The organism is Streptomyces longisporus (assembly GCF_039532765.1).
GTDB classification, from domain to species: Bacteria; Actinomycetota; Actinomycetes; order Streptomycetales; family Streptomycetaceae; genus Streptomyces; species Streptomyces longisporus.
In genome coordinates this window covers 284,431-340,861 of the sequence record NZ_BAAASG010000008.1, presented here as the reverse complement: position 1 = coordinate 340,861, position 56,431 = coordinate 284,431, and the positions used below count along the sequence as shown (strand labels likewise).

Below are 56,431 nucleotides of genomic sequence, written 5' to 3'. Positions count from 1 at the left end.
TCGGTGTGGCGCACGAGTTGCGGCTGCCGCCCGCGCGTCACGAGCAGCTCGGCGACTTCCGCGTCCTGGTTCTCGACGAGCATCCGCTCATTCCGACCGGTTCTGCTGTGCGGGCGGCCGTGGGCCGGGTGGCCGACACGCTTGCCGACGCCGGCGCCCGCGTCGAACGGCACAGTCCGCTGCTGCCCAGTCTCACCGAAGCCGCCGAAATCTACACGCAGCTGCTGTTCTCGAACTCCGCCGCACGTTTTCCCGTCGAAATGTACGAGCAGTTGCGCACCCATGCCGACGGACTGAGCGCGGACGACCGGAGTCTCGACGCGGCGCGGCTGCGCGGCACGGTGCTCAGTCACCGTGACTGGATGGAGGCGAGCCACCGCCGTGAACTGCACCGTCACGGCTGGCGGCAGGTCTTCGCCGAGTTCGACGCCGTGGTGTGTCCCGTCACGCCCACGCCCGCGTTCCCGCACGACCACAACCCCGATCTGATGGGTCGCCGGCTCGACATCGACGGCGTCGAGTACCCGTACTTGGACCAGCTCGTCTGGGCCGGTCTGGCCACCATGCCCGGGCTGCCCGCCACCGCCGTACCCGCGGGCCGGTCCCCCGAGGGTCTGCCGGTGGGCGTGCAGCTGATCGGTCCGATGTTCGAGGACCGCACCCCGCTGCGGCTGGCCGAGCTGCTCGAGCCGATGCTCGGCGGCTTCCAGGCGCCGGGGTGCTCCGAAAAAAGCTCGTAGTCGTGGAGCGCGACGCCTGACGCACCCGGCGGGGGCGTCAGGCGAGGCCGAACCAGCTGAGCACCGTCTGAATCAGAAGGATGGTGGACATGGCGCCGACTCCGACGACCACGGCGGTGGCCGCGATGCGGTAGCGGGGGCCGTTGGCGGCAGGGCCGAGGACGGAGCGGCGGTTGGTCAGCACCAGGAGGTACACCAGGACGACGGGGCTGATCAGGCCCTGCAGGACCTGGGTGCCGATGAGGAGTTGGATGACGTCGACCGGTGTCATGGCGACCGTGGCGCCGAGCACGATCTGGGCGGTGAACAGGCCCAGGAACAACGGGGCGTCGCGGAAGCTGCGGGAGACGGAACGTTCCACACCGGCGGCCTCGCCGATGGCGTAACTGGCGGAGAGGGGGACCACGGCTCCGGCCAGGGCGGAGGCGCCGATCAGGCCGAGGGCGAAGAGGAGTTCCGCGTTCTGGCCGGCGACCGGTTTGAGGGCCTCGGCGGCCTGGGCGGCGGAGTTGAGCGGACCGGTTCCGCCGATGGCCGAGGCGGTGGCGATGATGATGGTCAGGCTGATGATGCAGGCGAAGACGGCGCCGAGGATGGCGTCGGCGCGGATGAGGGGGTAGTCGGCGGGCTTGGCACCCCGGTCGACGACGCCTGCGGCGGCGTAGAACTGCATGTACGGGCTGACCGTCGTACCGATCAACGCGACCGCCAGCAGGATGAAGTCCTTGTTCGGCTCGACGTGCGGGACCACCAGGTGGTGGCCCACGGCGCCCCAGTCGGGGTGGCCGAGGATCATCGCGACCGGGTAGGCGAAGAAGGCCAGCGACATGATCAGGAAGATGCGTTCGGCCCAGTGGTAGGAGCCGAACAGCACCAGGGCCCAGAGGAGGATCGCGGCGGGTGGGATGACCGCCCATTTGGGGACGCCGAGGAGTTCGAAGGCGGCGCCGATTCCCGCGAACTCACTGACCACCAGGCCCGTGTTGGCCAGCAGCAGGCAGAACACGGCCAGTGCGCTCAGGCGGAGGCTGAACTGCTCGCGGATCAGGGCGCCGAGGCCCTTGCCGGTGTGGGCGCCGAGGCGTACGGCCATCTCCTGCACCATGACCAGGGCGATGGTGACCAGCACCATGAAGAACAGGGTGCCGTAGGTGAATTGGGCGCCGGCCGAGGCGTAGGTGGCGATGCCGGCGGCGTCGTTGCCGGCGTTCGCGGCGACCAGGCCGGGGCCGGCGATCGCCGCGACCAGGGTGATGCGCCGCCAGCCGGTGCGGCGCGTGGGGGCTTCCGGGGTGACGAGGGTGGTGCCGAGGTCGCGGGTCACTGGAGGAACCTCCGGAAGTGCAGGCGCCCGCGTTCGGGCAGCAGGGCGTCGAGCAGGTCGTCGGCCAGGATCCGGCCGAGCGGGCGGTCGCCGTCGTCGACCACCAGGAGGGAGGAGGCGCGGGCCGCGACCAGCTGGTCGGCGGCGTCGGACAACGGGGTGTCCGCCTGCACGGTGACGGGCGGGCCGAACTGGGCCCGCCAGGTCACCAGGTCGGCGACCGGGGCCGTGTCCTCGGCGACCGCCAGGTCGAAGAGGGGGATGTCGCACAGGACCCGGCCCTCGTCGTCCACGACGGCGACGGCGTCGACCTCGGTGCGGTGCTCGACCTGTTCGGCCAGCAGTGCCCGCATGTCGGCGACGGTCGCGTCGCGGTGGGCGGTGACCAGCAGGGTGGTCATGGCGCCGCCCGCCGTGCCCTCGCGGTGGGTCAGCAGCCTCCGCAGCTCGGCCGCCTCCCCCTTCGGCATACGGGTCAGCAGCGCCTCGCGCTCCTCGCCGGTGAGGTCGCGCAGGGCGTCGGTGGCTTCGTCCGGCTCCATCTCGTCCACGAGCCTGGCGGCGTGCTCCGGTTTGGCCTCGCGCAGCAGGTTCTCCAGTTCGGCCGGTTCCATCTCCTCCAGTGCGTCGGCGGCCTGCTCCGGCTCCAGCCAGCCCAGCAGCTGCTGGCGTTCGGCGCGGCCGAGGTCTTCGAGGATGTCCGCCAGATCGGCCGGGCGCAGCCGGTGCAGTGCGGTCCTGGAGGCGCGCAGCCGCACCTCGGGCGGCCCTTCGGTGGCCTGTTCGGCGAAGGGGGCCACCGCCTGCCAGTCCAGCACCCGCTCCGGGGTCGGCCTCGCCTGCCAGCGGCGGGGGCCGAGCCGGCGCAGCAGGGTGGGCAGGGAGACGTCCACGCCGACCAGTACGACCTGGTCGACCAGGGGCGCCAGATACAGGTCGGCGGCGCGGGTGACCTGGACCCCGTCCACGTCGACCAGCTGGTGGTCGAGGACGTCCTTGGCCAGCAGCACCTCGCCCGGGCGGCGGGCGAAGTCACGCAGATCGACCCGCGCGGTGCGCAGCCGTACGTGCCCCGCCTGGAACTTGCCGACCGCGTCGGCGGGCAGGAAGGTCCGCCGTCGGCCGATGCGCAGGATCAGTCCGGTGACGGGCGGGTAGGGCTCGGGCCCGTACAACCGGGCGACGACGTCGACGACGCGCCCGACCTCCTCACCTGACTGGTTGGTGACCGGGCCTCCGACGAGCCCGGCGAGCGACACCAGTGACGTACGGACCGCCTTGGACGCGGTGGCACGGCGTTCCAGAGTGACCCGCCGGTCGCGCAGGCGGGCCGAGGTGGACATGAGCAGAGTGTGGGCAGCCAAGACGAACACCCCCTTGCCCCACGATGGCGGGGCACCGGGCGGCCCTGGGCAGCACGCTCCCTCCCCGACCGTCGGCACGAAGCACGACGACGGCACGCCGACGCTCGGCCCGGCAGGGCCGGTGTGCGGCAGCAGTCAGGGAAGGACGGGCTGTCCGAGGCCACGGAAGGACAGCGCGGACAACACGGAGAAGGGCCGACTATGACCCGGACTACTGTCCATCTCGCCTCCTCCCGGTCCCGGCCGCGCAACGGGCGTCGCAGCCATACGGCAAGGGGCAACCGGGAGCACTCGGCTCCGCCGCACCCCAACTCGTCAGAGCTTTGGCACTCCACGGCGTGATCCCCCGCGAACCGGGCGGGGGAAGCCACTTGGGGTCACCCCTTGGGCCGGGGAGACCTGTCCTGATCCGGAGCGTCTCTCGACGGGTGGGATCAGTGGCCTGTGTCCGTGAAGACGCCTCACCGAACGAGGTGTCTGGTCAAACCGCTCACAGAATACGCCTGTCGCGACGCGACTTGCCCGCCTATGACCCGCCCTTGACCATGCCTGTGACCTATCGCGACCAGATCGAACGAGACGGATCACGTACGTCACACCCACCTCCCAGGCGAAACCCTACACACTGTAGGGTGCAGGCTGCCCGTCGATTCGGCCCGGCGGCAGTGCGTCGAGGACGGGGGAGCCATGAAAGAGCCCGACACTGTGTCGGCGGTGGGTGACGCTGCCTTCGAGGAGATCCTGGACCAGGCCCTGGATTCGCCCGAGCTCTCGGAGGCGATCGGCTGTGCCGTCACAGGGCCGACCCGCGGGCGACTTCGCGCCGAGGCCCTCAAGGCACGGGCGCCCATAGCCGGAGCCGCCGCCGTCGAGTACGACCGCTATCTGCGGCTGTGGGCCTCTGCCGTCGAGGCCGACCACGGCCGACGGCGCGATGACGACTCGCCCCGTGCCGCGGGCGAGGCAGATGGCGGGCTGCTGGCGACGCTGGCGGTTCTGGTGCCGAGCCTCGGAGCCGTTGCCGCCGGCGTGTTCCTGCTGACCGGGTTCAGCCTGCATGCCCTGGACGCCCGCCCGCACTTGGGCGACGGGCTCATCGCGGTGGGCGTGGTCGCCGCCGCCGTGGCGGCAGGGGCGACGCTGGGCGATCTGGCGTGGCTTCTGACAACGGCGGCACGCAACCGCGGACCCGCCGACGGCGCCGAGTCGCCGGATCGGGATCCCGCAGTGCGTCAGGCGCGTGAGACCTGGCAATCGGCCCTCCTGGAACGGGGATTGGTCCCCTTCCTGCTCCGCCGACTGGACGCGGCGGGCCCACCCGAAGCCGGGAACCCTGACCAGCAGGGGTGAGCCATGCCGGGAGTGTCCCGGCCGCACGACACGATGGCGCGGCGGTGGCGTGGCTCCCCGGAGTGGATCTCCATCGATCAGCCGGCCCTCGCCGTCGCCCGCATCGCGCGCTTCGGGCCGCTCCCCGGCCGGGACCGTCCGCCGGTCACGGGCCGCAGCCGTACGCGGGCGTCCAGACCACCACCGGGAGCGGCGTCGAGGGTGATCTCACCCCCGCAGGCGTGGACGAGGTGGCGGACGATGGGCAGACCGAGACCGGTGCCGTCGTGGTGGGAATCGGAGGAGCGCCAGAAGCGGTCGAAGGCACGTGCGCGGTCGGCCTCGCTCATCCCGGGCCCCTGGTCGACCACATGGAATTCGGTGCCGGGGGTGCGGGCGAGAGTGATGGTGGTGCCGGGCGGGGACACGCGCAGGGCGTTGGCGACCAGGTTGTCGATGATCTGCTCCGACGCGCCGGGTATCGCCCACACGTGGCCCAGTGAGGGGCCGGTCACGTCGACGGCGACGTATTGTTCGGCGGCGAGCGGCTCCCACATCGCGGCCCGCTCGGCCAGGACTCCGTCCAGGTCGACCGGCTCAGGGGTGGTCGCGGTGTTCTCCAGCCGGGCCAGTGCCAGCAGGCCGTGGACCATACGGCCGAGGCGCTCGACTTCGCCGACGGCCTCCTCGAGGCTGCCGTGGGCGCGGTGGTCCAGGTAGGGCTCGAAGTTCTCAAGGCGCAGCCGCAGCGCGGTCAGCGGTGTCCTGAGCTGGTGGGAGGCCTCCGAGGCGAACGCGTGCTGGGCCTTGAGCAGGTGCTGCAGCCGGGTGGCGGTGTGCGTGAACGAGGTGGCCAGGCGGCGCAGTTCGGGCGGCCCGGTGGTGGCGTCCGGCGGATTGTCCAGGCGGCCGTCGGCGAGTTGTGCGGTGGCGGCCTCCAGGGTGCGCAGGGGCCGGGTGATCCAACGGGCCAGGGTGAAGGCGACCAGCGCGACGGCGGCCAGGATGCAGGCGCCGGCCAGCGCGAGGGCGCCCCAGATGCGGTGCGCGCGGGCGGTGACCTCGGCCATCGGGTAGGTCAGGCGCAGCGCGCCGCGCACGGTGGTGCCGGAGGAGCCGGGCATGGTCGCCGACAGCACCTCGTCCCCGGTGGTCACCGTGGGCTCGTTGCGCAGGGCGCGGGCGATGTCCGGCTCATGGGAAAGGTCGGTGCCGCCGGCGCCCGTTGCGTGGGAGTCGGCGAGGACGATGCCGGTGCGGTCGGTCACCACGACCCGGCCGCCGGTGCGGGTGGCGTAGTCGCCGACGACATCGGGCAGCGCGTCCAGGTTGCCTTTCTCGATGTTCTCCTCGGTGACCTCGGCGAGCATGGAGGCGTCGCGTTCCACGCTCTGGGAGGCGCGGGAGATCTCGCCGCGGGCGTAGATGACGCCGAGGGGGATCTCCAGCCCGGCGAGCACGAGCAGGGCCAGTCCGAGGTAGCTGATCAGCAGGCGGCGGGTCATCCCGCCGCCTCGGGGGCCGTGTCCTGCGCGGGATCGGTGAGACGGAAGCCGACCCCGCGGGCGGTGGTGATCCAGCCGGGGTCGCCCAGCTTGCGGCGCAGCGCCGCGACGTGGGCGTCCAGGGTCTTGGTGGGGCCGAAGAAGTGCGGGTCCCACACCGCGTCCATGATCTGCTGCCGGGAGTACACCGCTCCGGGGTCCTGGGCGAGATGGGCGAGCAGGTCGAACTCCCGTGGGGTCAGGGCTATTTCACTGCCGTGAAGGCGGACTTGTCGGGCGCGCCGGTCGATCTCCAACGGTCCCAGCCGCTGTGCGCCGGCTCCGGGGGCGCCGGGCGAAACGGCGGGCGGCCCGGGGGTCTCCGGTGGGGAGAGGGGCAGGGCGCCGGTGGTGCGGCGGGTGACCGCGCGGATGCGGGCCACCAACTCCCGTACGCCGAAGGGCTTGGCGAGGTAGTCGTCGGCGCCGAGTTCGAGACCGACGATGCGGTCCGCCTCCTCGCCCCGGGCGGTGATCATGATGATGGGGACGCCGGAACGGGCGCGCAGGCTGCGGCAGACGTCCAGGCCGTCCATGTCCGGCAGGCCGAGGTCCAGCAGCACCAAGTCCGGGCAGTCACCGGCGTCAGCGAGGCCCGCGGCGCCGGTGCGGGCCCGGTCCACGGTGTAGCCGTAGCGGCCGAGCCCCTCGGTGAGCGGGTCGGCGATCCGGTCGTCGTCTTCGATCAACAGCAGCCGCATGGCGACAGGCTCGCACAGCAGTGCCATGGGAGTCGGGGTGTTCACGGGAACCCGCCTGGGGCCTGAGGGGTGGACGAGGGGTGCCGTCCGGCCGGTGGGAGCGGGAGGTCGGACCGGCCGGACGGCGGGGGCGAGGCGGCGACAGCGCCGGCCCGGGGAGTCAGTCGTCGCCGGAGCGGTCGCCGTCCTCGCGCTGCTGGTCCTCCTGCCCGCCTGTTTTGTCGTCGCGCCGGTCGCTGATGGCGGACGTCGAACCGGTCGGCGTCGGAAGGACCTCGGCCCCGGTGCCGGAAGGCGGGGCGGGTGCGGTCTCTCCCGGCACCTGAGGCTGCTCGGTGGGCGACCTCGGTGCCGAGACCTGTGCGGTACCGCCGGGTGCCGGGTCGGAGGTGACCGTGTCACTGACCGCCGACAGGGCGAAGCCGAAGCCCCCCATCACCACCAGCGCTGCCGCTACGGCGAGCAACGGGCGTCGACGGGTGACCAGTTGCTGCCATCCGGCCGGCTCCCGAGTGTGACCACGGCCGTGCGCTCGCACGGCCGTGTCCGGCTCGTCGACCGGGACGGCGGTGTCCACGCGGTCCCGCTGCGACGCGTCGCCGGGCCGGGCATCCCAGGCGGCCGATGACGGGTAGTCGAAGGCATCCTCGTCGAAACGCCCCCCGTAGCCTGCCTCCGCCTGGCCGAGCACGGCCGCCGTCTCGATGGCCGGCTCCCCGGAGGGGGCGGCGGGAAAGTGGTGAGGCTCGATCGGCACGTCCCTCTCCCTTCCTACGGGCGGCCCCGGCCGTCAGCCCGCGTTCTCCGCCTCCTCCGTGCCCTCCTGCTTGGTGGCCGTGACCTTGTACGACTTGTCGAGGTACACCTCCACCGACGTACCGTCCTGCTTCTTGATCTCGACGGCGTACATGCCGGGCTTCTCCGCGTCCTCCTCGGACTTCACGACCGTCCCCGGATACTTGGCCAGCGCCGCGGCCTCGGCCTTCTGCTTGATCTCGCCGGTCAGCGGCGGTTCCTTCTTGTCGTCGGTGTCACCCGCGGCCCCGGCCCCGTCGGCCTGAGCCGTCTGCTGGGTGTCGGCCGCCCTGGAGCTGCCGGAGTCGGAGCCGGAACCGCCGCAGGCGGCCAGGGCGAACATGAGGACGGCGGCGGGAGCGGCGAGCAGGACACGACGGGGCAGGGCACGCATCAGGTGTCTCCAGATCAGTAGATCAATGGGGAAGCGGAGGCCCGCTGGCCGGGCCTCCGGGGGATGACCACGACACTAGGAACCCGCCCTCCAGAGGCAGCCCAGCAAATGGAGAGCGGGAGACCAGGAAACGGCCAATGTTTCGCAGGACGCGGCCACCGTCGGCGGAGGCCGCGGCCGTCCCGGCGGTCAGGTCGCGCGGGGCAGCCTTGCCTCGAACGCCGCGCCACCGCCCGGTGACTGACGTGCCGTCAGGGTTCCGCCGTGGTGTTCTACGACGTCGCGGGCGATGGCCAGGCCCAGGCCGGCACCGCCGTCGTCCCGGGTGCGGGCCTCGTCCAGGCGGACGAAGCGCTCGAAGATGCGGGCGCGGTCGGTCTCAGGAACTCCGGGGCCGTCGTCGGTGACGGTGAGCACCGCATCCGTGCCCTCGGCACACAGCTCGACGCCGACCGTCGAGGTGGCGTGGCGCTGGGCGTTGTCGAGGAGGTTGCCAAGTACACGCGCCAACTGGCCGCGGCTGCCGCTGACTTCGAGCGGTACGTCGCTCACGGTGATGCCCGGGGTGATGCGGTCGGTGGCGCTGCGTTCGGCGAGTTCCTGGCGCACGAGGGTCCCCAGGTCGACCATGCCTCCCGCTGGGTGCTCCCCCGCGTCGAGACGCGCGAGCAGGAGCAGGTCGGCCGCCAGGTGCTGGAGGCGGACGACGTCCTGCAGCACCTCCTCGACGTCCAGGAGCTCGGAGTGGGCGACCGCGACCTCCAGCTGGGTGCGCAGGGATGCGATGGGGCTGCGCAGTTCGTGGGAGGCGTCGGCGACGAAGCGGTGCTGGCGCTCGACGGACTGCTCCAGCGCGGTCAGGGTCTCGTTGGTGGTGGCGGCGAGCCGGGCGATCTCGTCGTGCGAGTCGGGCTCGGGTACGCGCCGGGAGAGGTCGCCACTGGCGGTGATCTCGCTCATCTCGGCGCGGATGCCCTCCACCGGACGCAGCGCCCTGCGGGTCACCGGCCAGGTCACGCCGGCCACCACCACGAGCAGGAACGGCAGGCCGATCAGCATCACCCGGGTGACCTGGTCCACGGCGGCCTGCTCGTCCTCGAGCGAGGTTCCTGCGTAGACGGTGTAGGTGCGGCCGTCGTACGTCGTGCCCTGCACGGCGGCAAAGCTGTAGGCGCGGCTGTCGTCGTCGAGCCGCACGGTGAGGGTCTCGCGGTCCACGTCCGTGCCGACCTTGCCACGGGCCGGGGTGCTGTCGATGTCATCCGGGACTACGCGCTCGCGCCCAGGACCACCGCGTCGAGCACCTCCTCCGACCACGACGAGCACGCTCGCCGCCACCACCAGGACCGACGTGAAGCAGGCCGCCGACACGGCCCGGAAGTCGGTGGCGGGCACGGTCACCTCCGTCGACCTGGAGGGACAGCAGGGCAAGGCCGTCTGGAAGGTCGACGTCGTCACCGACAAGGGTGTGGAGCACGAGGTCACCGTGAATGCCGCCGACGGCAAGGTCACCGGCAGCAGGGTCGACCAGGACGACGACCGTGACGGCGACGCCACCCCGGCCGGGCCCGCCAGGACCGACCTCGGCCGGGCCGTGGACGCCTCGCTCGGCAAGGTCCCGGGCACGGTGACGTCTGCCGAATTCGAGGACGACCACGGCCGGACGGCCGCCTGGCAGGTCGACGTCACCGACGCCAAGGGCACCGAACACGAGGTCACCGTCGACGCCGGGTCCGGCGAGGTCACGGCCACCGACACCGACGGCGACTGAGGCCTCCGTCCGCGCGTACCGGTGCGCGTCGGACTACGCTCCGGAGACCGCGCTGACCCCGGTGCGGGTGCCGAGGTAGACATGCTCGCCGGAGAGCACGGGCGAGGCGAAGTTCGGCAGATCGCCCACCGCCAGGTGCTGACGGACCCGGCCGGTGTCAGGGTCGAGGGCGTAGAGCGTGCCCGCCTCGAAGTCGGTGACCCAGACCGCGCCGCCGCCGATCACCGGCGAGCCCGCCCGCCGCAGGGCCATCCGCCACCCGGTGGTCATCGTGCCGTCCGCCCGGACCGTCAGCTGCAGCAGCCCGTCGGAGCACGGCACGTAGACGGTGCTGCCGGTGAACGCCGCCGCTCCGTACGCCGGGCAGGCGCTGGTCCGCGCGAGCTGCCCGCCGATGCCGCCGAGGTGGCCGGCGGCCAGCAGATAGGCGGTGCCGCTCTTGCCGACCACCAGGACGAAGCGGCCGATCCGCACCGGGGTGAGGGCACCCAGGTCGGCGTCGGCCGCATTGTCCCGCCCCCAGTCGGAAGGGGCGAAGTAGTCGGTACGGTGCAGACCGGCGGAAAGCGCCAGGACGGAGTCCGTTCCGTCGTACCTCCCGCCGGTGGCCTCGCCGTTGCCGACGGGCACCAGGAGCCGTCCGCCGTCGACGACCGGTCCGCCCGGCGCCCAGATGCCGCCCATGCGGTGCGTGGGCACGGTGTACGAGGCGACGGGACCCGCGCCGGTGACCGGGACCGAGACCACGGAGCCTCGGTAGGACCCGCAGTCGCCGTACAGCCCGCCGTACGCGAGGTACACCCGGTCCGCCAGCAGGGCGAGCGCGGCACGCTGCTGATGCGCCGAGCGGTCGCCGGCCGGGGGCTCCACCTCGCGGCCCACCTTCTCCCGGCCCGTCGCCAGGTCCAGCCCCACCAGACGATGGCGCCCGCCCTCGGTCTCGGCGACGGCGAAGACGAGCCCGGTGGAGGCGTCGTACACGGGCGTGCCGGTGATGCCCAGCGGGTCGATGTTCCCGCAGTCCAGGCCCGATCGCGGCTGCGGTGTGCCCACGTGGCGGTGCCACAGGACGCGGCCGGTGTCGGGGGCGAGGGCGTAGACGGTGTTGTTCTCGGTGGCGGCGACCACCTTGCCGCGCACCACGAGCGGCTGGCCGTACACCGCGCCGTCGAGCCGGGCGGTCCAGGCCGGCCGGAGCGTACCGAGCGCCGGTGTGCCCGGGGCGTACCCGCTGCGCAGTCCGTCGCGATGGTACGTCGTCCAGTCCGACTGCCCGGCGGGCGCCGCCGACCGGCTCTGCGAGGGCAGTGAACGGGGGGCCGGCAGGGGGCTGTCGGCCCCCGTCGAACACCCGGCGGCCAGCAGACCGCCGCACAGGACCACCGCCGCGAGCCGCCGCACCATCATCCTCGCCCCTTCCGCCGCCGAGGGGGCCGAGACGCGTCCCCTCTCCCCCACTGTGCCCGGCACACGCGCGAGGTCGTCACAGGAACCAACTTCCCGCGGGACAGCGCGTTTCGCCAAAAGAGCACCAAGGGACGGTCAAGGTGACCGCACATCTGTCCGCGCAGACAACCACCACCCGCTGCCTGCCGTCCTCCACTGCGCGAAGGTGAACAGGTCGGCCACCGGGGGCAGCCATCTTTCGCCGTCCCGACCGCACCTCGGCAGTCCTACAAGATGTAGGGTGCTCTCGCCCTACAAGGCGTAGGGTGGGGCGGACGGCAAGCACGCGGGAAGAGAGATGAACAAAGTACCGCGCACCGATCATGGTTGCCGACCAGGGGGATCCGTACGGCACCCTCAGGGGCTGCGCTCCGACCACGAGACGGCCGAGACCTGTACGCCGGTGAGGGACCTCATCGAGGCCACCTCCGGCTGGCGTTCGTTCGGACTACGCGGTAGAAGGGGTCGGGCACGCGACGGTCCTCCCCCGCGCCCCGTCCCCACCCGTACCGATCCCACCGCCCACTCCCCAAGGTGACCCCAGTCATGACCGCCCAGCAGCAGTCGGCCCTGATCCCCCGCCGACGCTCCACCCCCGAACAACCGCCCGCCCCCTCCCGGCTGCGGGCGCGGGCAGCCGCATTCACCGTCTGGTACCTGCGGCTGATCGCCCTGCTCAACATCGCGGCGGTCGTGTCCGTGCCGTTCCGGCGCGAGGTGGACGAGCACAACACCGGCCGGATCTACGCCTCCCACACGGCTCACCGGTTCCACGCGCACCACGCGGGTGAGTACTTCACGCCGTACCTGGCCACCGCCGGCCTGGTCTCGGCCGCGCTCGCGATCTTCCTGTCGCTGGTGATGCGGCGCAGGAAGCGGGCCGCCTGGACGGTCAACATGGCCCTTGCCGGGCCGCTCTTCGTGCTGTACGTCGTCGCACTCACCCAGAGCCCGTTCCGGGGGCACGTCTTCAACTGGGGGTCGGCCCTGCTCACCGGCCTGTTCGTGGCCGCGCTGCTGATCGGGCGCCGGGAGTTCGAGGCGGTCGGGGACCCGTCCAACCCGAAGCTGGCACTCGCCTTCGGAGCGGGCGGCATCCTGGTCAGCGGCACGATCGGCACGCTGCTGGTCGGCGCGACCAACAAACTCCACGGTGCCACGCTGTTCGACAAGGTCGCGTACACGTTGCTGCGGGGCATCAGCGTCGGCCCGCTCGCCGACCGCGTGCATGCCGTGCAGGCGCCCCGCTGGGTGGACGTCATCGTCAACATCATGGTGGCGGCGACCTTCTGCCTCGTTCTGTACGTCTGCTTCCGCTCACCCCGCGGCCGGGACCTGCTCGGTGCGGAGGACGAGGAGCGGCTGCGCGCGCTGCTCGACCGGCACGGCGATCGTGACTCCCTCGGCTACTTCGTGCTCCGCCGCGACAAGGCGGTCATCTGGTCGCCGACCGGCAAGGCCGCCGTCGCCTACCGCGTGATCGGCGGCGTCACCCTCGCCTCCGGCGACCCGATCGGCGACCCGGAGGCATGGCCCGGCGCCATCGACGCCTGGCTCGCCGAGGCCCGCCGCCACGCCTGGACGCCCGCCGTGATGGGCGCGAGCGAGGAGGCCGGCACGATCTACGCCCGGCACGGCCTGGACGCCCTCGAACTCGGCGACGAGGCCATCGTGGACGTCGCCGACTTCACCCTCGAGGGCCGCGCCATGCGCGTCGTGCGTCAGGCGCACAACCGGGTGCGGCGGGCCGGGTACACCGTGCGCATGCGCCGCCACGCCGACATCCCCGACGCCGAGATGGCCATGCTGGTCGAACGCGCCGACCAATGGCGCGACGGCGCCACCGAGCGCGGCTTCTCCATGGCGCTCGGCCGACTCGGCGACCCCGGTGACGGAAGCTGCGTGATGCTGGAGTGCCACGACGCCGAGGGCGAGTTGCGGGCGCTGCTGAGCTTCGTGCCCTGGGGCGAGCACGGGCTGTCCCTCGACCTCATGCGCCGCGACCGGGACGGCGAGAACGGCCTGATGGAGTTCATGGTCGTCGAACTGCTGCTGCGCGCAAAGGAGTTGGATGTACGACGGGTGTCGCTGAACTTCGCCATGTTCCGCGCCGTCTTCGAGCGCGGCGCACGCCTCGGCGCCGGGCCGGTGCTGCGGCTGTGGCGCTCCATCCTCACCTTCTTCTCCCGCTGGTGGCAGATCGAGTCCCTCTACCGCGCCAACGCCAAGTACCGGCCGGTCTGGGAGCCGCGCTTCCTGCTGTTCGAGAAGACGGCGGACCTGCCGCGCATCGGCATCGCCAGCGCCGCAGCGGAGGGCTTCCTCACCCCGCCGCGCCTGCCCCAGTTCCGGCGGAGCCAGCCCGCTGCAGCAGTTCGTCAGCAGGCTGACCCCGCGGGAGGAGCAGGCGCTGCCTGACCTTCTCGGCAAGCAGGAGTGAGGGCGCGGGCAGCCGGTATCGGCCGCCCGCGCCCTCCCCCAATTGCCGGGCAGGCGGCGCCCGTTCGGCGCGCCGGAAAACCCTGCGCGTTCCGCCGCCGTCCGGCATACGCTGACGCCCGCTGTCTGCCGAGGAGGATGCATGGGGATCCGAAGCCTGACCCGTGGCGAAGCCGAGCACCGGGCCGCGCTGTTGACCGTCGAGCGGTACGACGTGGACGTCGACCTCACGGCGCTGCCCGACGGGCCCGAGGTGCGGTGCGTGTCCACCGTGACCTTCACCTGCCACCAGCCGGGCGCCGAGAGCTTCGTGGACTGCGCGGCACAGGTCGTCGGCGCCACCCTGAACGGCACCGCTCTCACCCCCGGCGGTGACGGCCGGATCCCCCTGCCCGCCCTGGCCGGTCACAACGTGCTGCGCGTGGAGAGCATCCAGGCCGACACGGCCGCGGGCGAGGGCGTACACAAGGCGACCGACCCCGCCGACGGCGAGGTCTATGTGTGGATGAGCTTCGAACCGGACGAGGCCCGGTTCGTCTGGGCGTGCTTCGACCAGCCCGATCTCAAGGCCCCGCACGCCTTCACGGTCACGGCCCCCGCCGCCTGGACGGTCACCAGCAACTCCGGCGAGGCACGCATCGAGGAGCTGGGGACGGCCCGCCGCTGGACCTTCCCGGACACGCCGCCGCTGTCCACGTACAACACGGTCGTCAACGCGGGTCCCTTCCACGAGATCCGCCGCGAGGCCGACGGGTACGACCTCGGCCTGTACGCCCGCCGCTCGCTCGCCGAGGTCCTCGACCGTGACGCGGAGGAGATCTTCACCCTCACCCGACAGGGTCTCGCCTTCTACGGCGAGGCTTTCGCGATGCCGTTCCCGCAGCGCAGGTACGACCAGGTGTTCGTGCCCGAGTTCGGCGGCGCGATGGAGAACTACGGCTGTGTGACCTGGTCGGACGTGTTCCTGCGCAGGGCCGCGCCGACGCCGGCCGAGCGGGAGCTGCTCGCCAAGGTGCTGCTGCACGAGATGGCGCACATGTGGTTCGGCAACATCGTCACCATGCGCTGGTGGGACGACCTCTGGCTGAACGAGGCATTCGCTGAGTTCGCCTGTCACTGGGCCGCCGAGGGCGCCACCCGGTACACGGACGCCTGGGCGAGTCACCTGGTGAGCGACAAACTCAAGGCGTATCTGGCCGACCAGGGTCCGGTCTCCCATCCGATCCACCAGCCCATCCACGATGTCGCCCAGGCCGCGTCGATCTTCGACAACATCACCTATCCCAAGGGTGCCTCCGTCCTGCAGCAGCTGATGACATATGTGGGCGAAGAGAGCTTCCGGGCCGGTATGGCCGCCTACTTCGCCCGCCACGCGTGGGGCAACACCACGCTCCAGGACCTGATCGACTCCCTCGGCAAGGCGAGCGGGCGAGACCTGGACGGCTGGCGCACCGCCTGGCTGGCGACGGCCGGCACCGACCGCTTCCGGCTGGAGCGCGAGGGCGAGAGCGTCACGCTGGTGGCCGACGGCACCCCGCGCCCGCAGGTTCTGGCGGTGGGCGCGTACGCCCGGAACGGACAGGCGCTGGACCGCACGGCGCTGGTGCGGACCGAGGTGACACAGCCCCGTACCCCCGTCGTCGGTCTGCCTCCCGCGCCGGACGTCCTGCTGATCAACGACGACGATCTGACCTTCGCCACGGCCCGCCCGGACCCCACGACCCGGGACGCCCTCTTCCGTTCGGCCGCGGAGCTCCCCACGGCCATCTCCCGGGGTGTGGCCGCCGCCACCGTGTGGGACATGCTGACCACAGGCGAGGCCACGGCCGTGGAAGCCGGGCAGTGCATCACCGCGGTCCTTGCGGCCGAGACGTCGGACGCCGTGATCGAGCCGTATCTGACCCTCGCCGCGAACATCGCCGAACTGTGGGCGCCGCCCGGCGAACGAGCGGAGCTGACGGCGGCGGTGGCCAGGACCTGTCGGGACCTCGCCGCGGCTCCCGGCCGCCGCCAGGTCGCCCTGCGCGGGCTGGCCCGTACCGCCACGACCGACGAAGACCTCGCCTGGCTGCGCGAACAGGCGGGCGACGACGTCGACCTGCACTGGCGCGCGCTCGTCCGCGCGGCCGAACTGGGCGGGGACGTCTCGTCCGAGGCCGCCCTCCTGCTGGAACGCGACCCGGACCCCGACGCCTGGATCCGCGCCCTCACCGTGCGGGCCGCGGTGCCCGACGCCGCCGCCAAGGCAGAGGTCTGGCACAAGCTCGTCGTCGACCGCGCTGTTCCCGTCTCCGGGGTCGGCCAGGTGGCGGCGGCCTTCTGGCGCCCCGCCCAGGACGACCTGCTCAGCCCCTACACGCAGCGCTATCTGGAGGTGATCCCCCATCTGCACCAGGGTGGAATGATCCCGGCGATGGGGTTCACGAGCCACCTGTTCCCGCCCCACGCCATCGACTCCGGGTACATCGAGACCGCCCGGCAGATCTCGGCCGAGGCAGCCCCGGTGGTCCGCAACACGCTCCTCGAACGCTCGGACGCGGTCCGCCGCATGCTGCACTCGCGTTCCCGCAGGCCCTGACCGTTCCTCCCGGACGCCCCGACCGTACAGGCCCGGCCGCATCTTTCTGCGGCCGCGCCTGTGCGGGCGGTCAGCCCCGGCCGGTACAGGACACGGTCAGTCGTCGGTCCGGTGAGCGGCCGCGAACTCCCGCAGTTTGTCCGCGGGGGCGTTGAACTTGTCGTGGTCGCCGACGGTCGCACCGGACGAGGTGTACTGCCACATCATGTACGTCGACCAGCCCGCCGGAAGCTCTCCCACCGTCGAGGCGTACCGGGCGACCCACAGGGGGTTGGTGGAGCCGAAGCCCTTGTAGCCGCCCGTGCAGTTGTTCCACCAGTTCGTGGCCGTGTAGATCACGGCGGTGCGGCCGGTGCGGGCCTTGTAGCGGTTCAGGAAGGCATGGATCCAGGCCACCATGCCGCCCTTGGTCTTGCCGTAACAGGCGTCACCGTAGGGGTTCCACTCGATGTCGAGGGCACCGGGCAGGGTCCGGCCGTCGGCGGACCAGCGCCCGCCGTGGTCGACGAAGTAGTCGGCCTGCGCGGTGCCGCTGCTGGAGTCCGGCGTGGCGAAGTGATACGCCCCGCGGACCATGCCGACGCGATAGGCGCCGTCGTACTGCTGGGCGAAGTAGGGGTTCTGGTAGGACGTCCCCTCGGTGGCCTTCGTGTAGGACCAGCGGGTGCCGCTGCTCCACAGGGCCGACCAGGCGACGTCGCCCTGGTAGCTGGAGACGTCGACGCCTTCGGTCTGGCCGGCCTGCAGGGGCGGGGGGTCGGGATCGGGATCGGAGTGGGCGCCCATTCCTTCGTACTTTCCGACGCCCATTCCCATGTAGGCGCCGCCGCGCACGGGCGGATCGGGCCAGGGTCCGGCCGCCGAGTACGCGGGCGGCATTGCGGGCAGGGTGAGGAGGAGGCCGGTCAGGGCAGCGATGAGACGCCAGCGCGAGCGGCCGTGCTGAGGACGGAAGCAGCTTGGCACGCAACCCATCTGACCCCGGGGTGCGCCGCACCGCACGCCATGTACCGCCCAATGAAGGCATTCCCGGGGTCGGAGTACTCCAATGGGTGTGACCGCGTGCCCGTGCAGGAGGAGGTGCTGGTGGGTGGTGCAGGTGGCGAAAGGACGTCCTGAAGGGCTGTTCGTCGGCCTGTGCACGCTGGACGTCATTCAGCTCGTGGACCATGCGCCGGCTTCGAACGAGAAACTGACGGCTCGTGAGCAGGTCGTCGCGGCAGGCGGTCCGGCGGCGAACGCGGCCGCGGCCTTCAGCCACCTGGGTGGCACGGCCCGGCTGATGACCGCGATCGGCTCCCATCCGCTGGGGCTCGGGATCAAGGAAGACCTCGATCGCCTGGGCGTGGCCGTGTCGGACCTGGCGGCGGAGTCGGCCGAGCCGCCGGCCGTGTCGTCCATTCTGGTGACTGCGTCCAGCGGGGACCGTGCCGTCGCCTCGACCAACGCGAAGGGCCACCGGCTCACCCCGCCCGACGATCTCGACGCGCTGGTGGCCGCCTGCGACATCGCAGAGTTCGACGGCCACCACATGGACCTGGCCGTTGCCGCCGCCCGGCTCGCGCGTACCGCCGGCCGTCCGACCGTCTTCGACGGGGGCAGTTGGAAGGACGGCACGCAGGACCTGCTGCCTTTCATCGACGTGGCCGTCTGCTCGGCCGACTTCCGCCCACCCGGTGCGAGCACGCCGGCGGACACGCTGCGGTTCCTGCGGGAGCACGGGGTCGTCTGGTCGGCGGTCAGCCGGGGAGGACGGCCCATCATCTGGGCGGGCCCGCACAGCAGTGGGACGGTGGACGTGCCCGCGATCCGTGTGGCGGACACGCTGGGGGCAGGTGACGTGCTGCACGGGGCGCTCGCTCATCACCTCGCCGATCGGGGGTCCCTGACCTCGGAGGGCTTCGTGCCGGCACTGCGGGGTGCGGCCGCGGTGGCCTCGCGGGCGTGTGCGTCGTTCGGCACACGGGCCTGGATGCAAGGCGGTTGAGGCCACACCATTCGCCGGCGCACCCTGCCCCGACTCGTGGTTGAAACTTCAAACGCAGATCGGCTCATCCATCGTATGGATGCACCGGATACGGGATTCGGATCGCGCCAAGGATGGCGGCCGGTCTCCGGAGGGGCCCATAGTCGTCCCAACCCGCCACGCCGCTGTCCGGACCAGCCGCCGTAGCGCGGCCGTCCCCTGCATGCCGAGCGCCGATGGCGTCCCTGACAGGCATGCCCGCTGCCGTACACCCCTGGAGTCGCCATGCCCGGTTCCGTCCCGCCGCCCTCTGCCGTCGCGGTCGAAGACGCCGCCCCGCCACCCGCAGCCGTGTCGGGTCCGGCCCATCTGCTGCGGGTGACCCTGCTGATGGCGGGCAGTTGTCTGCCGATCCTGGGGGCGGTGCTCATCGCGCCGGTGCTGCCGAAGATGCAGGACCACTTCGGATCCGTTCCGGGTGCCAAGGCGCTGGTGCCTCTCGCGCTGACCGTTCCGGCGCTGGCGCTGGCCCTGCTGGCCCCGTTCGCAGGCGTGATCGTGGACCGGCTCGGCCGCAAGCGGCTGCTGATCGTGGCGACCCTGCTGTATGCCCTGTTCGGCACCGCGCCGCTCTGGCTGGACTCGCTCGGCGCCATCATCGCCAGCCGCGCCCTCGTCGGCGTCACCGAGGCCGCGATCATGACGTGCTGCACCACGCTGATCGGCGACTACTACTCGGGACAGCGGCGGGTGAAGTACCTCGCCCTGCAGACCATGTGCGCCTCAGCCTCGGCCACCGTCTTCTTCGTGCTCGGCGGCGCGGCCGGATCGGCGGGCTGGCGGGTGCCTTTCTGGGTGTACGCCGTGAGTCTGGCGCTCGCCCCGCTGATGGCGACCGCCCTGCCCGACCCGGCCGCACGCCCGGCCGCCGTCGAGGCACCAGTCGCGGCGGAGGCCCGGCGGCCCTTCCCCTGGCGCGAGTTGCGAGGCATCTGCGCACTGACCTTCTTCGGCGCGATGGTCTTCTACACCGTGCCGGTGGAGATGTCGTACCTGCTCGACGACCTTGGGACGAAGAACTCCGGTGTGATCGGCCTGGCCACGGCGATCGCGAGTGCCGCGACCGTGGGTGGGGCGATCACCTTCGCCCGTCTCGGGCGCTCCCCGGACCAGATGCTGCCGGCCGTTCTCGCCGTCTGCGCGGTCGGCTTCGGGGTGATGTTCCTCGCGGGCAACGCGCCGCTGCTGGTCGTCGGAGCGGTGATCAACTGTGTCGGTACGGGCATGCTGCTGCCCGCCCTGCTCACCGGTGCCATGTCCCGGCTGGCGTTCGAGGACCGCGGCCGCGGCACGGGGCTGTGGACGGCGGCCTTCTTCGCCGGTGAGTTCGTGTGCCCGCTGGTGCTGCTGGCCGTGGAGTCGGCGGTGGGCAGCCTCGCCGGCGCCGTGGGCGTACTGGGGCTGGCCGCCGCTCTCGTCGGGGCGGGACTGCTGGCGGTCCGCCGCCGTGCGCCCGCCTCCGAGTCCGGGGCGCTGCCGGAGTCGCTCGCCTGAGGCCACGTACGCCGACGCCACCGACGCGCCGTTCAGGGGTCGACAGCGGGTTGCGGGCCCGGCCCCTGGCGGCGCCGGGCCCGCAACCCGCCACCGTCGCCCCTCGGCCACAACCCACCCACCCGGCCCGAGCCCAGCCCACGCACCAGGCAGACGCCGCACCGGATCACGGCCGACCCGACGCCGGCCCGACGCCCCGTGCCCCGGCAACGGCCGTCTCACGGCCGTTGCCCGTCAGTGTCGCGCCCACCTCTGCGGCCTTGTGCCGGAGCCAGATGTGGGCCGCGTCCTGGGTATGGACCGGGTGCCACCACATCGCCTCCTGCACGGGGACCGCCTCGAAGGGGCAGGGCAGGACGCGTACCGCGGCGGAGCGGACCGCTCCGCGGGCCAGGCGTTCCTGGATCATCGCGACCCGGCTGGTGCCCTCGACCATGTGGGGCAGCAACTGGAACGCCTGCACGGACACCTCCACCCGGGGGCTGATGCCGATCATGCTGAGCTGGCGGGCCGCGGGGGCGTCGTAGGGGCGCTGGTAGACGGCCCAGGGCAGGCGTGCCAGATGGTCGAGGGTGAGGTCGTCACCGATCTCGGGGTTGTCGTCGGCGACCAGGCACAGCCATCGGTCCTGGTGGAGGTCGACGGCGGGCAGGCCGTCGATGACGCCGTGCGGCATCAGGAGGCCGTCGACCGTGCTCAGTGCGGTGGCGGGGTTCTCCACGACGGACGGCGGCGTGTGCTGGAAGGTGAGCCGGATGCCGGGCGCCTCCTGGTGCAGGGCGCGGGCCAGGGCCGCGCCGAACACGGCCGTGCCGTAGTCGGAGGCGAGCAGCGTGAACTCCCGGTTCTCGGCAGTCGGGTCGAAGTCGGCCTGGCTGGAGAAGACGCGTTCCAGCAGGTCGCAGGCGGTCACGCTGCGGTCTCGCAGGGCGACGCCGAGCGGGGTCAGCTCGTAGGAGTTCCCGGTGCGTGCGAGCAATTCGTCGCCGAAATGACGGCGCAGCCTGGCCAGTGCCGCGCTCATCGCGGGCTGGCTCAGACCGATGCGCTCGCCGGCCCGGGTGACGTTGCGCTCCTCCAGCAGCGCACGCAGCGCGACGACCAGATTGAGGTCGAGTCGGGACAGGTTCACCGGTTACCACCTAGGTGCGAGCTGGCGAGCTGATGCGTGAGTGGCCCACGAGCCATCCATGTCATGGATGCGGCGGATCCACAGGATTGATTTCCCCGATTGCTTGATGGGGGTCAGAGTAGACCGCAACCCAGCAGGAGGAAATCTCATGGCAACGCTCGTGCAACCTGCCGGCCCGTTCGCGCTCGGCACGTTCTCGGCCCAGGACGACGAGGACCCCTTCCCCGGCCTCTTGGCCGGGGGCCGAGTACTCGACCTGAGCAAGGCCCTGGACTGGACGCCGTCCGGAGTGCGTGCCGTGGTGGAGCGGTGGGAGCAGGCCCTCCCCGTGCTGCACTCCCTGGCGGCCGACACCGCCCTCGACTGGCGGCCGCTGGAGGCCCTGCGGGTGCACGCCCCGCTGGAGCCCCGCCAGATCTTCCAGTCCGGCGCGAACTACCGCCAGCACGTGATCGACCTGGAGGTCGCGCACCGCTCCCCGGACGACCCGCGCACGCTCGAGGAGGCGCGTGCGGAGATCGCCGCGGTCATGGACCGCCGGGCCGCCGAGGACCTGCCGTACGTGTTCATCGGCCTGCCGAGCACCGTCGCGGGACCGTACGACGACGTCGTACTGCCCGAGTGGGCCGAACAGCCCGACTGGGAGCTGGAGTTGGCGGCCGTCATCGCCAAGCCCGCGTACCGGGTGCCGATCGAGGAGGCCCTGGAGTACGTCGCCGGGTACACGATCGCCAATGACCTCACCGACCGTGCCACCGTCTTCCGCCGGGACATGAAGGCCATCGGCACCGATTGGCTGCGGTGCAAGAACGCCCCCGGCTTCACCCCGCTCGGGCCATGGCTCGTGCCTGCCGGGTCGATCGCGGATCCGCAGGATCTTCGGGTCACGCTGAAGCTGAACGGCGACACCATGCAGGACGAGTCCACCAAGGACATGCTCTTCGGGGTCGCCCGGCTGGTGTCGTACATCTCCCGGACCTCCCGGCTTCTGCCCGGCGATCTGGTGTTGACCGGCAGCCCGGCCGGCAACGGCATGCACTGGGGCCGGCTGCTGCGCGACGGCGACGTCATGGAGGGCTCCATCACCGGTCTGGGCGTTCAGCGCACCCGATGTGTGGCGGAGAGAGCGTCATGACCCTTGACCGTCACGACCCGGAAGGCGCGATCGCCGAGGCCGCCAAGGCCTGCTCGAACTGGGGGCGTTGGGGTGAGGACGATGTGCTCGGCACGCTCAACTTCCTCGACGAGGCCAAGCGGCGCGAAGGCGCTGCGCTCGTGCGCCGGGGAGTCAGCTGCTCGCTGTCGCAGTCCTTCGACATGAACGGCCCGCAGAAGGGCTGGCGCCGGCGGACCAACCCGGTCCACACGATGCTCGACACCGGCACCGACGCCGCTCTCGGCAACCAGGGCTTCCCGCACGGCATCGGCGGGGCCGACGATGTGATCGCCATGCCGTTGCAGTGCTCCACCCAGTGGGACGGGCTCGGCCACATCTTCGACCACGGCAAGGCCTGGAACGGACGCCCGGCGGAGAAGGTCGTCACCTCCGACGGGGACCTCGTCACCGGCATCGAGCACATGGCACCCCATGTCGCCGGGCGCGGAGTCCTCCTCGACGTGGGCCGAGTGGTGGGCAGTGAAGGCGAGTTGCCCGACGGGTTCGCGATCACCGAGGAGCATCTGACCGCGACCGCCGCGGCACACGGGGTGGCCGTCGGGCGCGGCGACATCGTCCTCGTACGGACCGGGCGCCTCGCCCGCGCCCGGCGCGCGGGCTGGGGCGACTACGCGGGCGGGCCCGCGCCGGGTCTGTCGTTCACCACCGCCGGCTGGCTGCACGGCACCGAGATCGCCGCCATCGCCACCGACACCTGGGGCTTCGAGGTGCGGCCCAACGAATTCGAGAACGCCTTCCAGCCGCTGCATCAGGTCGTCATCCCCCACATCGGACTGCTGATCGGCGAGATGTGGGACCTCGACGCGCTCGCCGCGGACTGCGCCGAGGACGGCGTGTACGAGTTCTGGCTCACCGCCGCGCCGCTGCCGATCACCGGCGCGGTCGGCTCCCCGGTCAACCCCGTCGCCGTCAAGTAACGCCCACAGCCGCGCCCTGAAGGGGCGAGCCGCATCCCCCGCCGCCCGAAGCCGTGCGGCCCCGACCGGAGGTATCCCCAGATGAACGATCCCACTGCCCGTTCCGTCCTCGTCGTCGGCGGGGGCGCCTCCGGCAACGCCGTCACGATCCTGCTGCGCCGTGCGGGCATCACGGTGGACCTGGTCGAGGCCAGTCCCGACTGGCACTCCTCCACCGGTTCCGGCATCACCCTCCAGGGCAACGCCCTCAGGGTGCTGCGCGAACTGGGCGTCTGGGAGCAGGTGAGCGCCTCCGGGTTCGCCTTCGGTTCGGTCGGGATGACCGACACCGACGGCACCGTGCTGTTCGTCGCCGAGGACATCCAGACCGGCGGCCCGGACCTGCCCGCCACCGTCGGCATGCAGCGCCCCCGGCTGCAGCAGATCCTCAGCGACGCGGTCCGCGCGTCCGGCGCCACCGTGCACCTGGGCGTCACCGCCGAGTCCCTGGAGCAGGACGGCGACGGCGTCTCCGTACGCTTCAGCGACGGCACCGAGGGCCGGTACGACCTGGTGGTCGCCGCCGACGGCCTCAACTCGGCGACCCGCGCCGCGATCGGCATCACCGACAAGCCCACGCCGACCGGCATGGCCATCTGGCGCATCGCCGCCCCTCGCCCCGAGGGCCTGGAGCGCACCGACCTCGCCTACGGCGGACCGGCCCACATCGCCGGATACTGCCCCACCAGCGAGAGCACCATCTACGCCTACGTCGTCGAGGGGTGCCGGGACCGTGCGTCGATCCCGCCGCAGTCGTACGCCGACGAGATGCGCGGCCTTGCCCAGGGCTACGGCGGCTTCTGGCCCGAGATCGTGAAGCACATCGACGATCCGGCCGAGGTCAACTACACCTGGTTCGACCGCCACCTGGTGGAGGGCCCCTGGCACCGCGGCCGGGTCGTGCTGGTCGGGGACGCCGCCCACTGCTGTCCGCCCACCCTCGCGCAGGGCGCGGCGATGTCCCTCGAGGACGCCTTCGTCCTCTGCGAGTTGCTGACCACCCGTGACGACTGGGACGACCAGCTCTTCACCGACTACCGGGACCGGCGGCTGCCCCGGGTGCGCATGGTCGTCGACGCCTCCGTCCAGCTCGGCCAGTGGGTGCTCGACGGGGTGCACGACGCCGACGTGCCCGGGCTGATCGGCCGCACCATGAACGCGCTGAAGGAGCTCCCGTGACCGATCCCGCCGACCTCTCGTCGATACCGACGATCGACGTCCACGCCCACCTCCTGCTCGCGGAGGTCGAGGAAGCCGTCGCCGGGCATCCCGGTCTTGCCGAGGCCCGCGAGCTCGACGCCCGCCGCAACGGGCCGGCTGCCCTGGCCGTGAGCGGTCCGATGGTCGGCGCCCGTGTGCCGAAGCTGACGGACGTCGACGTGCGGCTGGCGGCGATGGACGCGCAGGGTGTGGACGTCCAGCTGGTCAGCCCGTCCCCGTCGCACTACCACTACTGGGCCGAGCCCGAACTGGCCCGGCAGGTATGCCGGTTGGCGAACGAGGGCACCGCCGCGCACTGCGCGAAGGCCCCCGACCGGCTGCACGGCCTCGGCCTGATCCCCCTCCAACACCCCGGTCTTGCGGTGGAGTTGCTCGACCACGCGCTGGATCAGGGACTCAAGGGCGTGGAGATCTCCTCGCACGCGCCCGGCCGCGAGTTGTCGGATCCCGCGTACGAGCCCTTGTGGGCCCGGGCGGAGGAGACCGGCGCGCTGGTCTTCCTGCACCCGTTCGGCTGCACGCTCGACGAGCGCCTGGACCAGTGGTACCTGTCCAACACCGTCGGCCAGCCAACCGAGAACGCGGTGGCCCTCTCCCACCTGATCTTCTCCGGTGTCCTGGACCGCCATCCGGGCCTGAAGCTGATCGCGGCGCACGGCGGCGGCTATCTGCCCACCCACATCGGCCGCTCCGACCACGCCTGGCGGGCCCGCCCCGACGCCCGGCGCTGCGCGCGGAAGCCGAGCAGCTATCTGCGGCAGCTCTACTTCGACTCCCTCGTCCACGACCCGCACGTACTGGGGGAGTTGCTCCGGGCGGCCGGGCCGGAGCGGGTCCTGCTCGGCTCCGACTTCCCCTTCGACATGGGCACCGACGACCCGCTGGGCGCACTGCGTGCCGCGGACCTGCCCGAGCCCGACTTCCACGCGGTGCGGGGCGGCAATGCCGCCGCCCTGCTCAAACTCGCCTGAGGAGGCCCCCATGAGCAATCGCCTGCTGACCCACCTGCGGCATGTCGACCTCGCCGTGCCCGACTACGACAAGCAGCTCGACTTCTACTCCGGAGTATGGGGCCTGACCAAGGTCGCCGAGGACTCCGGCATCTCCTTCCTGGCCGCCGAGGGCAGCCCCGAGCAGTACGTCGTCCGGCTGCGCAAGGCCGACGAGAAGCGCCTCGACCTCGTGTCCTACGGTGCCGCGAGCGCGGCCGACGTGGACACGTTCGCCGACCAACTCCTGACCGACGGCGTGCAGTTGATCTCACAGCCGGGCAAGGTGGACACCCCCGGCGGCGGCTACGGCTTCCGCTTCTTCGACGTCGACGGGCGCACCATCGAGGTCTCCGCCGACGTCCAGGTACGGCAGCACCGCAAGATCGAGGAGAAGGAGTCCATCCCGGTCAAGCTGTCGCACGTCGTCCTCAACTCCCCCGATCTGAACCGCACCCGGCAGTGGTACGAGCGCCACATGGGCTTCCGTCTCTCCGACACGCTCAGCTCGCCGCACATGGGCGAGGTCATGCACTTCATGCGGATCTCCAACCAGCACCACTCGATGGCCATCGCGCAGGGCCCCCACACCTCCCTGCATCATGTCTCCTTCGAGATGCGCGGACTGGACGAGTACATGCGCGGCTCCGGGCGTGTGATGCGGGCCGGGATCCGCAAGATCTGGGGTCCCGGCCGCCACATGGCGGGCGACAACACGTTCACCTACTTCCTCGACCCGCACGGCAACACCGTCGAGTACACGACGGAGCTGGAGGTCCTGGACGAGGACACCTGGCACCCGCACGTCTACGACTTCTCCCAGCCCGAGGTCACCGACCAGTGGGGCACCGCGAACCCCATGAACGAACTGGTCGCCAAGGAGTCCTTCAACGACGTGGACCGCGGCGTCTTCGTCGCCCCGCCGGTCTGACCGGCACCCCTCGTCACCGGGGGCGCGGCAGCCCTGTCATGCCCTGACTCCCCGCCGCGCCCCCGGCCTTCGCGTCCGCCCTCCGACAGGACACCGCCCATGCGTTTCGCCACATACGAGTACCGCACCCGACGCCAAGTGGCCGTCGTCGATGACAACGGCACGCTCTACCCCCTGCCGGGCGTCAGCTCGCTGACCGGTCTGCTCGCCGAGGGCAGCGGTCTGCCCGAACTGCTCGACGCGGGCTCAGTGATGGTCGACGTACCGGCCGGCCCCCATGTCTCGGACGTACGACTGCTGGCACCGCTCCAGCCGCCCACGCTGCGGGACTTCGTCACCTTCGAGGAGCACGTGGAAGGCGTACGGCGGTCGGTGGACGGGAGCGCGGGCGTGCCCGAGCAGTGGTATGCGGCCCCCACGTTCTACTTCACCAACCCCTACGCGGTGTACGGCCCGGGCGACGACATCCCCATGCCGCCGGGGTCCGGTGTGCTGGACTTCGAGCTCGAGGTTGCCGCCGTGATCGGCAAGGAGGGCCGCGACCTCACTCCCGAGCAGGCCCGTGAGCACATCGTCGGCTACACGATCCTGAACGACTGGTCCGCTCGCGACCTGCAGTCCGCCGAGATGCGGGTGGGGCTCGGCCCGTGCAAGGGCAAGGACACGGCCACCACTCTGGGCCCGTATCTGGTCACCGCCGACGAGCTGGACGAGTACCGCGACGAGGACGGGTTCCTGCGGCTCGCTCTCACCGCCGCGGTGAACGGCGAGGTGGTCGGCAAGGACCTGCTGTCCAACATGAGCTGGACGTTCGAGGAGATGGTCGCCTACGCCTCGCGCGGGACCTGGGTGCGCCCCGGCGACGTCCTCGGCTCGGGCACCTGCGGCAACGGCGGCTGCCTCGCCGAGCTGTGGGGCGTACGAGGCAGACAGGACCCGGCGCCGCTCAGGCCCGGCGACACGGTCACGCTCACCGTCGAGGGCCTCGGCAGTGTCTCCAACACCGTGGTGAGCGGGCCCGATCCGCTGCCCCTCCCGGCCGGCCGGCGCCGCTCGCGGGAGCGGCCGTGAGCGGCCTCGGTCGGAAGCGGCTGCTCGGCAAGGTCGTCGTGGTGACGGGTGCGGCGGGCGGCCAGGGCGCCGCGGAGGCCGAGGCACTCGCCGACGAGGGCGCCCTGGTGATCGCCACCGATGTGACGCAGGGGCCGGGCTGTCGCCGCCTCGACGTCACCAGTGAGCAGGACTGGGCCGGCCTCGCCGCCGAACTGCAAGGGTCGTACGGGCAGGTGCACGGCCTGGTCAACAACGCGGGGGTCACCTGGCGCGCCCGCATCGACGAAGTACGCCCCGAGGACATGGCCCGCGTCCACGCCGTCAACGTCACCGGACCGCTCCTCGGGATCCAGTACCTGGTGCCGCTGATGCGTGCGGGAGCGTCGATCGTGAACATCGGCTCGTCCGCGGCGCTCACCGCCCACTACCCGGTCGCGTACACGGCCGCCAAGTGGGCGCTGCGCGGCCTGTCGAAGACCGCCACCATGGAACTGGGCCCCCGAGGCATCCGTGTGAACACCATCCACCCCGGCTTCATCGAGACGGACATGACCGCCTCCGCGGCTCCGGCTTTCCGCGAGGCGAACCTCCGCCTGACCCCGCTCGGCCGCACCGGCACGGTGGAGGACATCACCCCGCTCGTCACCTTCCTGCTCTCGGACGACTCCGCCTTCATCACCGGAGCCGAGATCCCCGTGGACGGCGGCCTCACCTCCCACGGCGGCGCGATGCCCATCTCGGACGCCCTGCGCCGCGACGCGTGAGTCGGGGGCGGCATCCCCGACTCACGCGTGCCGGTCTGGTCCTACGACAGCGGCATGACCTTGCGGTAGGTGAACACCGCGGCCGCCGCGACCACGACATGCATGAGGAGCAGCGCACCGACACCAATTGCACCGCCGGCACCGAAGAGCAGGAAGTCGGGAACGAACGAGATCACGACGAGGGTCGGCACCAACCACCGCACCAGCGCCTCGGGCACCTTCGCCACCTTGCGCACAATGGCCCAGCCGACCGCGCCGGCCACCACGCCGACCGCCGTCAGGAATATGTACGAGGACGCCTTCAGCGGCTTGAAGTCGTCCGGCGCGCCCGCGGCCAGGGCGAGGAGAGCGAGGACCGCGTCCGCCGCGGAGGCCACGACGATCGCGGCCAGCACACCTCCCGCCACGACGAGCGGACCACGGCGGACGGCGACGGCGTCTGAGGCAACAGACATGGCAACTCCAGGGGGAAGGACGCGGAGAGCTCCACGATGAATGTTTGAAGTATCAAACGAGAGTCTGGACGAATATGTTTGATATTTCAAGCTCTACGGGCTGACGAGCCAGCGTCCGAGCCACATGTCTGTGCCTCTCAGGCCGACGGTTCCGGGGCCGGTCCGCTGGTGCCCCGGACCACCAGCTTGGGGTCCAGGACGGCCTCCCGCGGTTCCAGCTCCGGCTGCTCCAGGCGTTCCACGGCGAACCGTACGGCGCGTTCCGCCATGAGCCGTGCGTCCTGGCGCACGGTGGTCAGCCCGATCGGCATCAGATGGGAGAGATGGCTGTCGTCGTATCCGACGACGGGCACATCGCGGGGAATTTCGAGGCCGGCCCGGCTCAGGGACGGTGACACCGAGCCGGGCGACCGAACCAGTTTGGCAGGTACCTGACGTATGGTCAGGCCTCCTCTACTGTCACGGTGACGGGCGTGCCGGTCTCGACGGTGCGGCTGACCGTGCAGAGCCGGTCGTGGGACGTCTTGACGGCCCGGGGAAGAATCGCGCGGGCCCGGTCCGCGCCTTCGCCGTCCGGGAAGGCGACGGAGAAGGTGACCTGGAGATCGGTCATCCGGTTGCCGAGCTCGTCATTGATCTTGTTGCCGGTCACCGCGACGGAGAACCTGGCCGGTTCCGCGTGACGGCTGGTGGCGATGTCGACGTCGACCGCCGTGCAGCCGCCGAGTGCGGCGAGCAGCAACTCGACCGGGGTGAATTCGTCCTCCCGGCCGGGTTCGGAACCGGTCCCGAAGCTGATCGTGCCGCCGCGGGCGTTGGTCGCGACGAAGTGTCCGGTGCTGGTGCGCTCGACGGTGACGGAGCGCAGGGAATCTTCTGCCATGGCGACGACACTATGCGCTCCGCGGGGTGTGCGGCGAAGCCCGGGCAGGTGTATCCGGGCGGTGGGAGCGTGGTCCCCGATCAGTTGCTGATCGCGAGCATGAGTGGAGCCATGGCCTCCGCCGCCGGCGAGCCGGGCGTCGGCAAAGCCACACTCAGTCGGCGCTTCGCCGCCCGGGGGGGGAGCTCGTCATCCTGCAGCTGGCCAACGCCAACGTCATCGCCCCCCGGCGCCCCGATCCCGAAGCCCCGGCTCCGGCCGCCCTCTACCGCGCCATGGTCCGCCTCGCGCGAACAGGCGGGCAGCTGGAGACGTGGCTGGTGTGCGTCGGGACGCTCTCTGGCCGTCGTGACGAACACCGAGCGGGGGACGGTAATGCTGCTTGAAAGGGATGGCGATCCCGGCGAGCATGCCGTGGATCCAGGAGCCGAGGGGGCCTGCGGACGCACGCCGGGTGGTCGATGGCTGACCGGGCCGTCGCCGGGCCCGGATGAAGACGGCGACAGGGCGGGCGGGAAGAGGGACAACTCCCTCTTCCCGCCCGCCCTGTGGGTGAAGGCGGCTCTGCCGCCGGTGGTCAGACGCAGAGAAGGACGATCAGGCCATTGCACTCGTTGTCGCCGTCGTCACCACCACCATGGCCACGGTGACCTCTTCCTTCACCGTGGCCGTGTGCCGAGGTCCGCTCGGCAGCGGTCGTCTTTGCGGTGAGCTGCGTGGTGGGCGTCGCGTCAGCGGCGGAAGCGGCGGTCGCCGCTCCGGCCACGCAGGCGATGCCCAGCACGGCGCTCACCGCGAATATTCGCGGAAGTCGGAAAGCGATCTTGTTGGCGCGGCCGAGGCGAGTGGGGCTGTTCCCCTGTGTTGTGTTCATGCAGCCACCTTGCACACCCCTGCGGCCAATTTCGCTCCGAGCGCGGCCGATTGGGTGAGCCACGCGCAGCGAGGGATTTCGCGGTTCCCACGGCGCTTCCCTGGCGCTCCTCCGGACGTACGAACTCGCCGTCCACAGGCCGAACTTGTGCGAGCCCTCTCAGGCGACGGGAGCGTCCAGGGGACGCAGCTCGTCCGCATACGAGACGGAGATGCGGCGCATCAGGCCGTCCACGGAGATGTCGTACTGGCCCAGCCGCCACAGCGGCGGAGAGTAGGCGTGGATCGAGACGGCGTCGTCGGTGGCGCCGGTGAGCCGGTGGATGTGCTCGGGGCCGAAGCAGAAGGATGTGCCGGCCTCGACGGTGACGCGCAGATGGCTGCCGCCGATGCGCGGGGTGCACTCCTCGAGTGCGCCCTGTACGACGCTCACGGCGCCGGCGGAGAGGTCGTGGTCGTGCCAGCCGGTGTCGTTCTGCCGGGTCCAGCACAGCAGCCAGACGTCGACGTAGGCGTCGCGGTACAGGGATGCGTAGTGCCGCTCGTGGTCGGAAAAGGCCACGTGGGCGCGCCAGAGGTCCGGGCGGGCGGCGAGGTCCGTGACGAGTGCCCGGAGTTCGTGCTTGTCGAGGGTCCGCTCCGGCAGGGACTCGTACGTCATGGGTGGCTCCTTTCGGGGGTGCGTCGGGCTCGGAGCACGGTGGTTCAGATGCGGCCGTGCAGCAGGCGGGCGGGGTTGACGGTGCGCAGGGCGTGGACGGCGGCGTCCGCGCCGAGGTCGGGAACGGCGGGTGGTGCGTAGGGGCGGTCGCTGCCGTTGACGACCACGTCGATGCCGACGGCGCGGACGACGGCGTCGACGGCCCGGGTGCCGTAGGAGGAGGTCTCGTAGAACACGCCGAGGTCGATCTCGCCGCGTCCGCCGCCGCGCGCGGCGAGGCGTTCGCCGTGCAGGGGCGCGAGGCCGGCGAGGGCGGCGAAGCAGACGCGCAGGGCCGGGTGGCGGGCGCGGCCGAAGGCGCGGAAGGCGAACCAGGAGGCATGCAGCTGCTGCACGTACGGGACCAGGGCCGGCCACCACGGAGGGGTGCCGTCGGCGGGCGGGGCCGCGCCGGGGTGGACGAAGAGGGGCCTGTCGTGGCGGGCGAGGACGTCGAGGAGGGGTGCGCAGTGCGCCCAGCCTGCCGCGTCGAGGAGGGCGGTGGCGGGAAGTTGGAGGCCGACGCAGCCGCGGCGCAGTTCGCGTTCCACCGCTTCGGGGTCCGGTGCTGTCAGGCAGGGGGAGGCCCAGACGGCGAAGGGGGCCGGGAGGGCGAGGGCGCCGTCGTGGAACGCGGTCAGCAGGGGTACGGCCTCGGCGGGCGGCAGATACTCGATGCCGAGGGGGCTGGAGAGGGACACCAGGGCCAGGTCGAGGCCGTCGGTGGCGGCGAGGCGGGTGCGGGCCTCGGGGTCGTGGTCGGCCGGGTCGACTGTATAGGGCGGTTCCCCGGCCAGGTGCAGCGTCCAGGCGTCGAGGTACGGGGGTGTCGTGCGGGAGCGCAGCAGCTCGATGAGGGCGGGCGGCCAGATGTGCTGGTGGACGTCGGTGGGCACGCGGCGGTCCTCGCTGGGAGAGCGACGTTGAACGGTTCACTGACGCGGTTAAGCGATTCACTGATGCGGTTAACTTAATCGCTTAACAAGAAGCCGTGTCAATGGTGTCACGGCCTTGGGCGGCGCGATGCGACCACAAGGCGCAGCCACCCCGGTAGGCTTCCCGGCATGGCCAGGCCCAACAAGCGCACCACCCTCCGGGAGGTGGCCGAGGCCACGGGCCTCTCCACCGCAGCCGTCTCCTATGCCCTGCGCGGCAAACACGTCTCCAAGGAGACCGAGGAACGGGTGCGCAGGGCCGCGGCCGAGCTCGGCTACGAGGCCGACCCGATCGCGCGGGCCCTGGCCAGCGGCCGTACCAGCATGGTCGGTGTCCTCGCGGGCGACCTCCAGGACCTGTGGCAGCAGCAGCTGATGGCGGCCATCGGCCGGGAACTCCTGGCCGGCGACCGCTATGCGCTGATCCTGGACGCGGGCGGGGACCCCGACCGCGAGCTGGTCCTCGCCAAGCAGCTGCGCGATCAGCGGGTCGACGCGCTGCTGGTGTCCCCCGTGGATCCCTCGGCGCAGGGCTGGGCCGATATCGCGGACGCGCTGCCGGTGGTGGCCGTCGGCGACTCGCTGAGCCGGGCCCGCACGGCGGGGCAGGTCATCTTCGACAACCGGGCCGGCATCGACGCCGTACTGGAGTATCTGCACGGGCTGGGCCACCGCCGGGTGACCGTGCTGACGCCGACCCGGCCGAGCACACCGGACCGGCCGGCCGATGTGTACGTGGGCGAGGCGGCCGGCCGGCTCGGGCTGCGGGCCGAACTGGTGCCCTGTCCACAGGAGTTGGGCGAGGCGACGGCGGTGGCGCGGCGCGTGCTGCAGGGTGCCCACGCACCGACGGCGGTGTTCTGCTTCTCGGACTCGCTGGCGTACGGGGTGTATGCGGCCGCGGCGGAGGACTCCCTGGAGGTGGGCCGGGACGTCTCCGTGGTCGGCTTCGACGACCATCCGGTGTCGCGGGTGCTCACGCCGCCGCTGACCACGGTGGACTGGGGGCTGAGCGAGATCGCGGCCGAGGCGGCTCGGCTGACGGTTGCGGCGATCGAGGGCAGGCGGGTGCGCAGGAAGCGGGTGCTGTGTGCGCCGCGGATGCGGGAACGCGGGTCGGCCGTGCGGGCCTGAACTCCGGATGAACCGAAGAGGGGCTCAGCCGGCGTGACCGTCTCTCCCCCCGTGTCTGCGCTACGTCTCCTCGCGCCCGGGCAGCCGGCCACAGGGCATCAGTCGCAGCGGGTCTCCAGGCGGCAGCAGCAGGAGGCCTCGATGGGCACGTCCGCCACGGCCGTGGCGATCTTCAGCTGCTGGGCCACGATCTGCGCCTCGCCGTCCTTGCCGAGCCGTACGAGGCACTCACGGAAACCGTGCAGCGCCCAGACGTTGGCCGGGTGCTGCTGTGCGCGTGGCAGGGTGTCGTCGAGGCCCAGGTCGGCCCGGTAGACGGCCTCGGCCTCCGCGACCAGGCCCTGTTCCAGGAGCAGCGCTCCGTAGGCGTGCCGGGTGGGCTGCATCCAGCCCCAGGGTTCGTCATAGGGAAGGCCGTCGTCCAGCTCGATCGACCGGCGCAGGGCCGCGAACGCGGCGTCGTGGTTGCCCTTGCGGTACTCCAGCTCTCCGTCCAGCATCGCCGCGGCGATCGCGAGGATGTCAGCGCAGGTGTTGTTGAACAGCATGCGGGTCTCGGGGACCCGGGCGACCGCTTCGCGGAAGAGCCGCCGCTCGGCCTCGGCCTCCTCGATCCGGCCGGTGGCGGAGAACGCTACACCGCGCGCGTAATGCTGCATCGCCGTGCTCACGCAGTACAGGCGCCTGTCGGCGGGCATCGCAAGGGCGAGGATGTCGTCCCAGCGGCCGAAGCGGATGAGCACGTGCACCCGCATCGCGAGGAAGCTCTCCACCCAGTCCGCCATGGGCGGGCTCTCGACCCGCAGCAGCTCCTCGGGCACGGCCGCCTCGAGCCGGTGCACCGTGTCGATCGCGTCCCGGTAGCGGCCGAGGAACATCGCTCCGTAGATCTTGAAGTGGAGGTTGTGGCACCGGTACAGGGTGTAGAAGTTCATCGCCCCCGCCCGGGCATGGAACTTCTCGTCGGCTTCGATCGCCGTGGTGTTGTCGGAGACGACCCGGCGGTAGTCGCCGCAGAGCACTTCCAGATGTGACGGCATGTGCTGCAGATGTCCGGCGTCCGGCATCAGACCGCGCAGCCGGTCACCGGCCGACAGGGCGGCCTCGGGGGTCGGGGACATCTCCATCAGGTGGATGTACAGGTGCAGCAGGCCCGGGTGGTGCGCGCCCGCCTCCGTGGCGAGCGCCTGCTCCAGCACCGCCCTGGCCTCGGTGGTGCGCGCGCCAGGGGCCGGTGTGCCGGTGCGGATGTCCCACAGCTGCCAGGGGGTGAGGTTCATCAGGGCGTCGGCGTACAGGGTGGCCACGTCGAGGTCGTCGGGGGCCAGTCGGTGGACGGCCCGCATGCTGTCGGCGTAGGCGGTGTTCCACACGGAACACTCCTCGACGGCCGGGGCCCGCTCCTGGGGATAGCGTGCGCGCAGGGCGTCGACGAGGGCCTGCTCGACGGGGGTGGCGCCGGCGGCCTTGGCGTGGGCGCGCTGCGCCGCGGCGTGGGTGCGCTCCACCGTCCCGGCCAGGTCCTTCTCGTCGAAGAACTCCCAGGGTTTGTTGTAGTTGGGGCCCAGCGCATAGGCCACGCCCCAGTCGGCCATGGCGAAGTCGGGATCCGCCGCGGCAGCCGTCTCGAAGCAGCGCACGGCCTCCTCGTGGTTGAAGGCGAAGGTCCAGTTCAGTCCGCGGTCGAACCACAGCTGCGCCTCGGACGACGAGGTCGTCACGCGCCGGACGTGGCTGCCGAGGTCGTAGTAGTTCACAGATGACGAAATACCGCACACCGGCCATACCCCACAAGACCTGCCCCCCACGCCTGACAGGTACAACGCAAAGGAATCGCATGGTCTAGACCAAGAAGCCGTTTGGTCTAGTCCAAAGCATGGACGCGGTCACGGTCCGGCAGGAAGCTGGGGCACTCCCCCACCCCCATCGGAGGCACACCGTGAGACGTCTTCGTGCATGCCTGGGCGCAGCCGCCGCCGTCGGACTCACCGCCGCAGGAACCACCGCCCTGACAGCGGGCAACGCCTCGGGCGCGACCGCCGCGCTCAGCAACCGCTGGTACGCGGCGGCCCCGTACCTGATGCCACTGGACAACGACCCCCCGGACCCGGCCGCCATCATGGACGCCACCGGCCTCAAGGCCTTCCAGCTCGCCTTCGTCCTCGCCCCCAACGGCGGCGGCTGCTCCCCCACTTGGGGCGGCACCGCCCCCGTCTCCGCGGACACGGCCGTCCAGTCCGTCATCGACACGATCCGCGGCAAGGGCGGCGACGTGTCCGTCTCCGTCGGCGGGTACGGCGGCACGAAGCTCGGCCAGGTGTGCTCGGACGCGGCGGCGACGGCGGCCGCGTACCAGCAGGTCATCACCAAGTACGGCCTCCACGCGATCGACTTCGACCTGGAGGAGCCGGAGTACGAGAACACCGCGGCCATCAAGAACGAGATCGGCGCCGCGAAGATCCTCCAGCAGAACAACCCCGGCCTGTACGTCTCCGTCACCACGGCCGGCACCGCCGACGGCACCGGCTGGTTCGGCAAACAGATGCTGCTGGAGGCGAAGTCACAGGGCTTCACGCCGAACAACTTCTCCATCATGCCCTTCGACGGCGGCTTCAACGGCGCGGCCTCGCAGACCAGTGCGCTCACCAACTTCAACGCCATCCTCCAGTCGACGTTCGGCTGGGACCAGGCGACGGCCTACGCCCACGAGGGCTTCTCCGGGATGAACGGGCGCAGCGACTCCGGCGAGAACTTCACCCAGGCCGACTTCCAGACCGTGCTGGACTACGCCACCAGCCACAACATGGACCGCTTCACCTTCTGGTCCCTCAACCGCGACCGGCAGTGCACGCCGGTCGACAACGGCGGGCGCACCTCCGGCACTTGCTCCAGCGTGGCGCAGAACTCCTGGGACTTCGCGAAGTACTCGGTGAAGTTCGCGGGCGCCACCCCGCCGGACTCCACTCCCACTCCCACTCCGACGCCCACGCCGACACCCACCGCGTGCCAGACCGCCTGGAGTTCGAGCGCCGTCTACACCGCCGGTGACGAGGTCTCGTACAACAAGCACAACTGGAAGGCCAAGTGGTGGACCCAGAACGAGACGCCCGCCGCCACCGACTGGGGGCCCTGGCAGGACGAGGGGGCCTGCTGAGCATCGTCCCCGGCTGAACCGGCCTGCGGCGCCGTCCTCCTACAGGTCGACGGCGCCGTCCGCCGCGCAAGCCCTCGCGGCCAGCCCCTCGGTGTCCGCGTCCGGCCGCAGCATCCCGGCGACGATCTCGGCCGTGGCCCGGTGCCAGTCGCCGCTGCGGCGGAGCATCGCGTGGTCACCGCCGCGGACCAGCACGAGGCCGGCCCGGGCTCCGGCCTCCCTCGCCCGGCGCACATAGTCCGCCGACTCGGCGAGCGGCGTCACATGGTCGCGGTCACCGTGCAGGACCAGCAGGCGCACACCGCCGAGGTGGCGGGCGGAGTCCACGGGCGGACACCACGGCGCCAGCGCCAGCACGCCGCGCACCAGCGGGTGCGACGCGGCCCGCAGGGCCGCCCTGGCTCCCATCGAATGCCCTACGAGGACGGTGGGCACCGTTCCCGCCAGCCGCTGGAGTTCGTCCAGCGCCCGCAGTGCGTCGTGGGCGGGGTCGGCGTCGTTCCAGCCCTGGTGCCGGTAGCGGACCTGCCCGAGCAGGACGTCCGGGGGCGAGGCCGCTCCGGCCGCCCGCAGGACCGGAAGCATACGGAGCGCGGCCGGCTGCCAGGGGTGCGCCGTCCGGCGGCTCAGCTCGTGGCCGCCGTGCAGCGTCACGATCGCCGCGGCCACGCCTTCGGGCGGCGCGTGCCGCACGATCAGCGCGGACTCGTTGTGCTGCACTGCCCCACGGTTGCTCACCCGTACCGCACCTCTCCACTCCGGACACCTCATCCTCCCCCGAGGCTCCGGGACGGCGCCGCGCAGGGGGCGCACGCAGTAGATCAGTGAGCCCTGTACGCGCCTGCACGCAGGTGGGGACAATGCGCCAGGTCGGCGCTCTCATGGCCGAAAACGCCGGGCACCTCCGCTCCAAGTCGTCGAGAAAGCAGGTCGGCTCCCGTGCTGCTACGTCTGCCCGAGTCCGTGTCCCAAGCGCAGGAGTGCCTCGCCGAGGGAGCCGTACCCGTCGGGGGGGCGACCCTGATCTGGGCCGACTGGCAGCGCGACGGGTTTCCCGAGCAGGCCGTGTCGCTGCGCAGGCTGCCGGAGGCCAATGTGATCGGGCGCGGGATCCTGGGCGGCGCCGTCGTGCTGAACACCGTCGACGAGCGCGTGCCCGAGGTGCTGCACCGTGCGGCCGCCGCGGTGGGGACGGGAGCCGTGCGCCGAACGGCCACCGTCGGCGGCAACCTCGTCGGCAGCACGCTGCGCTGTCTGCTGCCGGCCGCGCTGGTGCTGAAGTCCTGGGCGACGGTGCTCGACCGGGACCGGGTCTACGAGACCGACCTCGCCGAAGTCCTCGCCAAGCACCACCTCCTGCTCAGCCTGCACTGGCGCGAACCGCTCGCCAGCGGTTACCGAAAACTGCCCGGCGAGGCGGGTGGACAGCCGCCGCTCGTGGTCGCCGCCGCGGTGCACACGGATGACGGCGGGCTCAACCGCCTCCACGTCGCCGTACGCGACGGCTACGACGTGCTCACGGACGAGGTCCCCTGCCATGCCGGCCCGGAAGCGGCGATCCGTGCTCTGGGAGACACGCCCGTCGGCACGCTCCACGTGGCGGCGTGGCAAACCGTGCGTGAACACGTCACCGACCTGCTGGCTCGCCCGGTCAGTCGGTGATGTCAGGCCGCCACGGGCATGGCCTCGGTGGCCCGCCGTGCCTTGATGACGAGCACCAGCGCGGCGACGGCCGATCCGGCACCGACCGGTGCGATCGGCCACCATGGCGGTGTGTCCTCCCGTATCGCCGAGGAGAACGCCAGGAACAGGCAGACGGCCAGGCCGACAACGACACCGGAGGCGCTTGCCCAGGGGTACAGCGTCAACGGCACGACGAAGAAGAAGCCGTCCGGTGTCATGCCCCGTGGCACGACAGGCGGCATCCTGCCGGGGCTCTCACTCCGCCGTCTTGCGGGCCAACGCGTTGTTGTCTATCGAGTTGTGCACGCTGAAGCTCACGGCGTCCGAGCGGTAGCGGTCGTCCGACCACTCCACCGGGCGCCCCTCGCGGGTGGTCGTGACGCGACGGACGCGCAACAGGGGGCTGGTGCGGCGGATGCCGAGGAGTTCGGCGTCCTGCGCGCTCGCCGCGACCGCGTCGATGACGTGCTCGCCGTAGGCGAAGACCAGACCCGTGCTGTCATAGAGGAGTTGGGTGACCGAGGGGGCGTACGGGTCGATCGCCTCGACGGCGGGTGAGATCCAGTCGGCGTACACGGTGCGCTCGACGAGGACGGGTTCGCCGTCCAGGCCGCGGACCCGCAGGACGTGCAACACCCGTGCGCCCTCCCGGAGTTGGAGGCGGGCGGCATCCTGCGCGGTGGCGGGCAGGTACTCCTGGGCCACGACCCGGCCGGTGGCCTCGCGGCCCATGGCGCGGGCCCACTGGGCGAAGCTGCGCAGTTCGGCGAAGCTCTGGCTGCGCCGGCTGGCCAGGACGACCCGCCGGGCGCCCTGGCGGGAGCCGATCAGGCCCTCGGCGGTCAGCGCGGCGACGGCCTGGCGGACGGTGCCGCGCGAGACGCCGTAGTGGGCGGCGAGTTCCGTCTCGGCGGGCAGCCTGCTGCCGACCGTGTACTCCTCACGGTCGATCGCCCGCCGCAGCTCGTCGGCGATCTCCTCGTGTCGTGTCGCCACCGTATCCCTCCGAGTCAGCTGCTGTGCACAGCGTGACCAGCCTAATCGAGACCGGCAACTGATCGCGCTTGCCCCGAACTGTGCAGGGAATGGGAGGTCACAATTTCGCCACTGTTTACGAAGTGGTCACCACAGACGGCATTACTGAGGCCAACTTGTTCAGACAAGTTCTCAGCCTTGTGCGTCCTCCCCTGCGCCCCCTTCTGGAGTCACCGTGTCCCAGCCGAGAACAGCCGCCCTGGCCGGCTCCCTCGCCGTCGTAGCCGCACTCGCCCTGAGCGCCTGCGGCGCCGCTCCCGACAACGCGTCGACCACCGCCGGCGGCAAGAACGCCGCCACCGCCACTTCCGCCGCCGACTTCGGCGGTCTCGACGCCCTGGTGAAGGCCGCCAAGAAGGAGGGCACGCTGCACGCGATCGCGCTGCCCCGCGACTGGGCCAACTACGGCGCCCTGATCGACGGCTTCAAGAAGAAGTACGGCATCAAGGTCGAGGTGGAGAACCCGGACGGCACCAGCCAGGACGAGATCAACGCCGTCACCTCCCGCAAGGGTCAGGACCGCGCCCCGGACGTCCTAGACCTCGGCAGCTCCTTCGCCCTCAGCGCCGCCCAGCAGGGCCTGCTCGCGCCGTACAAGGTGACCTCGTACGCCGACATCCCCGCCGGGCAGAAGGACCCGCAGGCCCGTTGGTACAACGACTACGGCGGCTACATCTCCATCGGCTGCGACGCCAAGCGCGTCAAGACCTGTCCGACCACCTTCAAGGACCTGCTGAAGCCGCAGTACAAGGGGCAGGTCGCCCTCAACGGCAACCCCACCAAGTCGGGTTCGGCCTTCGGCGGCGTGTACGCGGCCGCGCTCGCGAACGGCGGATCGTTCGACGACATCCAGCCCGGCCTGGACTTCTTCGCCAAGCTCAAGAAGAACGGCAACTACACGCCCGTCGAGTCCACTCCGGCGACCGTCGAGAAGGGCGAGACGCCGATCAGCATCGACTGGGACTACCTCAACGCCGGTTACGCCGACGAGTTCAAGTCCAAGGGCGTCGACTGGAAGGTGGCGGTCCCGTCCGACGGCCAGTTCTCCCAGTACTACTCGCAGGCCGTCAACAAGGACGCCCCGCACCCGGCGGCCGCCCGCCTGTGGCAGGAGTACCTGTACAGCACCGAGGGCCAGAACCTGTGGCTCAAGGGCTACGCCCGTCCGGCGCTGATGACGGCCATGGAGAAGGCCGGCACCCTCGACAAGACGGCCGCGGCCAAGCTGCCCGATGTCTCCGGTACGCCCTCCTTCCCGTCCGAGGCCCAGCAGAGCAAGGCCAAGACGGTCATCGCGCAGGGCTGGGCGAAGGCCGTCTCCGGATGACGGCCACCCTCACGGGCGTGGACGTGGCGCCGCCGCTCACCTCGGTGAAGCGGCGGCGCCGGGTCCCCGGCTGGCTCGCCGTCGTCCCGCTGCTCGTGTTCGTCGCGGTCGCCTTCGGGGTGCCCGCCATCGCCATGCTGAACGGCGCGTTCAGCGTCAAGGACCAGGCCACCGGGGCCAGTTCGTACAGCACCGAGAACCTCACGGCCTCGCTGCAGGGCGCCTATCTGACCGCCTTGCTCGGCAGCGTCAAACTGTCCGCCGTCTCGGCCGGCATCGGAACCGTCCTGGGGCTGCCCCTCGCGCAGGTCGTGGTCACGTCCCGGTTCCGGGCGCTGCGCGAGGCCGTGCTCACCGCGTCGGGGGTGCTCGCCAACTTCGGCGGTGTCCCGCTGGCCTTCGCGTTCGTCGCCACCCTGGGCAACGCGGGCGTGCTGACCAAGCACCTGCACCTCGCGGACAGGGGCTGGGACCTCTACAGCTTCTGGGGCCTGGTCATCGTCTACCTGTACTTCCTGATCCCCCTCATGGTCCTCACCATCACCCCCGCCCTGGAGGGTCTGCGCTCCCAGTGGCGAGAGGCCGCCCAGAACAACGGCGCCACCGCCCTGCAGTACTGGCGACACGTCGCCCTGCCCGTGCTGATGCCGTCGCTGCTCGGCGGGTTCGTGCTCCTCTTCGGCAGCGCGTTCGCCGCGTACGCCACCGCCGCGGCCATGGTGGGCAGTTCGGTCCCGCTGGTCACCCTGCAGATCGCCGACGCCATCTCCGGCAACGTGCTGGTCGGCCAGGAGAACGTGGCCCTCGCCCTCAGCCTCGACATGGTCCTGGTCGCAGGGCTCGTCATGGCCGTGTACCTGCCCCTGCAACGACGGAGCGCGCGATGGCTCGACGCCTGAACCCGTGGCGGTGGGTCGTCCTCGGCCTCGCCGCCCTGTACTTCCTCGTCCCGCTCGCCGCTTCCGTGATCTTCACGGTCGACGTGCCGGGACAGGGCGTCACCTTCGACGCCTACAGCCAGATCGTCTCCACCGACGGCTTCACCTCCAGCCTGCTGCTCTCGCTGGAGTTGGCGGCCGCCACCATCGCGATCGTCCTGCTGCTCATGGTCCCTGCCATGGTCGCGCTCAGGCTCGCCGCGCCCCGGCTGCGGCCGGTCGTCGAGGTGGTGTGCTCGCTGCCGCTGGTCGTGCCGCCGATCGCGTTCGTCGCCGGCATCGCCACCGTGCTGAAGTGGGGTCCCGAATACCTCTCGCGCACCCCGCTGTTCGAGACCTTCGTGGCGGTGCAGAACCCGAGCTTCCCGTTCGTGCTCGTCCTCGCGTACGTCGTGATGGCGTTGCCGTTCGTCTACCGGGCGCTGGACTCGGGGCTGCGCGCCATCGACGTACGCACCCTCGTCGAAGCCGCCCGCAGCTGCGGGGCCCCCTGGCCGCAGGCGCTGGTGCGGGCGGTCCTGCCCAATCTGCGCGGGGCGCTGCTGAACGCCTCGTTCCTCACGCTCGCGCTGGTGCTCGGTGAGTTCACCGTGGCCCAGCTGCTGGGCTTCCAGCCGTTCGCCGTGTGGATCTACAGCGTCGGCGGCTCGCAGGCCCAGCTGTCCGTCGCCGTGTCCGTGCTCAGCCTGCTCGTCACATGGGCCCTGCTCCTCACGCTCGCCGGCCTCGGCGGGCGGACCCGTACCGCTTCGTCCCGAGGATGAACCATGACCGCCACCACCCTTGAGAAGACAGCCGTCGGCAAGGCCGCCACGGTCGAATTCCGCGGTCTGCGCCGGGAGTTCGGGGCGACCGTCGCCCTGGACGGGCTCGACCTGACCGTGCAGCCGGGAGAGTTCCTGGCACTGCTGGGCCCGTCCGGCTGCGGCAAGACCACCGCACTGCGCATGCTCGCCGGGTTCGAACACCCCGACTCCGGAGAGGTGCTGGTCGACGGCGAGGACGTCACCCAGGTGCCGGCCCACCGCCGGGACGCCGGGATGGTCTTCCAGTCGTACAGCCTCTTTCCTCACCTGAGCGCCCTCGACAACGTCGCCTTCGGGCTGCGGATGCGCAAGGTGCGCACGGCCGAACGCCGTTCCCGGGCCGCCGAGTTGCTGGAGCTGGTCGGTCTCGCCGACAAGGGCGACCGGTTTCCGCACCAGCTCTCCGGCGGCCAGCAGCAGCGCATCGCGCTGGCCCGCGCGCTCGCGCTGCGGCCCCGCGTGCTGCTGCTGGACGAGCCGCTGTCCGCGCTGGACGCCAAGGTGCGGCTGACGCTGCGCGAGGAGATCCGGCGGCTGCAGCAGGAACTCGGCATCACCACCCTGTTCGTGACGCACGATCAGGAAGAGGCCCTGTCCGTGGCCGACCGGGTCGCCGTGATGCGGGCCGGGCGGCTCGAACAGTGCGCGGAACCTGCCGAGTTGTACGGTCGTCCGGCCACGGCCTTCGTCGCCGAGTTCGTCGGCACGATGAGCCGCATCCCCGGGCACCTGTCCGGGACGACCGTGGACGTCCTGGGCCTGCGGCTGCCCGCCGAGGGGACCCTTCCCGCGGCGGCGGAGGTGGACGTGCTGGTGCGGCCCGAGGCCGTGCATGTCACCGCGGACGCCACCGGTGACGCCCGGGTGATCGCCACCGCGTTCCTCGGCGCCGCCACCCGCATCACCGTACGCCTGGCCGACGGCACCGAGGTCAAGGCCGACCTGCCCACCCACGAGGCCGCCGCGCTGGGAGCCGGAGCGACCGTACGGGTGTCGCTGCCCGAGCGCCCGGTGCTGGTCGCCGAGCGGGCGGCGTGAGACGCCGGACACTCCCCCGCAGGACATCCAGGACATCCCCCCACATGAAAGAAGAGACCGTGACCCAACCCCCTCTCCAGGCCGTCCTGTTCGACATGGACGGCACGCTCGTCGACACCGAGCGGCTGTGGTGGGAGGCGGTGCAGTACGTGGCCACGGGCCTCGGCCGGCCGCTGACCGAGGCCGACCAGCCGGAGGTCCTCGGCAGGCCGGTCGAGCACACCGCCGACTGGCTGGGCGCCCTCACCGGGGCACCGGATCTCGCCGACCGGCTGCACTCCGAGTTCGGCGACCGCGTGCGCACCGGCATCGTGCCGCGTCCCGGCGCGCTGGGCCTCCTCGACGCTTTGGCCCGCGAGGGCGTGCCGACGGCCCTGGTCACCGCCTCGCCCCGCGCGGTGGCCGACAGCGTCCTGGCCGTGCTCGGCGCCGACCGCTTCCATGTCTCCGTCACCGCGGACGACACCGAGCACACCAAGCCCGCCCCCGACCCCTACCTCGCGGCCAGCCGCGCCCTGGGCGTCGACCCGGCCCGCTGTGTGGCCGTCGAGGACACCCCGACGGGGGTCAGCTCCGCGGAGGCAGCAGGGTGCGCGGTGCTGGCGGTGCCGTCGCTGGCGCCGATCGAGGCGGCTCCCGGGCGGACGGTCGTGGCCAGCCTGGAGGAGGTGACCCCGGACCGGCTGCGGGCCCTGGTGGTCCCCCGGCTACGGGTGCTGAGCTGGAACCTCTGGCTCGGCGGTGCGAAGGTCGACGACCACCGCGCCAAACAGCTCAAGGTCATCCTGGACACCGAGGCCGATGTCGTGGGCCTTCAGGAGACGGCCGGTACGGCGGCCCGGGAACTCGCCGACGCGCTGGGCTGGCACCACCACCAGGCCGGCGAGAACCTCGGCATCATCAGCCGCCACCCCATCACGGCCCCCCTCGGCGACCCCGAGGTCGGCTTCTACGGAGCGGCCGGCGCCCGCATCCGCATCGGCCGCGCCCACGAGGTGGACGTCTGGACGGCGCATCTGCACTACACGCCGTACGGCCCGTACGAGGCGGCCTTCGACGGGCTGGGACCGGCCGAGCTGATCGCCCACGAAGACGTACGGCTGGCCCAGATGCGGGAGGCCCTGCGCCGGATCGCGGAGTCGGCGGACGAGACGACCCCCGTGATCCTGACCGGTGATTTCAACTGCCCCTCCCATCTGGACTGGCCCGACGTGGCCTGGCCGGTGACGAGGGCCGCCGAGGAGGCCGGGCTGCGCGACTCCTACCGCGAGGCCCATCCCGATCCGGTCCGCGCACCGGGCCACACCTGGTCGCCGGTCCACACCCGCAACGAGGACGACGTCACCCGCCCGGAACCGCAGGACCGTATCGACTACGTCCTGCACAACGGCCACGGCCTGGAAGTCGTCGACTCCCGCACCGTCGTCACCGGCGTCCCGTGCGCATGGCCGGACGTCGCGGGCAACGACTGGCCCTCGGACCATGCGGCGGTCCTCACCACATTCGCCCTCAGCCTCCGGGAGTGACGCATCGAGAGCCCTGTCGTTGCTCCATCCGAGTGGTGTATTCCTGCCCGCAGTCGTAGCGTCGGAACGAGTCCTGGCGTCACAGCGTCATAGCGTCGGTAGGAGACGGCAGCGGGGAGCGGACATGCGCAGGCACACACTGAGTACGGCGGTCACGCTCTGTTTCGCGGCCTCGCTCGCGGCGGCGGCGAGCGCGCCCTCCGAAGCCCGGCCGGCGTCCCCGCCGGCCTCGCAGACCGCACGGCAGCAGGCCAGGGTGCCCGTGCTCGTCGACTGTCTCTTCCACCCGGAAGTGCGCCCCGTCGACTTCATCCTTGCCTGCGGTGACGGCAACAGCCGCCTGGCCGCGCTGCATTGGTCCACGTGGGGCGCGGCCTCGGCAACGGCCGAGGGCGTCAACATCGTCAACGACTGCAAGCCCTACTGCGCGGCGGGCAAGTTCCACTCCTACCCGGTCGTCGTCCGGCTCGACCGGGCGCAGCCCTGGAAGAAGCACCCGCACCTGCAGCACTACAGCCGGATGACCCTCGAATACCCGGCCGGCAGGCCGGACACCTTCGCGCCGACGGTGACGTATCCGCTGTGGAACTGAGGTCAGTGCCGGTCGTCCAGCTCCATGGGCGGCCGGCTCTGCGGGTTCTCCCCCGCGGTGAGGTGTTCCAGGACCTCGACCAGTTCCTGGCAGGCCTGCTCCACCGACCGCCTGGTGTTCAGTTGCTCGGTGATCACGGCTGACAGGAGCAGCGCGGTCAGCGCCATCGCGCCGTTGAAGGCCTGGAGTTTGATCATCACTTCGACGCCGGTCAGCCGGGCGAAGGGCCCGACCCGGTCCGTCGCCGCGATGGTGGCCATCACGGAGGCGAAGAGGGCACACAGCATGCTGCCCGCGAGCTGGAAGCGCAGGGCAGCCCAGATCAGGAGCGGGTAGACCAGGAAGAGCAGGCCCACGGAGCTGTGCATGGCGAAGGGGACGAGGACGCAGGTCAGGAGGGCCAGGGCCACGGCCTCCTTCCAGCGCCGCGCGCAGCGGTGGCGACGCGCGCCGTAGAGCGCCAGCAGGACCGGGGTGACGATCAGGACGCCCATGGCATCGCCGGCCCACCACGCCGACCAGACCAGCCAGAAGCCGTCCGTGGCGAGTTTGCCGGTCAGGACGAGCAGGCCGGCGCCGGCGGTCGCGCTGATCAGCGTGGCGGTGAGCGCGGCCAGGAACACCAGCGCGAAGCCGTCCCGCAACCGGGCGAGGTCGGTACGGAAGCCGACCTTGCGCAGCAGGTAGTACGCGCAGACGGGCGCGGCGGTGTTGCCCACGAGGGTGCCGGTCACCGCGGGCTGGACCGAGCTGATGGACATGACGACGAGGAGCGCGCCGAGCGCGATCCCGGGCCAGACGCGCAGGCCGAAGAGCAGCAGACAGGCCACCGCGACGCCCGTCGGCGGCCAGATGGGCGTGACGACGGCGCCCTCGACGACGAGCTGCCGCAGTAGTCCCAGCCGCCCGGCGGCGAAGTAGCAGGCAGCGACGGCCGACGTCTGGAGGGCGTGGACGGCCGGTCGGCGCAGCTCCTGGATACCCACCACAGCTGACATGAGACACCGGGGCCGCCCGCTCGGCGAGGCGGGAGGCGCCGGGTCCGGCCCTATGGCTGAATGCCGGGACCGTCGTGGGTGACGACGAGTACGGCCGCGTCGTCCTCGTGGCCGACCCGCTCGGCGATCTTCATCACGCCGGCGGCGAGGACGTCGGCCTCCATGCCGGCCACTGCGGCGCTGCCCGCGAGTTGCACCACCCGGGCGAGGCCCTCGTCCACGCTCAGCGAAGGCCCTTCCACCACGCCGTCCGTGAGCAGGACGAACACACCGCCGGTGGTGAGCCGGTGGCGGGTCACCGGATAGTGCATGCCTGCCGCGATGCCCAGGGGCGGTCCGCCCTCGTCCTCGGCGATGCCGCACTGTCCGTCGGCCGTGGCCCAGATGTGCGGGATGTGTCCGGCACGGGCGCTCTCCAGGACGCCGGTGGCCGGGTCGAGCCGTATGAAGGTGCAGGTGGCGAAGAGATCGGTGCCCAGGGACAGGAGCAGGTCGTTGGTGCGGGTGAGGAGTTCGCCGGGGTCGCCGGTGACGGAGGCGAGTGCGCGCAGGCCGACCCGGACCTGTCCCATGAAGGCGGCCGCCTCGGTGTTGTGGCCCTGGACGTCGCCGATGGACAGTCCGATGCGGCCGTCGGGCATCGTGAAGGCGTCGTACCAGTCGCCGCCCACATTGAGGCCCTGGCAGGCCGGTGCGTAGCGGACGGCCAGGTGGTAGCGGCAGGCGGCGGGCAGGTCTCGGGGGAGCATGCCGCGCTGCAGGGCGAGGGCCAGCTCCACCCGGGAGCGCTGCAGCTCCGCGAGTTCGCGTGCCTGGGCGGTCAGCGACCCGAGTCGGGCAAGCAATTCGTCGCCGTCCTCTGTCGGACGCTCGAGGGACATTGATCACTCCGGCGGGACCGTGGGCCATGGCCCCATCGGGGCAAATCCCCAGATTATGCGTTTAACGGGATGTTCGCGACAGGACGGTCGGTGAAGTCCGCCGTGCGGCTTCACCGACCCGCCCTGCCGCGCTCCGGCACTCCTGGCCGTGGCGTCCGGGTCAGCCGCCGAGGGCCGCCATGACCACGTCCTTGGCCTCTTCCTGCACCTGGCGCAGGTGGTCGGGGCCGCGGAACGACTCGGCGTAGATCTTGTACACGTCCTCGGTGCCCGAGGGACGGGCCGCGAACCAGGCGTTCTCGGTGGACACCTTGATGCCGCCGATGGCCGCGCCGTTGCCCGGGGCCTCGGTGAGCACCCCGGTGACCGCCTCCCCGGCCAGAGTGTCCGCGGTGACCTGCGCGGGTGAGAGCTTGGCGAGCAGCGCCTTCTCCTGTCGGGTCGCGGGGGCGTCGATGCGTGCGTAGGCGGGCTCGCCGAAGCGGGCGGTGAGGGCGGCGTAGTGCTCCGAGGGGGTCTTCCCCGTGACCGCGATGATCTCGGAGGCGAGCAGCGCCGGGATGATGCCGTCCTTGTCGGTGGTCCACACCGAGCCGTCCCGGCGCAGGAAGGACGCCCCGGCCGACTCCTCCCCGCCGAAGCCGATCGAGCCGCCGACCAGCCCGTCCACGAACCACTTGAACCCGACCGGCACTTCGACCAGCCGGCGTCCCAGGTCGGCGGCGACCCGGTCGATCATGCCCGACGAGACCAGGGTCTTGCCGATGCCCGCGTCGGCGGGCCACTGCTTGCGGTGGGCGTACAGGTAGGAGATGGCCGTGGCCAGGTAGTGGTTGGGGTTCATCAGGCCGGCGTCCGGGGTGACGATGCCGTGCCGGTCGGCGTCGGCGTCGTTGCCCGTGGCGACCTGGAAGCGGTCGCGCTGTTCGATCAGTGAGGCCATCGCGTAGGGCGAGGAGCAGTCCATACGGATCTTGCCGTCCCAGTCCAGCGTCATGAAGCGCCAGGTGGGGTCGGCGAGCGGGTTGACCACGGTCAGGTCGAGGCGGTGCTGTTCGGCGATCCGGCCCCAGTAGGCGACCGAGGCTCCGCCGAGCGGGTCGGCGCCGATGCGCACGCCCGCGGCCCGGACGGCGTCCAGGTCGAGCACGTGCGGCAGGTCGGCGACATAGGCGCCCAGGAAGTCGTGGCGGCGGGTGGTCTCGGCGGCGAGCGCCCGGGTGTACGGGATGCGCCGTACGTCCTTCAGTCCGGCCGCGATGATCTCGTTGGCCCGGTCCTGGATCCAGGAGGTCGCCTCGGAGCCCGCGGGTCCGCCGCTGGGCGGGTTGTACTTGAAGCCGCCGTCGGCGGGCGGGTTGTGCGAGGGGGTGACCACCACTCCGTCGGCGAGGCCGGAGGTGCGGCCGCGGTTGTGGGTGAGGATGGCGTGCGAGACCGCGGGGGTGGGCGTGTAGCCGTCCGCGCTGTCGATGAGCACGGTCACCCCGTTGGCCGCGAACACCTCCAGCGCGGTGACCCGTGCCGGCTCGGACAGGGCGTGGGTGTCGGCGCCGAGGAAGAGCGGGCCGTCGGTGCCCTGCTCGGCGCGGTACTCGCAGATCGCCTGGCTGGTCGCGGCGATGTGGTCGTCGTTGAACGCGGTCGTCAGGGACGATCCGCGGTGTCCTGACGTGCCGAACGCCACCCGCTGCCCCGGGTCGGCCGGGTCCGGGTGCAGCGCGTAGTACGCGGTGACCAGCCGGGCGACGTCGACGAGGTCCTCGGGGCGTGCCGGGCTGCCCGCTCGCTCGTGCTGCATGTGCCCGCTCCTCCACATCGGTTGACCAAAACGCTTGCCGCCCCATCTTCCCTCGTGATGGCGGCGGCCAGCGAGAGCGGGTCAGTGCTTCGAACGTGCCAGCAGCGCGCAGACGAAGTTCTCCTGGACGGCGCGCAGTCGGCTGAGCAGCGCCGGGGTCTGGGACTTGTTGATCTGGGTGGTGACGGAGAAGGTCAGGGAGCGGCGGCCGTCGGGGGTGGCGGCGATGAGCTGGGTGTAGCCGGGGAAGTTGCCGGTGTGCCCGAGGACGACGCCGCAGCGGGTCGCGTAGCGGAAGATGGCGAGGCCCGCCGTGTTCTTGCCGGGACCCGCGGGTTCGGAGGCTCCGGCGATCCAGCGCCGTTGCTCGCGCACGACGTTCTTGCCGTAGAGGGCGCCGCCCGCGTAGCCGCGGATGAAGCGGGTCATGTCGGCGGGGGTGGAGACGATGCCGCCCGAGGCCCACGAGCCGGACGCACTGAGAAGCTCGCTGACGTCCTGCGGGGGCGGTGGGGTCACGTCGTAGCCGTGCAGATAGGGCTCGAACATCATGTAGCCCTGGGGAAGGGTCGTGTCGTGCAGGCCCAGCGGCCGGTAGACCAGCTTCCGCAGCAGCAGCTCGTAGCGGGTGCCGGTCGCCGCCTCCGCCATCAGGGCGACGGCGATGTTGTCGGAGTTGGAGTAGCGGTACTGGCTGCCCGGGCGGAAGTTGAGGGGCTGGTCGGCGACGAAGTCGAGCAGGCGCCGGGAGTCGAAGTGGTGGTGCGGGTCGGTGGCGAGGATGCTGCGGAACTCGGGGGCCGCGCTGAAGTCCGGCAGTCCGCTGGTGTGGTTGAGAAGTTGCCGCAGGGTGACGCGGTGCCAGGCCTTGGGCAGTTGTGGCAGCCGTTCACCGATGGTCTCGTTCAGGCGCAGGGTGTGCCGGTCGACCAGGGACAGGGCCACGGCTCCGCTGAAGGCCTTCGCTGTGCTGGCGATGCGCATGTGGTCGTACTGGCTCGGTCGGCGTCCGGTGGCGAGGTCCGCGACACCCGCTCGTACGACCTGGGTGTGCCCGTCCCTGCGCAGCACGGCGATGACGCCGGGGGGTCCGCCGGGGGCGCGGACGAGTTGTTCGAGCTGGTTCTGCAGGTCGCTGCCGCGTGCTGCGGGGGTGGCGGCGGTGCTCGCGGGGGTCTGGCAGAGCGCTGCCAGGCAGACCGCGGCGACACCGGTCGCCCGCAGTCGGGTCCGGAGCGGGAAGGGACGGGCCGGAGTGGAGCGAAGGGGCATCAGGTCTCCCGGGGCGGGCCGTAGTTGCAGGCCAAGCCTGTCCCCGTGCCCCGGGTGCGGCTCTTCCGGCTGCTGCATACGGCCCCACGGTTCACCCGTCGGCCGGTACCACCTTCAGCACCTTGCCCTGGGGGCTGGCCAGCACATAGCCGGTGGCGTACTTGTCGGCGAGGCAGACCTCGAAGGCCTCGGGGTCGTCGTTGAACTCGTTCGGCGGCTGCAGGAGCAGATAGGGGCTCGCCGGCTTGTCGACGCCCAGCTTCTGCTCGGCGAGGGTGAGGAGAGCGGGCAGCTTGTCCCAGCGGTAGTTCTTCAGGCTGACCGGGAGCTTGCCCATCAGGGTGCCGGGGAGGGTGCCCTTCTCCACCCCCTTGCCGGGCCGGTAGGTGTAGCTGTCGTAGCGGGTCCGGCTGCCGGGGACCATGGCCTTGACCGACACGTACTCGGGGTAGACGGCGAGATCGCCGAAGGTGTCCCTGCCGGTCCTGTCCTCGATGGCCCGGAGCGCCTTGCGGATGCCGTCGGGGGTGAGCATGCCGGTGGCGAGTTTCGTGGTGGGACTGGGCAGGGGCGTGTCCGCCGGTGTCGTGCCGGGGGTGGTGTGCCGCCCGCCGGTCGTCGGGGACGCCGATGCCTTGTCGCCGCCGTCCGGCCACGCCACCCAGGTGATGCCGCCCACCAGCACGGCAGCGGCCGCGACGGAGGCGAGCGCGGCCCGGCGCATCCGGCCCTGGCTTTCGGGGCGGGGCACGACGGTCTCGGAGGGGGTCGGCACCGGCGCCGGGACTGCGTTCAGCGGGGGCGCCAAGGGGTACGAGGTGGCCGCGGGTTCGTGTCCGTCCTCCTCCGCGGCGGCCAGCATGTGCTCGACCGTCTCCGCCTCCGGCCGCGCCCCGGGATCACGGACCAGCACCGCGGCGAGTACGGGAGCCAGCGGTCCGGCCTGCTTCGGCGGTGGTACGTCCTCGTGCAGTACGGCGGCCAGCGTGGCCAGGGTCGTTCCGCGCCGCAGCGGATGGTGGCCCTCGACGGCCACGTACAGCATCATCGCGAGCGACCACAGGTCCGCCGCGGGCCCGCCGTCGCTGCCCGCCACACGCTCCGGGGCCATGTAGTCGGCGGTGCCGATGATCGATCCGGTGGCGGTCAGGGCCGTGGAGTCACGGATCGCGGCTATCCCGAAGTCGGTGAGGACGGGCCTGCCGTCGGTGCGCAGCAGTACGTTGGCGGGCTTCACGTCGCGGTGCTGGACGCCCGCGGCGTGCGCGGCGCGCAGGGCGTCGAGCACGCCGCGGCCCAGGCGGGCGGCTTCGGCGGGCATCATCGGTGCGCGGGCCAGGCGGTCGGCGAGGGAACCGCCCTCGACCAGTTCCATGACGATCCACGGGTAGGTGCCCTCGCCGCCGTCGACGATGTGATGGATCGTCACGACGTTCGGGTGCTGCACCCGGGCCAGGGCGCGGCCCTCGCGCAGGACACGTTCGCGCAGCATCCGTGCGGAGTCCGGGTCGTACTCGGCGAGATCCGGGTCGGCGGGCCGAACCTCCTTGACGGCCACGCTGCGGTGCAGCAGCAGGTCGCGGGCGCGCCACACCGTGCCCATGCCGCCGCCACCGAGCCGGGACTCCAGCTCGAAGCGGCCGTCGACGACCCGTCTGTCGGTGTCCCCGTCGCTCATGGCGAGGAGCATAAGGTACGCGAAACCCGCCTCCGCACCCTGGCGGGCTTGCGTCAGTCGGCGGCTCCGAACCAGGACGCGGACCTTGAACTCGCCGTAGGCGCCCGGGACTTCGGGCCGGCTCAGACGGAGACGACCGGTGACAACACGACGAGGGGTACCGAGCGCAGCAGCCCGCCGCAGAGGCTGAGCAGCGCGCCCGTCGCGGTGAAGGCAGGCTGAAGCGGTCCACGACGACAGCCGCGGTCGTCACCATGTGCGGTACCCGGTGTGCCGGGAGGCGGGTGACTGGGCGGGACGGCTGAGGTCGGGGATGAAGCTCGGCACCAGAACATGCAGTGCAGTGCTCGACGACGGCCCGGGCGAGAGCGCCCGGGCCGTCTGTCGTTGCCGGTGGGGGTCAGATGGTCGGCGTCATCCGAACATGCCCGGCTGGTAGTCGCCGGCGGGCTGCTGGACGATGACGTTGAAGCGGTTGTACATGTTGATCACGGCGATGGTGGCGACCAGGGCGGCGAGCTGGTCCTCGTCGAAGTGCTTGGCCGCGTTCGCCCAGGCCTCGTCCGTGACCCCGCCGGCCGCATCCGCGATGCGGGTGCCCTGCTCGGCCAGCTCCAGGGCGGCACGCTCGGCGTCGGTGAACACCTTGGCCTCCCGCCAGGCCGCGACGAGGTGGAGACGCTGGGGGTCCTCTCCCGCGGCCAGGGCATCCTTGGTGTGCATGTCGGTGCACATGCCGCAGCCGTTGATCTGGCTGGCGCGGAGCTTCACCAGCTCCTGCGTCGCGAGCGGCAGCGGCGACTCCGAGACGATCTTGCCCGCCGCGTTGAGGTGCCGGAAGAGCTTGGCCGCGACCGGGTTCTCGAAGAGGTTGAGACGAGCTTCCATGGTGTGCTCCAGTGCCGTTGTCGGTGGTTACACCTCTTTGACGGCACGGCCCTTCGCGTTGTGACACACCCGAATGTGACCTGCATCTCAGTCGAGCAGTCCCGCGGCCAGCGTCGCGCCCAACTCCCAGCAGGCCTCTACGTCCGCTTTGGCGGGCTCCCCGGTGACGGTGACGGGTTTCGCGGTGCGGCGCCAGCCCAGGCCGGTCGTGATCGCCTCGATACCGCGCACCGCACCGGTGACGTCGCTCCCGCCGTGCACGTAATAACTGAAGGGCCTGCCCTGCGTCGCATCCAGGCACGGGTAGTACATCTGGTCGAAGAAATGCTTGAGGGCTCCGGACATGTAGCCGATGTTGGCCGGGGTGCCGAGCAGATAGGCGTCGGCCGCCAGCACGTCGGACGCCGTTGCCGCAAGCGCCGCCCGCCGCACGACCTCGACGCCCTCGATCTCCGGCGCGGTGGCGCCGGAGAGGACGGCCTCCAGCATCGTCTGGCAGTGGGGCGAGGGCGTGTGATGCACGATCAGCAAGGTGGGCACACCCGCACCCTAGTGCCGCATCACGCAAGGTTCGCCCTGGGTCTGACTGTCCCTTGCGCCGGATGCGAGCCGGTCGGCTCGTCGCCGATTCCGGGAGTGGGCGGAGTGCTCAGACGGCTTCGTCAATTGCTTCCGCGACGCCGACGGACTCGCGGAGCGGCCACGGGTCGGGGCGAGCGTAGGCCCGGCAAAGGGGCAGCGCCTTGCTGCGGAGCATCCGCGGGGACGCTCAGCACAGCACCCGCAGCGCTCCCGGCAGCACTCTGACCGTGACGGGCAGAACGGCCTCGACCTCGCCGTCGGCGCCGTAGGGCACATCGCGGTCGGCGGAGAGGGTGATCTCCCTGCCGCGCAGGATGCGCACCTGCGGCCGGTGAACGTGGCTGCCCGTCTTCAGCTCGTTCATCATCGCGAAGAACAGCCGCCGGGGCGCCTCGCTGATCATCACCACGTCCAGGAGGCCGTCGTCCACGCGGGCGTCGGGGGCGATGAGGCGGCCGGAGCCGTAGTAGCCGGAGTTGGCGGCCACCACGGTGTAGCCGGTGTGGTGGTGTTCCTTGCCGTCGACGGTGACCCGGTAGCGGGCGGGGCGCCAGGTGGTGACCGCGCGGAGGCCGCCGGCGTAGTAGGAGGCCGCGCCCCGCAGCAGTTTCGCGTGGTTGGCGTGGCGGTTGGCGAGGGCGTCGACGCCCGCGTACACACTGCCGAGGACGACGGTGCGGTCGTGGGCGGCGGACTCGACCTCGATGGTGTCCACGGCGCGCGGCTCACGGTGGAGCAGCACCTCGGCCAACTCCTTCGGCTGCGTGGGCAGTTCGAGTGCCCGGGCGAAGTCGTTGCCGCGGCCGGCCGGGACCAGGCCGAGGACGGCTCCGGTGCCGCTGAGGGCGCCACCGATGCCGCCGGCCATGCCGTCCCCGCCGACGGCGAGCACCACCCGGCCCTTGCCGCCCGCCTGCCGGGCGAGTTCCTGGGCGTGGGCCAGGCTGCGGCTGTACTCGGTCTGCAGTTCGGCGCCCGCCTCCCGCAGCAGCCTGGCCACGGCGAGCAGCGCGGCGGCCGAGGTGGATCCGCCCGCGGTGGGGTTGACGACGGCGGTGAACTGTCGCATCGGTGTGCCTCCGAGGACGGACGGGTCGGTACGGCCGGACAAGGGTGACGGTCAGTCGTGGAGGGGGAGCAGGACCCCGGGGCTGAGGAGTCCGGCCGGGTCCAGTCGCCGCTTCACGGCGCGCAGGGCCTCGACGGCCAGCGGGCCGGCCTCACGGACGTACCAGTCCCGGTGGTCGGTGCCCACGCCGTGGTGGTGGGTGATGGTGCCGCCGGTGGCGAGGATCGCCTCGTTGGCGGCGTGCTTGGCCCGGGTCCAGTGCGCGACGGGGTCCTCGCCCTGGGCGGAGACGACGGTGAAGTACAGCGAGGCGCCGTTCTCGTAGACGTGCGAGATGTGGCACATGACCAGGGGTGGGGTGCCGGCCTCGGTGAGTGTGGTGGTGAGCGCGTCGCGTACGGCCGAGTACAGCTCCGGGATGCGGGACCAGAAGGTCGCCGTTTCGAGCGTCTCGGCGAAGGCGCCCGCGTCGAGCAGGGCGTCGCGCAGATAGGGGGCCGAGTAGCGGCCGTGCGCCCAGCGCTCGCCGGGCTCCTCACCGAGCGGCGTACCACCGCACTCGCGCAGTACGGCAGTGGCGCGCTCGCGGCGGTACGAGACGTCGTCCTCCGTGCCTTCGTAGCCGGCGATCGCCGTGCATCCGGCGGCCGCCTGGGCGTCGGAGGATCCGATCGCGTCCGGCTGGGCGAGGCCGATCAGGGTCTCGGTCTCGTCGGACAGGCGCAGCACGGTCGGGCGCGGCCCGTCCTGGGCGAGGCGGCGCAGCGCGGCGGCGCCTTCCTCGAAGGAGGCGAAGCGCCAGCCTTCGTGGACACGGGTCTGCGGGAGGGGGCGGATGCGGACCGTCACGGATGTGATCACGCCGAACGCTCCCTCCGAGCCGAGGACCAGCTGGCGCAGGTCGGGTCCGGCGGCGGAGCGCGGGGCGCGGCCCGTGTCGATGGTGCCCTCGGGGGTGGCCAGGGTGAGGCCGAGGACCATCTCGTCGAAGCGGCCGTAGCCCGCCGAGGCCTGGCCGCTGGAGCGGGTGGCGGCGAAACCGCCGATGGTGGCCCACTCGTAGGACTGCGGGAAGTGGCCGAGCGTGAAGCCGTGTTCGGCGAGCAGCGCCTCGGCCTGCGGGGCGCGCAGGCCCGGTTGCAGGGTGGCGGTGCGGGAAACCGGGTCGAGGGCGAGCAGGCCGTCCATGCGCCGCAGGTCCAGGGCTACGAAGGTGCCATGCCTTCCGGGGGCGAGTCCGCCGACGACGGAGGTGCCGCCGCCGAACGGGACGAGCGCCAGGCCGTGTTCGGCGCATGCGCGCAGCACGGCAAGGACCTCGTCGTGGTCGGCCGGGAGCAGCACCGCCGCCGGGGTGTCCTCGACGTCGCCTTCCCGGATGCGCAGCAGATCGGGGGTCGACTTTCCGCGCGTGTGCCGGATGCGGGTCTCCGCGTCGGTGCGCACGTACTCGTCGCCGCCCACGGCCGTCGCGAGCGCCTGATGCACCGCGGGCTCCAACTGCCCTTCCGGCACGGCGATGTCCGCCAGGGCGACCGGCTCGGCGCTGCGGGGCTTGACGCCGAGCAGATCACGCAACAGCCCGATCACCGTGTCGGGCAGCGGCGTCGCCCTGGCCGGGTCGCCCCAGCCGCTCCACAGCATGTCCATGCCTGTCGTCCTCACCGGTCGATTCGAGCGATTCCGTTCGAGCTGTTCCGTCCTCGGACGACCCTGAGGGGCGCCGAGGCGTTACACTGTGACACATGACGCCTATTCGTCACAACAGCTCGGACAGTGATGCGGTGCTCGACGCGGTGCGGGACTGCGTGCTGGCCGTCGGGGTCCGCCGCACGACATTCACGGATGTGGCCCGCCGCGCGGGCGTCTCCCGGATGACGCTGTACCGGCGCTGGCCCGATGTGCGCACGCTGGTCGGAGACCTGATGACCCGTGAGTGGGTCGATGTGGCCACGCGGGCGATACCCGAGCGCAGACCGGAGGCGGACGCGCGCAGCCTGCTGGTGGAGGGACTG

At 71.6% G+C, this 56,431-nt stretch carries 52 protein-coding genes, 1 pseudogene and 1 riboswitch (2 of these 54 running past the window's edge); of the genes and pseudogenes, 24 read left to right on the top strand and 29 right to left on the bottom strand.

Annotated elements, in window-relative coordinates; translation table 11 throughout:
• Positions 1 to 740, top strand: the 3' portion of a protein-coding gene (locus ABD355_RS18630) for an amidase (RefSeq protein ID WP_344401565.1). The gene continues 730 nt to the left of window position 1, outside the view; 740 of the gene's 1,470 nt are visible here — the last part of the coding sequence; its start codon lies beyond the left edge, outside the window; the stop codon is at positions 738 to 740.
• A 37-nt stretch (positions 741 to 777) separates the two neighbouring features.
• Here the strand turns inward: ABD355_RS18630 and ABD355_RS18625 are convergent, their stop codons facing one another.
• Together ABD355_RS18625 and ABD355_RS18620 are read right to left on the bottom strand one after the other, a co-directional pair.
• Complete coding sequence (locus ABD355_RS18625; protein WP_344401564.1) at positions 778 to 2,064, bottom strand: NRAMP family divalent metal transporter; 1,287 nt, start codon at positions 2,062 to 2,064, stop codon at positions 778 to 780.
• Positions 2,061 to 3,407, bottom strand: a complete 1,347-nt coding sequence (locus ABD355_RS18620) for a magnesium transporter MgtE N-terminal domain-containing protein (protein WP_344401563.1) — start codon at positions 3,405 to 3,407, stop codon at positions 2,061 to 2,063. Before ABD355_RS18620 ends, ABD355_RS18625 begins: the two co-directional genes overlap by 4 nt.
• 320 nt (positions 3,408 to 3,727) lie before the next feature.
• Positions 3,728 to 3,908, bottom strand: a riboswitch (M-box (ykoK) riboswitch).
• A gap of 207 nt (positions 3,909 to 4,115) precedes the next feature.
• Between ABD355_RS18620 and ABD355_RS18615 the strand changes: the two genes are divergently transcribed.
• Positions 4,116 to 4,778, top strand: a complete 663-nt coding sequence (locus ABD355_RS18615) for a hypothetical protein (RefSeq protein ID WP_344401562.1) — start codon at positions 4,116 to 4,118, stop codon at positions 4,776 to 4,778.
• Between the two features lie 77 nt (positions 4,779 to 4,855).
• On the opposite strand, the gene ABD355_RS18610 is transcribed toward ABD355_RS18615, so the two are convergent.
• From ABD355_RS18610 to ABD355_RS18590, 5 genes are all read right to left on the bottom strand, one after another.
• The gene (locus ABD355_RS18610; protein WP_344401561.1) at positions 4,856 to 6,262 is read right to left on the bottom strand and encodes a sensor histidine kinase; all 1,407 of its coding nucleotides are present in this window, start codon (positions 6,260 to 6,262) and stop codon (positions 4,856 to 4,858) included.
• Positions 6,259 to 7,002 (bottom strand): response regulator transcription factor, encoded by a 744-nt coding sequence (locus tag ABD355_RS18605; protein WP_344401666.1) that lies wholly within the window; start codon positions 7,000 to 7,002, stop codon positions 6,259 to 6,261. Before ABD355_RS18605 ends, ABD355_RS18610 begins: the two co-directional genes overlap by 4 nt.
• Positions 7,003 to 7,162: 160 nt before the next feature.
• Positions 7,163 to 7,759, bottom strand: coding sequence for a hypothetical protein (locus ABD355_RS18600; RefSeq protein WP_344401560.1), 597 nt, complete (start codon positions 7,757 to 7,759; stop codon positions 7,163 to 7,165).
• A gap of 33 nt (positions 7,760 to 7,792) precedes the next feature.
• Complete coding sequence (locus ABD355_RS18595; protein ID WP_344401559.1) at positions 7,793 to 8,191, bottom strand: PepSY domain-containing protein; 399 nt, start codon at positions 8,189 to 8,191, stop codon at positions 7,793 to 7,795.
• A gap of 189 nt (positions 8,192 to 8,380) precedes the next feature.
• On the bottom strand, positions 8,381 to 9,592 hold the full coding sequence (locus ABD355_RS18590) for a sensor histidine kinase (protein ID WP_425585764.1): 1,212 nt from the start codon (positions 9,590 to 9,592) through the stop codon (positions 8,381 to 8,383).
• Here ABD355_RS18590 and ABD355_RS18585 point away from each other — a divergent pair.
• On the top strand, positions 9,543 to 9,962 hold the full coding sequence (locus ABD355_RS18585) for a PepSY domain-containing protein (protein WP_344401557.1): 420 nt from the start codon (positions 9,543 to 9,545) through the stop codon (positions 9,960 to 9,962). The genes ABD355_RS18590 and ABD355_RS18585 overlap by 50 nt on opposite strands.
• 33 nt (positions 9,963 to 9,995) lie before the next feature.
• Here ABD355_RS18585 and ABD355_RS18580 read toward each other — a convergent pair whose 3' ends face one another.
• Positions 9,996 to 11,369: an outer membrane protein assembly factor BamB family protein gene (locus tag ABD355_RS18580; protein WP_344401556.1), complete on the bottom strand. Its 1,374-nt coding sequence runs from the start codon at positions 11,367 to 11,369 to the stop codon at positions 9,996 to 9,998.
• Between the two features lie 585 nt (positions 11,370 to 11,954).
• Here ABD355_RS18580 and ABD355_RS18575 point away from each other — a divergent pair.
• Together ABD355_RS18575 and pepN are read left to right on the top strand one after the other, a co-directional pair.
• A complete protein-coding gene (locus ABD355_RS18575; protein WP_344401555.1) occupies positions 11,955 to 13,826 on the top strand; it encodes a phosphatidylglycerol lysyltransferase domain-containing protein in 1,872 nt (623 codons plus the stop codon).
• Positions 13,827 to 13,989: 163 nt separating this feature from the next.
• Entirely contained in the window at positions 13,990 to 16,425 is a 2,436-nt protein-coding gene (pepN, locus tag ABD355_RS18570) for an aminopeptidase N (protein WP_344401554.1), read from the top strand.
• 96 nt (positions 16,426 to 16,521) lie between these two features.
• On the opposite strand, the gene ABD355_RS18565 is transcribed toward pepN, so the two are convergent.
• A complete protein-coding gene (locus ABD355_RS18565; protein ID WP_425585763.1) occupies positions 16,522 to 17,400 on the bottom strand; it encodes a lysozyme in 879 nt (292 codons plus the stop codon).
• A gap of 124 nt (positions 17,401 to 17,524) precedes the next feature.
• Here ABD355_RS18565 and ABD355_RS18560 point away from each other — a divergent pair, with 124 nt between their 5' ends.
• Complete coding sequence (locus ABD355_RS18560; RefSeq protein WP_344401552.1) at positions 17,525 to 18,412, top strand: PfkB family carbohydrate kinase; 888 nt, start codon at positions 17,525 to 17,527, stop codon at positions 18,410 to 18,412.
• A gap of 264 nt (positions 18,413 to 18,676) precedes the next feature.
• Entirely contained in the window at positions 18,677 to 19,945 is a 1,269-nt protein-coding gene (locus ABD355_RS18555; RefSeq protein ID WP_344401551.1) for an MFS transporter, read from the top strand.
• 166 nt (positions 19,946 to 20,111) lie between these two features.
• On the opposite strand, the gene ABD355_RS18550 is transcribed toward ABD355_RS18555, so the two are convergent.
• Positions 20,112 to 21,077: a LysR family transcriptional regulator gene (locus tag ABD355_RS18550; RefSeq protein WP_344401550.1), complete on the bottom strand. Its 966-nt coding sequence runs from the start codon at positions 21,075 to 21,077 to the stop codon at positions 20,112 to 20,114.
• 148 nt (positions 21,078 to 21,225) lie between these two features.
• On the opposite strand from ABD355_RS18550, the gene ABD355_RS18545 reads away from it, so the two are divergent.
• The 7 genes from ABD355_RS18545 (at position 21,226) to ABD355_RS18515 (ending at position 28,168) form a co-directional block, all read left to right on the top strand.
• The gene (locus ABD355_RS18545) at positions 21,226 to 22,212 is read left to right on the top strand and encodes a fumarylacetoacetate hydrolase family protein (RefSeq protein WP_344401549.1); all 987 of its coding nucleotides are present in this window, start codon (positions 21,226 to 21,228) and stop codon (positions 22,210 to 22,212) included.
• Positions 22,209 to 23,171: a cyclase family protein gene (locus ABD355_RS18540; protein WP_344401548.1), complete on the top strand. Its 963-nt coding sequence runs from the start codon at positions 22,209 to 22,211 to the stop codon at positions 23,169 to 23,171. Before ABD355_RS18545 ends, ABD355_RS18540 begins: the two co-directional genes overlap by 4 nt.
• An 81-nt stretch (positions 23,172 to 23,252) precedes the next feature.
• The gene (locus ABD355_RS18535; RefSeq protein ID WP_344401547.1) at positions 23,253 to 24,389 is read left to right on the top strand and encodes an FAD-dependent oxidoreductase; all 1,137 of its coding nucleotides are present in this window, start codon (positions 23,253 to 23,255) and stop codon (positions 24,387 to 24,389) included.
• Positions 24,386 to 25,402, top strand: a complete 1,017-nt coding sequence (locus tag ABD355_RS18530; RefSeq protein ID WP_344401546.1) for an amidohydrolase family protein — start codon at positions 24,386 to 24,388, stop codon at positions 25,400 to 25,402. The genes ABD355_RS18535 and ABD355_RS18530 overlap by 4 nt, the downstream gene beginning before the upstream one ends.
• Positions 25,403 to 25,412: 10 nt before the next feature.
• The gene (locus tag ABD355_RS18525; RefSeq protein WP_344401545.1) at positions 25,413 to 26,351 is read left to right on the top strand and encodes a VOC family protein; all 939 of its coding nucleotides are present in this window, start codon (positions 25,413 to 25,415) and stop codon (positions 26,349 to 26,351) included.
• Positions 26,352 to 26,450: 99 nt separating this feature from the next.
• Entirely contained in the window at positions 26,451 to 27,422 is a 972-nt protein-coding gene (locus tag ABD355_RS18520; protein WP_344401544.1) for a fumarylacetoacetate hydrolase family protein, read from the top strand.
• Complete coding sequence (locus ABD355_RS18515) at positions 27,419 to 28,168, top strand: SDR family NAD(P)-dependent oxidoreductase (RefSeq protein WP_344401543.1); 750 nt, start codon at positions 27,419 to 27,421, stop codon at positions 28,166 to 28,168. Before ABD355_RS18520 ends, ABD355_RS18515 begins: the two co-directional genes overlap by 4 nt.
• Before the next feature lie 41 nt (positions 28,169 to 28,209).
• On the opposite strand, the gene ABD355_RS18510 is transcribed toward ABD355_RS18515, so the two are convergent.
• The 6 genes and pseudogenes from ABD355_RS18510 to ABD355_RS18485 form a co-directional block, all read right to left on the bottom strand.
• Positions 28,210 to 28,623 (bottom strand): DUF6069 family protein, encoded by a 414-nt coding sequence (locus ABD355_RS18510; RefSeq protein ID WP_344401542.1) that lies wholly within the window; start codon positions 28,621 to 28,623, stop codon positions 28,210 to 28,212.
• A gap of 137 nt (positions 28,624 to 28,760) precedes the next feature.
• Positions 28,761 to 29,012 (bottom strand): annotated as a pseudogene (locus ABD355_RS18505) (substrate-binding domain-containing protein); the annotation flags it as partial.
• A 53-nt stretch (positions 29,013 to 29,065) separates the two neighbouring features.
• Positions 29,066 to 29,506 (bottom strand): OsmC family protein, encoded by a 441-nt coding sequence (locus ABD355_RS18500; protein WP_344401540.1) that lies wholly within the window; start codon positions 29,504 to 29,506, stop codon positions 29,066 to 29,068.
• A gap of 577 nt (positions 29,507 to 30,083) precedes the next feature.
• On the bottom strand, positions 30,084 to 30,380 hold the full coding sequence (locus ABD355_RS18495) for a hypothetical protein (RefSeq protein WP_344401539.1): 297 nt from the start codon (positions 30,378 to 30,380) through the stop codon (positions 30,084 to 30,086).
• A 159-nt stretch (positions 30,381 to 30,539) separates the two neighbouring features.
• Positions 30,540 to 31,040, bottom strand: a complete 501-nt coding sequence (locus tag ABD355_RS18490; RefSeq protein ID WP_344401538.1) for a cysteine dioxygenase — start codon at positions 31,038 to 31,040, stop codon at positions 30,540 to 30,542.
• Between the two features lie 44 nt (positions 31,041 to 31,084).
• The gene (locus ABD355_RS18485) at positions 31,085 to 31,975 is read right to left on the bottom strand and encodes an amidohydrolase family protein (RefSeq protein ID WP_344401537.1); all 891 of its coding nucleotides are present in this window, start codon (positions 31,973 to 31,975) and stop codon (positions 31,085 to 31,087) included.
• A gap of 168 nt (positions 31,976 to 32,143) precedes the next feature.
• Between ABD355_RS18485 and ABD355_RS18480 the strand changes: the two genes are divergently transcribed.
• Positions 32,144 to 33,148: a LacI family DNA-binding transcriptional regulator gene (locus ABD355_RS18480; RefSeq protein ID WP_344401536.1), complete on the top strand. Its 1,005-nt coding sequence runs from the start codon at positions 32,144 to 32,146 to the stop codon at positions 33,146 to 33,148.
• A gap of 98 nt (positions 33,149 to 33,246) precedes the next feature.
• Here ABD355_RS18480 and ABD355_RS18475 read toward each other — a convergent pair whose 3' ends face one another.
• A complete protein-coding gene (locus ABD355_RS18475; protein WP_344401535.1) occupies positions 33,247 to 34,905 on the bottom strand; it encodes a tetratricopeptide repeat protein in 1,659 nt (552 codons plus the stop codon).
• Positions 34,906 to 35,087: 182 nt separating this feature from the next.
• Here ABD355_RS18475 and ABD355_RS18470 point away from each other — a divergent pair, with 182 nt between their 5' ends.
• On the top strand, positions 35,088 to 36,302 hold the full coding sequence (locus tag ABD355_RS18470) for a carbohydrate-binding protein (protein ID WP_344401534.1): 1,215 nt from the start codon (positions 35,088 to 35,090) through the stop codon (positions 36,300 to 36,302).
• A gap of 39 nt (positions 36,303 to 36,341) precedes the next feature.
• On the opposite strand, the gene ABD355_RS18465 is transcribed toward ABD355_RS18470, so the two are convergent.
• A complete protein-coding gene (locus ABD355_RS18465) occupies positions 36,342 to 37,022 on the bottom strand; it encodes a dienelactone hydrolase family protein (protein WP_344401533.1) in 681 nt (226 codons plus the stop codon).
• A 219-nt stretch (positions 37,023 to 37,241) separates the two neighbouring features.
• Here ABD355_RS18465 and ABD355_RS18460 point away from each other — a divergent pair, with 219 nt between their 5' ends.
• The gene (locus tag ABD355_RS18460) at positions 37,242 to 37,964 is read left to right on the top strand and encodes an FAD binding domain-containing protein (protein ID WP_344401532.1); all 723 of its coding nucleotides are present in this window, start codon (positions 37,242 to 37,244) and stop codon (positions 37,962 to 37,964) included.
• A gap of 2 nt (positions 37,965 to 37,966) precedes the next feature.
• On the opposite strand, the gene ABD355_RS18455 is transcribed toward ABD355_RS18460, so the two are convergent.
• Positions 37,967 to 38,215 carry a hypothetical protein gene (locus ABD355_RS18455; protein ID WP_344401531.1) on the bottom strand — a complete coding sequence of 83 codons (249 nt, stop codon included), beginning with the start codon at positions 38,213 to 38,215 and terminating at the stop codon, positions 37,967 to 37,969.
• Positions 38,216 to 38,240: 25 nt separating this feature from the next.
• Complete coding sequence (locus ABD355_RS18450; RefSeq protein ID WP_344401530.1) at positions 38,241 to 38,981, bottom strand: GntR family transcriptional regulator; 741 nt, start codon at positions 38,979 to 38,981, stop codon at positions 38,241 to 38,243.
• A 214-nt stretch (positions 38,982 to 39,195) separates the two neighbouring features.
• On the opposite strand from ABD355_RS18450, the gene ABD355_RS18445 reads away from it, so the two are divergent.
• From ABD355_RS18445 to ABD355_RS18420, 6 genes are all read left to right on the top strand, one after another.
• Positions 39,196 to 40,347, top strand: a complete 1,152-nt coding sequence (locus ABD355_RS18445; RefSeq protein ID WP_344401529.1) for an ABC transporter substrate-binding protein — start codon at positions 39,196 to 39,198, stop codon at positions 40,345 to 40,347.
• On the top strand, positions 40,344 to 41,246 hold the full coding sequence (locus tag ABD355_RS18440; protein WP_344401528.1) for an ABC transporter permease: 903 nt from the start codon (positions 40,344 to 40,346) through the stop codon (positions 41,244 to 41,246). Before ABD355_RS18445 ends, ABD355_RS18440 begins: the two co-directional genes overlap by 4 nt.
• Complete coding sequence (locus ABD355_RS18435; RefSeq protein WP_344401527.1) at positions 41,231 to 42,049, top strand: ABC transporter permease; 819 nt, start codon at positions 41,231 to 41,233, stop codon at positions 42,047 to 42,049. Before ABD355_RS18440 ends, ABD355_RS18435 begins: the two co-directional genes overlap by 16 nt.
• Positions 42,050 to 42,052: 3 nt before the next feature.
• Positions 42,053 to 43,129, top strand: a complete 1,077-nt coding sequence (locus tag ABD355_RS18430; protein WP_344401526.1) for an ABC transporter ATP-binding protein — start codon at positions 42,053 to 42,055, stop codon at positions 43,127 to 43,129.
• Between the two features lie 44 nt (positions 43,130 to 43,173).
• Positions 43,174 to 44,655, top strand: coding sequence for an HAD-IA family hydrolase (locus ABD355_RS18425; RefSeq protein WP_425585762.1), 1,482 nt, complete (start codon positions 43,174 to 43,176; stop codon positions 44,653 to 44,655).
• A 124-nt stretch (positions 44,656 to 44,779) separates the two neighbouring features.
• Entirely contained in the window at positions 44,780 to 45,247 is a 468-nt protein-coding gene (locus ABD355_RS18420; protein WP_344401523.1) for a hypothetical protein, read from the top strand.
• Between the two features lie 2 nt (positions 45,248 to 45,249).
• Here the strand turns inward: ABD355_RS18420 and ABD355_RS18415 are convergent, their stop codons facing one another.
• The 9 genes from ABD355_RS18415 to ABD355_RS18375 form a co-directional block, all read right to left on the bottom strand.
• On the bottom strand, positions 45,250 to 46,245 hold the full coding sequence (locus ABD355_RS18415) for an MASE1 domain-containing protein (RefSeq protein ID WP_344401522.1): 996 nt from the start codon (positions 46,243 to 46,245) through the stop codon (positions 45,250 to 45,252).
• A gap of 50 nt (positions 46,246 to 46,295) precedes the next feature.
• A complete protein-coding gene (locus tag ABD355_RS18410) occupies positions 46,296 to 47,126 on the bottom strand; it encodes a PP2C family protein-serine/threonine phosphatase (protein ID WP_344401521.1) in 831 nt (276 codons plus the stop codon).
• A gap of 160 nt (positions 47,127 to 47,286) precedes the next feature.
• Positions 47,287 to 48,927 (bottom strand): phosphoglucomutase (alpha-D-glucose-1,6-bisphosphate-dependent), encoded by a 1,641-nt coding sequence (gene pgm / locus ABD355_RS18405; RefSeq protein WP_344401520.1) that lies wholly within the window; start codon positions 48,925 to 48,927, stop codon positions 47,287 to 47,289.
• Positions 48,928 to 49,008: 81 nt separating this feature from the next.
• A complete protein-coding gene (locus ABD355_RS18400; RefSeq protein WP_344401519.1) occupies positions 49,009 to 50,199 on the bottom strand; it encodes a serine hydrolase domain-containing protein in 1,191 nt (396 codons plus the stop codon).
• 91 nt (positions 50,200 to 50,290) lie between these two features.
• Positions 50,291 to 51,877 carry a serine/threonine-protein kinase gene (locus ABD355_RS18395; protein ID WP_344401518.1) on the bottom strand — a complete coding sequence of 529 codons (1,587 nt, stop codon included), beginning with the start codon at positions 51,875 to 51,877 and terminating at the stop codon, positions 50,291 to 50,293.
• Positions 51,878 to 52,291: 414 nt separating this feature from the next.
• Entirely contained in the window at positions 52,292 to 52,765 is a 474-nt protein-coding gene (locus ABD355_RS18390) for a carboxymuconolactone decarboxylase family protein (RefSeq protein WP_344401517.1), read from the bottom strand.
• Between the two features lie 87 nt (positions 52,766 to 52,852).
• A complete protein-coding gene (locus ABD355_RS18385; RefSeq protein ID WP_344401516.1) occupies positions 52,853 to 53,305 on the bottom strand; it encodes a flavodoxin family protein in 453 nt (150 codons plus the stop codon).
• Positions 53,306 to 53,534: 229 nt separating this feature from the next.
• Positions 53,535 to 54,416, bottom strand: coding sequence for a YegS/Rv2252/BmrU family lipid kinase (locus tag ABD355_RS18380; RefSeq protein WP_344401515.1), 882 nt, complete (start codon positions 54,414 to 54,416; stop codon positions 53,535 to 53,537).
• Positions 54,417 to 54,467: 51 nt separating this feature from the next.
• The gene (locus ABD355_RS18375) at positions 54,468 to 56,066 is read right to left on the bottom strand and encodes an FAD-binding oxidoreductase (RefSeq protein WP_344401514.1); all 1,599 of its coding nucleotides are present in this window, start codon (positions 56,064 to 56,066) and stop codon (positions 54,468 to 54,470) included.
• Between the two features lie 95 nt (positions 56,067 to 56,161).
• On the opposite strand from ABD355_RS18375, the gene ABD355_RS18370 reads away from it, so the two are divergent.
• On the top strand, positions 56,162 to 56,431 hold the start of the coding sequence (locus ABD355_RS18370; protein ID WP_344401513.1) for a TetR/AcrR family transcriptional regulator. The gene runs 330 nt beyond the window's last position; only the first 270 of its 600 coding nucleotides appear in the window; its start codon is at positions 56,162 to 56,164; its stop codon lies off the right edge, out of view.

Coding starts and splice junctions, on each gene's coding strand:
- ABD355_RS18480 (WP_344401536.1), top strand. CDS start 32,144: ATGGCCAGGCCCAACAAGCGCACCACCCTCCGGGAGGTGGCCGAGGCC.
- ABD355_RS18615 (WP_344401562.1), top strand. CDS start 4,116: ATGAAAGAGCCCGACACTGTGTCGGCGGTGGGTGACGCTGCCTTCGAG.
- ABD355_RS18520 (WP_344401544.1), top strand. CDS start 26,451: ATGCGTTTCGCCACATACGAGTACCGCACCCGACGCCAAGTGGCCGTC.
- ABD355_RS18545 (WP_344401549.1), top strand. CDS start 21,226: ATGGCAACGCTCGTGCAACCTGCCGGCCCGTTCGCGCTCGGCACGTTC.
- ABD355_RS18580 (WP_344401556.1), bottom strand. CDS start 11,369: ATGATGGTGCGGCGGCTCGCGGCGGTGGTCCTGTGCGGCGGTCTGCTG.
- ABD355_RS18500 (WP_344401540.1), bottom strand. CDS start 29,506: ATGGCAGAAGATTCCCTGCGCTCCGTCACCGTCGAGCGCACCAGCACC.
- ABD355_RS18415 (WP_344401522.1), bottom strand. CDS start 46,245: ATGTCAGCTGTGGTGGGTATCCAGGAGCTGCGCCGACCGGCCGTCCAC.
- ABD355_RS18555 (WP_344401551.1), top strand. CDS start 18,677: ATGCCCGGTTCCGTCCCGCCGCCCTCTGCCGTCGCGGTCGAAGACGCC.
- ABD355_RS18390 (WP_344401517.1), bottom strand. CDS start 52,765: ATGGAAGCTCGTCTCAACCTCTTCGAGAACCCGGTCGCGGCCAAGCTC.
- pepN (WP_344401554.1), top strand. CDS start 13,990: ATGGGGATCCGAAGCCTGACCCGTGGCGAAGCCGAGCACCGGGCCGCG.
- ABD355_RS18565 (WP_425585763.1), bottom strand. CDS start 17,400: ATGGGTTGCGTGCCAAGCTGCTTCCGTCCTCAGCACGGCCGCTCGCGC.
- ABD355_RS18410 (WP_344401521.1), bottom strand. CDS start 47,126: ATGTCCCTCGAGCGTCCGACAGAGGACGGCGACGAATTGCTTGCCCGA.
- ABD355_RS18400 (WP_344401519.1), bottom strand. CDS start 50,199: ATGCCCCTTCGCTCCACTCCGGCCCGTCCCTTCCCGCTCCGGACCCGA.
- ABD355_RS18420 (WP_344401523.1), top strand. CDS start 44,780: ATGCGCAGGCACACACTGAGTACGGCGGTCACGCTCTGTTTCGCGGCC.
- ABD355_RS18510 (WP_344401542.1), bottom strand. CDS start 28,623: ATGTCTGTTGCCTCAGACGCCGTCGCCGTCCGCCGTGGTCCGCTCGTC.
- ABD355_RS18575 (WP_344401555.1), top strand. CDS start 11,955: ATGACCGCCCAGCAGCAGTCGGCCCTGATCCCCCGCCGACGCTCCACC.
- ABD355_RS18495 (WP_344401539.1), bottom strand. CDS start 30,380: ATGAACACAACACAGGGGAACAGCCCCACTCGCCTCGGCCGCGCCAAC.
- ABD355_RS18435 (WP_344401527.1), top strand. CDS start 41,231: ATGGCTCGACGCCTGAACCCGTGGCGGTGGGTCGTCCTCGGCCTCGCC.
- ABD355_RS18430 (WP_344401526.1), top strand. CDS start 42,053: ATGACCGCCACCACCCTTGAGAAGACAGCCGTCGGCAAGGCCGCCACG.
- pgm (WP_344401520.1), bottom strand. CDS start 48,927: ATGCAGCACGAGCGAGCGGGCAGCCCGGCACGCCCCGAGGACCTCGTC.
- ABD355_RS18620 (WP_344401563.1), bottom strand. CDS start 3,407: ATGTCCACCTCGGCCCGCCTGCGCGACCGGCGGGTCACTCTGGAACGC.
- ABD355_RS18375 (WP_344401514.1), bottom strand. CDS start 56,066: ATGGACATGCTGTGGAGCGGCTGGGGCGACCCGGCCAGGGCGACGCCG.
- ABD355_RS18490 (WP_344401538.1), bottom strand. CDS start 31,040: ATGACGTACGAGTCCCTGCCGGAGCGGACCCTCGACAAGCACGAACTC.
- ABD355_RS18610 (WP_344401561.1), bottom strand. CDS start 6,262: ATGACCCGCCGCCTGCTGATCAGCTACCTCGGACTGGCCCTGCTCGTG.
- ABD355_RS18395 (WP_344401518.1), bottom strand. CDS start 51,877: ATGAGCGACGGGGACACCGACAGACGGGTCGTCGACGGCCGCTTCGAG.
- ABD355_RS18425 (WP_425585762.1), top strand. CDS start 43,174: ATGAAAGAAGAGACCGTGACCCAACCCCCTCTCCAGGCCGTCCTGTTC.
- ABD355_RS18440 (WP_344401528.1), top strand. CDS start 40,344: ATGACGGCCACCCTCACGGGCGTGGACGTGGCGCCGCCGCTCACCTCG.
- ABD355_RS18595 (WP_344401559.1), bottom strand. CDS start 8,191: ATGCGTGCCCTGCCCCGTCGTGTCCTGCTCGCCGCTCCCGCCGCCGTC.
- ABD355_RS18605 (WP_344401666.1), bottom strand. CDS start 7,002: ATGCGGCTGCTGTTGATCGAAGACGACGACCGGATCGCCGACCCGCTC.
- ABD355_RS18525 (WP_344401545.1), top strand. CDS start 25,413: ATGAGCAATCGCCTGCTGACCCACCTGCGGCATGTCGACCTCGCCGTG.
- ABD355_RS18380 (WP_344401515.1), bottom strand. CDS start 54,416: ATGCGACAGTTCACCGCCGTCGTCAACCCCACCGCGGGCGGATCCACC.
- ABD355_RS18540 (WP_344401548.1), top strand. CDS start 22,209: ATGACCCTTGACCGTCACGACCCGGAAGGCGCGATCGCCGAGGCCGCC.
- ABD355_RS18535 (WP_344401547.1), top strand. CDS start 23,253: ATGAACGATCCCACTGCCCGTTCCGTCCTCGTCGTCGGCGGGGGCGCC.